The 57,671-nt window shown below is 47.6% G+C and carries 52 protein-coding genes, 3 tRNA genes and 1 other RNA gene; 47 read left to right on the top strand and 9 right to left on the bottom strand.

Going from position 1 to position 57,671, the window contains the following annotated elements; all coding sequences use genetic code 11:
- The first annotated feature begins 32 nt into the window (after positions 1 to 32).
- Together BP97_RS0109895 and BP97_RS0109900 are read left to right on the top strand one after the other, a co-directional pair.
- Positions 33 to 117: transfer RNA gene (locus tag BP97_RS0109895), tRNA-Tyr, on the top strand.
- Between the two features lie 8 nt (positions 118 to 125).
- A tRNA-Lys gene (locus BP97_RS0109900) sits at positions 126 to 198 on the top strand.
- A 109-nt stretch (positions 199 to 307) separates the two neighbouring features.
- Here BP97_RS0109900 and BP97_RS0109905 read toward each other — a convergent pair.
- From BP97_RS0109905 to larA, 5 genes are all read right to left on the bottom strand, one after another.
- Positions 308 to 616, bottom strand: coding sequence for an MTH1187 family thiamine-binding protein (locus tag BP97_RS0109905; RefSeq protein WP_028548954.1), 309 nt, complete (start codon positions 614 to 616; stop codon positions 308 to 310).
- Positions 617 to 730: 114 nt separating this feature from the next.
- On the bottom strand, positions 731 to 2,302 hold the full coding sequence (locus BP97_RS0109910) for a GMC family oxidoreductase (protein WP_028548955.1): 1,572 nt from the start codon (positions 2,300 to 2,302) through the stop codon (positions 731 to 733).
- Positions 2,292 to 2,894, bottom strand: a complete 603-nt coding sequence (locus BP97_RS0109915) for a gluconate 2-dehydrogenase subunit 3 family protein (protein ID WP_028548956.1) — start codon at positions 2,892 to 2,894, stop codon at positions 2,292 to 2,294. The genes BP97_RS0109910 and BP97_RS0109915 overlap by 11 nt, the downstream gene beginning before the upstream one ends.
- Before the next feature lie 4 nt (positions 2,895 to 2,898).
- Entirely contained in the window at positions 2,899 to 3,261 is a 363-nt protein-coding gene (locus BP97_RS0109920) for a hypothetical protein (RefSeq protein WP_231506273.1), read from the bottom strand.
- Positions 3,262 to 3,324: 63 nt separating this feature from the next.
- Positions 3,325 to 4,623 (bottom strand): nickel-dependent lactate racemase family protein, encoded by a 1,299-nt coding sequence (gene larA, locus BP97_RS0109925; protein WP_231506263.1) that lies wholly within the window; start codon positions 4,621 to 4,623, stop codon positions 3,325 to 3,327.
- 216 nt (positions 4,624 to 4,839) lie between these two features.
- Between larA and BP97_RS0109930 the strand changes: the two genes are divergently transcribed.
- Positions 4,840 to 5,955 (top strand): PucR family transcriptional regulator, encoded by a 1,116-nt coding sequence (locus tag BP97_RS0109930; protein WP_028548959.1) that lies wholly within the window; start codon positions 4,840 to 4,842, stop codon positions 5,953 to 5,955.
- Positions 5,956 to 6,047: 92 nt separating this feature from the next.
- Positions 6,048 to 7,172 (top strand): ABC transporter ATP-binding protein, encoded by a 1,125-nt coding sequence (locus BP97_RS0109935; RefSeq protein WP_028548960.1) that lies wholly within the window; start codon positions 6,048 to 6,050, stop codon positions 7,170 to 7,172.
- Between the two features lie 201 nt (positions 7,173 to 7,373).
- On the opposite strand, the gene BP97_RS0109940 is transcribed toward BP97_RS0109935, so the two are convergent.
- Positions 7,374 to 8,420: a YeiH family protein gene (locus BP97_RS0109940; protein WP_028548961.1), complete on the bottom strand. Its 1,047-nt coding sequence runs from the start codon at positions 8,418 to 8,420 to the stop codon at positions 7,374 to 7,376.
- A gap of 210 nt (positions 8,421 to 8,630) precedes the next feature.
- Here BP97_RS0109940 and BP97_RS0109945 point away from each other — a divergent pair, with 210 nt between their 5' ends.
- The 22 genes from BP97_RS0109945 to BP97_RS0110050 all read left to right on the top strand — a co-directional run bounded on the left by BP97_RS0109945 (position 8,631) and on the right by BP97_RS0110050 (position 30,474).
- Positions 8,631 to 9,524: a LysR family transcriptional regulator gene (locus tag BP97_RS0109945; protein WP_028548962.1), complete on the top strand. Its 894-nt coding sequence runs from the start codon at positions 8,631 to 8,633 to the stop codon at positions 9,522 to 9,524.
- Positions 9,525 to 9,627: 103 nt separating this feature from the next.
- Complete coding sequence (gene hprK / locus BP97_RS0109950; RefSeq protein ID WP_028548963.1) at positions 9,628 to 10,569, top strand: HPr(Ser) kinase/phosphatase; 942 nt, start codon at positions 9,628 to 9,630, stop codon at positions 10,567 to 10,569.
- Positions 10,570 to 10,606: 37 nt separating this feature from the next.
- Positions 10,607 to 11,611 (top strand): prolipoprotein diacylglyceryl transferase, encoded by a 1,005-nt coding sequence (lgt, locus tag BP97_RS0109955; RefSeq protein WP_028548964.1) that lies wholly within the window; start codon positions 10,607 to 10,609, stop codon positions 11,609 to 11,611.
- A 61-nt stretch (positions 11,612 to 11,672) separates the two neighbouring features.
- Positions 11,673 to 12,338, top strand: coding sequence for a pyrophosphatase PpaX (ppaX, locus tag BP97_RS0109960; protein WP_028548965.1), 666 nt, complete (start codon positions 11,673 to 11,675; stop codon positions 12,336 to 12,338).
- The gene (locus BP97_RS0109965; protein ID WP_028548966.1) at positions 12,322 to 12,852 is read left to right on the top strand and encodes an acyltransferase; all 531 of its coding nucleotides are present in this window, start codon (positions 12,322 to 12,324) and stop codon (positions 12,850 to 12,852) included. The genes ppaX and BP97_RS0109965 overlap by 17 nt, the downstream gene beginning before the upstream one ends.
- Complete coding sequence (gene hisA / locus BP97_RS0109970; protein ID WP_028548967.1) at positions 12,842 to 13,600, top strand: phosphoribosylformimino-5-aminoimidazole carboxamide ribotide isomerase; 759 nt, start codon at positions 12,842 to 12,844, stop codon at positions 13,598 to 13,600. Before BP97_RS0109965 ends, hisA begins: the two co-directional genes overlap by 11 nt.
- Positions 13,601 to 13,804: 204 nt before the next feature.
- On the top strand, positions 13,805 to 15,004 hold the full coding sequence (locus tag BP97_RS0109975) for an ATP phosphoribosyltransferase regulatory subunit (RefSeq protein WP_028548968.1): 1,200 nt from the start codon (positions 13,805 to 13,807) through the stop codon (positions 15,002 to 15,004).
- A 12-nt stretch (positions 15,005 to 15,016) separates the two neighbouring features.
- Positions 15,017 to 15,652 carry an ATP phosphoribosyltransferase gene (hisG, locus tag BP97_RS0109980; protein ID WP_028548969.1) on the top strand — a complete coding sequence of 212 codons (636 nt, stop codon included), beginning with the start codon at positions 15,017 to 15,019 and terminating at the stop codon, positions 15,650 to 15,652.
- Between the two features lie 72 nt (positions 15,653 to 15,724).
- Complete coding sequence (hisD, locus tag BP97_RS0109985; RefSeq protein WP_028548970.1) at positions 15,725 to 17,014, top strand: histidinol dehydrogenase; 1,290 nt, start codon at positions 15,725 to 15,727, stop codon at positions 17,012 to 17,014.
- Complete coding sequence (gene hisB, locus BP97_RS0109990) at positions 17,007 to 17,609, top strand: imidazoleglycerol-phosphate dehydratase HisB (RefSeq protein WP_028548971.1); 603 nt, start codon at positions 17,007 to 17,009, stop codon at positions 17,607 to 17,609. Before hisD ends, hisB begins: the two co-directional genes overlap by 8 nt.
- A gap of 1 nt (position 17,610) precedes the next feature.
- Positions 17,611 to 18,216: an imidazole glycerol phosphate synthase subunit HisH gene (gene hisH, locus BP97_RS0109995; protein ID WP_028548972.1), complete on the top strand. Its 606-nt coding sequence runs from the start codon at positions 17,611 to 17,613 to the stop codon at positions 18,214 to 18,216.
- Positions 18,217 to 18,296: 80 nt separating this feature from the next.
- On the top strand, positions 18,297 to 19,055 hold the full coding sequence (hisF, locus tag BP97_RS0110000) for an imidazole glycerol phosphate synthase subunit HisF (RefSeq protein ID WP_028548973.1): 759 nt from the start codon (positions 18,297 to 18,299) through the stop codon (positions 19,053 to 19,055).
- Positions 19,052 to 19,741 (top strand): bifunctional phosphoribosyl-AMP cyclohydrolase/phosphoribosyl-ATP diphosphatase HisIE, encoded by a 690-nt coding sequence (gene hisIE, locus BP97_RS0110005; protein WP_028548974.1) that lies wholly within the window; start codon positions 19,052 to 19,054, stop codon positions 19,739 to 19,741. The genes hisF and hisIE overlap by 4 nt, the downstream gene beginning before the upstream one ends.
- Before the next feature lie 419 nt (positions 19,742 to 20,160).
- Entirely contained in the window at positions 20,161 to 21,111 is a 951-nt protein-coding gene (locus tag BP97_RS0110010) for a ribose-phosphate diphosphokinase (protein WP_028548975.1), read from the top strand.
- 106 nt (positions 21,112 to 21,217) lie between these two features.
- Positions 21,218 to 22,969: a tetratricopeptide repeat protein gene (locus BP97_RS0110015; RefSeq protein ID WP_028548976.1), complete on the top strand. Its 1,752-nt coding sequence runs from the start codon at positions 21,218 to 21,220 to the stop codon at positions 22,967 to 22,969.
- Positions 22,970 to 23,020: 51 nt separating this feature from the next.
- Positions 23,021 to 23,968, top strand: a complete 948-nt coding sequence (gene trxB / locus BP97_RS0110020) for a thioredoxin-disulfide reductase (protein ID WP_028548977.1) — start codon at positions 23,021 to 23,023, stop codon at positions 23,966 to 23,968.
- Positions 23,969 to 24,096: 128 nt separating this feature from the next.
- Positions 24,097 to 25,047, top strand: coding sequence for an ROK family glucokinase (locus tag BP97_RS0110025; RefSeq protein WP_028548978.1), 951 nt, complete (start codon positions 24,097 to 24,099; stop codon positions 25,045 to 25,047).
- 116 nt (positions 25,048 to 25,163) lie between these two features.
- Positions 25,164 to 26,063, top strand: a complete 900-nt coding sequence (gene rapZ, locus BP97_RS0110030; protein ID WP_028548979.1) for an RNase adapter RapZ — start codon at positions 25,164 to 25,166, stop codon at positions 26,061 to 26,063.
- Positions 26,060 to 27,046 carry a gluconeogenesis factor YvcK family protein gene (locus tag BP97_RS0110035; protein WP_028548980.1) on the top strand — a complete coding sequence of 329 codons (987 nt, stop codon included), beginning with the start codon at positions 26,060 to 26,062 and terminating at the stop codon, positions 27,044 to 27,046. Before rapZ ends, BP97_RS0110035 begins: the two co-directional genes overlap by 4 nt.
- A 6-nt stretch (positions 27,047 to 27,052) precedes the next feature.
- A complete protein-coding gene (whiA, locus tag BP97_RS0110040) occupies positions 27,053 to 27,982 on the top strand; it encodes a DNA-binding protein WhiA (protein WP_028548981.1) in 930 nt (309 codons plus the stop codon).
- A 150-nt stretch (positions 27,983 to 28,132) separates the two neighbouring features.
- A complete protein-coding gene (locus BP97_RS0110045; RefSeq protein ID WP_028548982.1) occupies positions 28,133 to 28,402 on the top strand; it encodes an HPr family phosphocarrier protein in 270 nt (89 codons plus the stop codon).
- 305 nt (positions 28,403 to 28,707) lie between these two features.
- Positions 28,708 to 30,474, top strand: coding sequence for a stalk domain-containing protein (locus tag BP97_RS0110050; RefSeq protein ID WP_028548983.1), 1,767 nt, complete (start codon positions 28,708 to 28,710; stop codon positions 30,472 to 30,474).
- A gap of 101 nt (positions 30,475 to 30,575) precedes the next feature.
- Here BP97_RS0110050 and clpP read toward each other — a convergent pair whose 3' ends face one another.
- The 3 genes from clpP to BP97_RS35810 all read right to left on the bottom strand — a co-directional run bounded on the left by clpP (position 30,576) and on the right by BP97_RS35810 (position 32,410).
- Positions 30,576 to 31,157: an ATP-dependent Clp endopeptidase proteolytic subunit ClpP gene (gene clpP, locus BP97_RS0110055; protein ID WP_028548984.1), complete on the bottom strand. Its 582-nt coding sequence runs from the start codon at positions 31,155 to 31,157 to the stop codon at positions 30,576 to 30,578.
- Positions 31,158 to 31,312: 155 nt separating this feature from the next.
- A tRNA-Arg gene (locus BP97_RS0110060) sits at positions 31,313 to 31,387 on the bottom strand.
- Positions 31,388 to 31,492: 105 nt separating this feature from the next.
- The gene (locus tag BP97_RS35810) at positions 31,493 to 32,410 is read right to left on the bottom strand and encodes a LysR family transcriptional regulator (RefSeq protein WP_051620484.1); all 918 of its coding nucleotides are present in this window, start codon (positions 32,408 to 32,410) and stop codon (positions 31,493 to 31,495) included.
- Between the two features lie 269 nt (positions 32,411 to 32,679).
- Here BP97_RS35810 and BP97_RS0110070 point away from each other — a divergent pair, with 269 nt between their 5' ends.
- From BP97_RS0110070 to BP97_RS0110165, 21 genes are all read left to right on the top strand, one after another.
- Positions 32,680 to 34,299 carry an ABC transporter substrate-binding protein gene (locus BP97_RS0110070; protein WP_028548985.1) on the top strand — a complete coding sequence of 540 codons (1,620 nt, stop codon included), beginning with the start codon at positions 32,680 to 32,682 and terminating at the stop codon, positions 34,297 to 34,299.
- On the top strand, positions 34,286 to 35,278 hold the full coding sequence (locus BP97_RS0110075; RefSeq protein ID WP_028548986.1) for an ABC transporter permease: 993 nt from the start codon (positions 34,286 to 34,288) through the stop codon (positions 35,276 to 35,278). The genes BP97_RS0110070 and BP97_RS0110075 overlap by 14 nt, the downstream gene beginning before the upstream one ends.
- Positions 35,275 to 36,918: an ATP-binding cassette domain-containing protein gene (locus BP97_RS0110080; protein WP_028548987.1), complete on the top strand. Its 1,644-nt coding sequence runs from the start codon at positions 35,275 to 35,277 to the stop codon at positions 36,916 to 36,918. Before BP97_RS0110075 ends, BP97_RS0110080 begins: the two co-directional genes overlap by 4 nt.
- A gap of 13 nt (positions 36,919 to 36,931) precedes the next feature.
- On the top strand, positions 36,932 to 37,702 hold the full coding sequence (locus tag BP97_RS35815) for an ABC transporter ATP-binding protein (protein ID WP_036745687.1): 771 nt from the start codon (positions 36,932 to 36,934) through the stop codon (positions 37,700 to 37,702).
- Positions 37,703 to 37,788: 86 nt separating this feature from the next.
- Positions 37,789 to 38,316 carry a hypothetical protein gene (locus BP97_RS0110090; protein ID WP_028548988.1) on the top strand — a complete coding sequence of 176 codons (528 nt, stop codon included), beginning with the start codon at positions 37,789 to 37,791 and terminating at the stop codon, positions 38,314 to 38,316.
- Positions 38,317 to 38,508: 192 nt separating this feature from the next.
- Complete coding sequence (locus BP97_RS0110095; RefSeq protein WP_028548989.1) at positions 38,509 to 39,537, top strand: sugar-binding transcriptional regulator; 1,029 nt, start codon at positions 38,509 to 38,511, stop codon at positions 39,535 to 39,537.
- Positions 39,538 to 39,594: 57 nt separating this feature from the next.
- Entirely contained in the window at positions 39,595 to 40,602 is a 1,008-nt protein-coding gene (gene gap, locus BP97_RS0110100) for a type I glyceraldehyde-3-phosphate dehydrogenase (RefSeq protein ID WP_028548990.1), read from the top strand.
- 279 nt (positions 40,603 to 40,881) lie between these two features.
- Positions 40,882 to 42,063, top strand: coding sequence for a phosphoglycerate kinase (locus BP97_RS0110105; RefSeq protein WP_028548991.1), 1,182 nt, complete (start codon positions 40,882 to 40,884; stop codon positions 42,061 to 42,063).
- A gap of 82 nt (positions 42,064 to 42,145) precedes the next feature.
- Positions 42,146 to 42,898 carry a triose-phosphate isomerase gene (gene tpiA, locus BP97_RS0110110; protein ID WP_028548992.1) on the top strand — a complete coding sequence of 251 codons (753 nt, stop codon included), beginning with the start codon at positions 42,146 to 42,148 and terminating at the stop codon, positions 42,896 to 42,898.
- Between the two features lies 1 nt (position 42,899).
- Positions 42,900 to 44,432 carry a 2,3-bisphosphoglycerate-independent phosphoglycerate mutase gene (gene gpmI / locus BP97_RS0110115; protein WP_028548993.1) on the top strand — a complete coding sequence of 511 codons (1,533 nt, stop codon included), beginning with the start codon at positions 42,900 to 42,902 and terminating at the stop codon, positions 44,430 to 44,432.
- Between the two features lie 38 nt (positions 44,433 to 44,470).
- On the top strand, positions 44,471 to 45,763 hold the full coding sequence (gene eno, locus BP97_RS0110120) for a phosphopyruvate hydratase (RefSeq protein WP_028548994.1): 1,293 nt from the start codon (positions 44,471 to 44,473) through the stop codon (positions 45,761 to 45,763).
- 298 nt (positions 45,764 to 46,061) lie between these two features.
- Positions 46,062 to 46,775, top strand: a complete 714-nt coding sequence (locus BP97_RS0110125; RefSeq protein ID WP_028548995.1) for a M50 family metallopeptidase — start codon at positions 46,062 to 46,064, stop codon at positions 46,773 to 46,775.
- 135 nt (positions 46,776 to 46,910) lie between these two features.
- Entirely contained in the window at positions 46,911 to 47,150 is a 240-nt protein-coding gene (gene secG / locus BP97_RS0110130; RefSeq protein WP_028548996.1) for a preprotein translocase subunit SecG, read from the top strand.
- Positions 47,151 to 47,277: 127 nt separating this feature from the next.
- Positions 47,278 to 48,090 (top strand): alpha/beta hydrolase, encoded by an 813-nt coding sequence (locus BP97_RS0110135; protein WP_028548997.1) that lies wholly within the window; start codon positions 47,278 to 47,280, stop codon positions 48,088 to 48,090.
- A 47-nt stretch (positions 48,091 to 48,137) separates the two neighbouring features.
- Positions 48,138 to 50,681, top strand: coding sequence for a ribonuclease R (gene rnr, locus BP97_RS0110140; RefSeq protein ID WP_028548998.1), 2,544 nt, complete (start codon positions 48,138 to 48,140; stop codon positions 50,679 to 50,681).
- A gap of 88 nt (positions 50,682 to 50,769) precedes the next feature.
- Entirely contained in the window at positions 50,770 to 51,252 is a 483-nt protein-coding gene (smpB, locus tag BP97_RS0110145; protein ID WP_028548999.1) for an SsrA-binding protein SmpB, read from the top strand.
- 179 nt (positions 51,253 to 51,431) lie between these two features.
- Positions 51,432 to 51,796: a transfer-messenger RNA gene (gene ssrA, locus BP97_RS39370) on the top strand.
- Positions 51,797 to 52,371: 575 nt separating this feature from the next.
- Entirely contained in the window at positions 52,372 to 54,375 is a 2,004-nt protein-coding gene (locus tag BP97_RS35820) for a stalk domain-containing protein (RefSeq protein ID WP_081824006.1), read from the top strand.
- A 598-nt stretch (positions 54,376 to 54,973) separates the two neighbouring features.
- A complete protein-coding gene (locus BP97_RS0110155) occupies positions 54,974 to 55,348 on the top strand; it encodes an S-layer homology domain-containing protein (RefSeq protein WP_156043185.1) in 375 nt (124 codons plus the stop codon).
- A gap of 217 nt (positions 55,349 to 55,565) precedes the next feature.
- Positions 55,566 to 56,519, top strand: a complete 954-nt coding sequence (gene argC / locus BP97_RS0110160; RefSeq protein ID WP_028549001.1) for an N-acetyl-gamma-glutamyl-phosphate reductase — start codon at positions 55,566 to 55,568, stop codon at positions 56,517 to 56,519.
- 127 nt (positions 56,520 to 56,646) lie between these two features.
- On the top strand, positions 56,647 to 57,357 hold the full coding sequence (locus tag BP97_RS0110165) for a hypothetical protein (RefSeq protein ID WP_028549002.1): 711 nt from the start codon (positions 56,647 to 56,649) through the stop codon (positions 57,355 to 57,357).
- The last annotated feature ends 314 nt before the right edge of the window (positions 57,358 to 57,671 follow it).

Here is a 57,671-nt window from a genome sequence, read left to right on the forward strand (position 1 = left end):
GCGTACTGCTAATGCAGAGGGGCCAAACATATGGAGGCTTAGTGAAGTGGCTAAACACGGCAGACTGTAAATCTGCTCTCATCGAGTTCGGTGGTTCGAATCCATCAGCCTCCACCATTTCTTTTGAGTCATTAGCTCAGTTGGTAGAGCACCTGACTTTTAATCAGGGTGTCGTAGGTTCGAATCCTACATGACTCATCCGAAAAAGACCTGTAAGGGTCTTTTTTTTGTTATCTAAAGATGCAAAGAGTAATCAGTGCAGCTTTTACTTAATTAGAGAAGAAAGGCGAATCCGCATAGGATCCGCCTATTTTTTCATTTTCTCTGCCACTGATTTCAGCTTTTGCTCCATGGAAGCAACCTTGTCTCTGCGGTCATCAATCTTGATGGCTGTAGAGACCCGCTGGGCTCCATGGCTGAAAGGTACCTCATGAAGACGACGAATAACCGTCATCAAGTCATCAAGCTCACCTTCGATGATTGTGCTCATAGAAGTCATTTCATAATGAATCGGCTCTACCGCCTGCTCAAGGACTTCCTGAATATCTGCTACATATTGGCTTAAGCTGGGTGTTGCGGTGCCAATAGGGATAATAGTGAATTCCACAATTGCCATGATCTGCTTCCTCCTATCTTAAAAAGGCTTTGTTTGTCCCTTTTATTGTATCGCTTCGCACGTTATGCAGCAAATGAAAGCCTCTTACCTAGGATGAAGAGGGTAAGAGGCCGATTAAAGCTCAAAACGTGCAGCCTTACTACGTATATACTCCGCAGTTCGAGCTGCTAATGCCATGACCGTATTGGTTGGATTACCTGCTCCCGAGGTGACGAATATGCTAGCGTCACAAACAAATAAATTCGGGATATCATGTGTTTGTCCAAATGAGTTTACAACGGACGATTGAGGGTCTTCTCCCATTCGGCAGCCCCCCATTAAATGGGCGGTGTCGGGTACGGTCATTTCCGGCTGTCCTCCGGCCGCTTCTAGAATGGCCTTCATTTTATTCACAGCATGCTGGATTAACCGGCGATCGTTATCACCATAGCTGAATGTCACTTTGGCCCTAGGCAGTCCGTGTTCATCCAGTTCTTCACTTAACGCAATGTGATTGTCCGGATTAGGGAGCACTTCGCCTACCATGGTGGCCCGCCCGTAATAGTTATAGTCGAGCATGATTTGGCGCAACCGAGAACCCCATACAGGGCTAGTAGACGATTGAGTAACCCCACGAGCAAAGCTTACAGGCCTGGCCCCATGAGAGTGTAAAGTATAGCCTCTGATAAAGTCATGCTCAGCTGAGGTTTCATAGAAATCTTGTGTGCTTGCCAATACCGGAGTTCCTTTGTAGAGCCGTATGTCCTCCTTGAACTTGGCATAAACGTCATGGCTGCTGTGAGTCATGATAGCTTTTCCTACCCAGCCGCTACTATTTGCAATGCCGTCAGGATACTGGGCGTTAGCAGAATTTAAGAGAAGCCTTGGGGATTCTACGACATAGGCTGAGATAATGACTACACGGGCCTTCTGCTCATACGTCGTCCCGTTATGGCTGAAGGTAACGCCTGCCGCTTTCCCATCAGGTTTTATCAACACTTGAGTTACCATGCAATCGGCCAACACTTCCGCGCCGGCGCGGATCGCTTTTGGAATATGTATGATGAGAGTGCTAAATTTGGCATTTGGCATACAGCCTTGGTTGCAAAAACCCCTGTTAATACAAGGCGGCCTATCCTCGAAAGGTGCGGAAAGAATAGCTAAAGGTGTAACAGCTGAACGAATGCCGAGTTTTTCACAGCCTTTTTGGAACATGAATGCATTGGGGCTTAGCCTGTCACGTTCAGGATAAGGGTAAGGACCGCGAAAATTGCCCCATGGAAAATGCTTGGGTCCGGCGACGGCAATTTCTTTTTCCACTTTATCGTAATACGGAGCTAGATCCTCATAACGGATGGGCCAGTCCTCGGCAATGCCATCGCGTGTTTTGGCTTGAAAATCCGTGTCATGGAACCGCAAAAATACCCCTGTAAAATGAACTGTACCTCCACCTACGCCTCTTCCGGAATTATTATGCCCCATCTGCAATGGGTCTTCACCGGCGACGATACGTGTGTCTTGCCACCCTAATCGCTGCATGGATAGTTCGTCGCTCGCGAAATCTTTTTGTGGATCCAGAAAAGGACCGGCATCTAGCACGACAACGCTCATTCCGGCTTCGCTAAGTTCTTTGGCAAGAACCCCGCCTGCAGCACCTGCACCTACAATAACGATATCTACTTCTTGTCCTTCATATTTACGCTTCATATTTAGGCTTTGCCTCCCACGGGTCCAATTGTCCGGGGTGCATGCGTACGTATCCACGCGGATAGGCAGGCCCGCCATACCCTATCTCGGACCATACGCGAGGGTGCGAATAGTACGCCTCAGTAGTTAAGCTGAGCAATTTTTGGAAAAATACTTTTTGTGGGACATGCTTCCACACCTCATGTGGCAAAGCATCCTCATCGCTTATGGAAGTCATGATTTGCAGCTGACGTTCCGATTCCAAATGGAAAAAGCGTTCGGTATACAGGAGTTGGCATGAATCATCTAGCGCCTCCAAACCTGCTCTTAATAAAAGGGCTGCGCGAGGGGAGTTTAACTTTCTCTCGCTCTCGATTCCCGATGATAAAGTTCGATCAATATGTTCAATAACAAATTGCATAATTTCTCCACGCTCGTCATCCATCAAAAGAGAACACCAGGTCCGAAGCATTTCCGCCTCCAGCACAGATAAAAATAAGTAATCTCCGCCCGTATGTAGTCTCTCGTTCACAATAGATCGGGTATTTTGATCCCACTCATGCTGTGCTGACATAATATCGTAGGTTGGGTAACGGCTGATTATCTGTTTCATAAAGTCACCTCCAATACATGGCTAGTAAACCTAAAGCGCACATGGCGATAAATAGAACGGGCAGAATGACAGGAGGACCGACTAAAAAGTTGCGCATCTTAAAGCCCCCAACTCTCACGCCAACGCCATGGAAATGAAAATAAAAGCCTACGGAGCCAATGACCACACCCAGCCACATAAGTGCAGTAAACAACAAGAATAGCCACTCGACTCGTACAAGGGCTAGCACAATGCCGGTAAGACTGAACAAAGGGGCGGATATGACAGGCAGCCACATGGACTTGTGATGGAAATTTTGCCGATAATGGGACAGCGTTACTTGAGCACCAATGGCGATAAAGGCAATCCCTACAAATAATATGACCATGCGGTCCAGTGTCCAGTAGTGCCAGTGCTGCACTTGGTTGTCCTCCATTCGTCATGCGTTGTTTTAAGGCAATTGAGGATACGTTAAGGAGCCGTAAGGCATTAGTGCAACGGTTTTCCCCGTAGTGGAGGTAAAATCGTCAAAGACTTGCTGTATATCGTCCGTATGCAGCAATCCAAGCAGTCCAACGATAGGGCGTGGGATAGTTGAATATAAATAAACGCGCTGTTTGGATAGAACCTCGTCCAAATGCAGTATTTTATGGGCGCCGAGGTGAAATTGCTGCTTCAGCTTTTCGACCATTCTTTGACGATCCTTCATAGTTTCGACCCAGAATTGGAAAACTCCGTTACCCAGCATTTCAGAGCATTCCGCTGCCATAATAATAGTACCGCCTGTCTTCGTAAGCATGGAGGCATTACGCAGTGCCTTGATGGCTTGGTACAACTGCAGATCTTTGGGATGTCCCCCTGGTGAAACGACAGTCATATCATAAACATGCTGGACAGGAACCAAAAAACGGGATGAAGCGCGGCTGATTAGCATTTTGTGCGCTGAAAGGACGTGTCCCGCTGCCGCTTCCAGTACGTGCTTTTCATGATTCACGACTACATTGAGCAAAAAGTCTACCGAAAGAAAACGAAGCGCTTCCTCCATGTCTCGATGAATCGGATTATCAGGTTCGCCAGGTACGGCTTTATAATGCTGCGACAAGCTGTGGTTATGTTCAATGCATCTTTGGGAGGCGATTCCCGGAATAAGTGCTTTAATGCCACCCGAAATGCCTACCAGGGCATGAGGCTCGATATTCCCTGTGGCGATCTTAAGATCGGCCTTCACGGCTAATCGATTGATTTCAATCGGCGTGCCTGACTGGCTCGTTCCGAGTAGAATGCAATCTTCAGAAGCGGCTGAATGATTATGTACACGGATTCTTCCGTATACGGCGGCTCCGACCAATTGCTGCATCTCCTCTGGAGTGTGTTTCCGATGCATACCCAAAGCAATAATAATATCGATAGCCTCGTCCGGAATACCTGCTTGATTTAGCTCCTGCAGAAGTGGCGGAAGCAGAAGATGGCTGGGGCAAAGCCGAGTCCCGTCGCTAACCATGATCACTGCACTGTGGCGCCCATCTGCAAGTTCGGATAGTCTTGGTGTTCCGATAGGCTGTGAAAGGGCTTGGGCAATCCGGGTTTGAGAAGTAAGGAGTGAAGCATCCTCCTTGTCTGTACGGTAAGTGATCGTATCCATGGATAGCGTGTCGGGTACTGAAAGAGGTATGGTCGTCTTGCCGTATGGTAAATGGAAAATGGCGTCGGCCTCCTCCGTCAATAATTCGGACAGTTCAATTATTACCAATAGCCTCGAAAATATCCTATGAGTCTTGATCCAATTTGGATGAGCTCAAAGCCAAGGTGAGTACAGGTAATGTTATTCTCATGGCAATAAACAATGAGATAAAGCAGGCAAACAAAAGTAATCGAAGAATAGGATGAGCTTTTTTGTTTTATGCTGCGACTTTTTTTGCTATGATTGAACTATATAGATAAATACACTTACGTTGGGAGTTCGGGTATGGACTGGGAACCGCTAAGGCAGCAGCTTGAACAAATATTTGATGCACCCGTAAGATTGTTGAGATGGACATGGGAACAATGGCTTAGAGAGGCGGATACCGAGGCTTTAGGTAAAGGCGCGCCGCCCAAAAGCTTGCAAAAGGAGCAGCAGCTCGTTTTTTTACTACATAAGGATGGTCAGGATGCTCTTGTTTTAAGTATTGAAACGGATCACATTAATCAGGCGGAGCGTCAATTAGTGGAGCTCATGCTGGAATCCAATCGAACGCAGGAGAAAAAGCCACCCGTCTCAATCAGTGAAGAAGAGCGAAAAGTAGGGATGGTGCGGGATTGGTTCAAGCAGCAGCAGGATTTGGGATTAAGCAATGCGGAGATGCCGGATTCACTCGTTTCACAGCTGTCGCTATATTCCACAAAAATTCCGTTGTTGCTGTACGGCGACTATTCACAGTCTCGAAGAGTAAGCTATCAGGAGCTTAAGAAGCTGCTGGAATCGTTCTTTGATGCGGAGATGATTCTTATTCCATTAATGGATAAGGAATGGCTTATTCTTGGCTCCGAAAAAATGCTGACGATGGATACCAATGACGATCGGGATTATGGAGAGGAAGACAGTATCGAGGATATATTGGCCGCAATTGGCTATGGCTTGCATGAAATGCTGGAAAACGAATGGGTCGGCGACTGCCATCTGGCTATCCATTATCCGATGATGCCTGCCAAGTCGCTCTATACAACGGTACTGCAATTAAGAGAAACGATGATGCTCGGCCGTACTTACCACATGGGAAGCAACATGCATCTTCCATGGATGCTGCAGTTGGAGAAGCTTATAAATCTGATTCCCGAAGGGGAGAAAGCCAGCTTTCTTGAGCGGGTGCTAAAGCGGTTGGATGCAGTGCTAGATGCGGAGACGATGACGACGCTGGAGCAATTTTTTCAACTGGATTGCAACGTTAGCGAAACAGCTAAGAAGCTGTATATTCATCGGAATACGCTATTATATCGATTGGACAAGTTCAAACAGGAGACAGGACTGGATGTCCGGACCTTTAATGACGCGGTTTTGGTCAAGATTGCATTGCTATTGTACAAAGTAACGAAAAGAAAGTGATTTTTTTGTGAAGATTGTGCATAGTCACAAATCCATTCCTACGGTAAGATAACAATATAACTTGATACTAAATTCGTAGGGGGAATAAAACCATGGCAGGTGTACGTTTAAACCACATCGTTAAAAGATACGCAGGTGCTGAAGAAGCGACAGTGAAAGATTTTCATCTTGAAATCAAAGATAAAGAGTTTTTGGTTCTTGTAGGCGCATCCGGTTGCGGTAAGTCCACAACTCTTCGTATGATTGCAGGTTTGGAAGAAATCACTGAAGGCGAACTTTACATTGGCGACCGTTTGGTAAACGACGTTGCACCTAAAGACCGCGACATCGCGATGGTTTTCCAATCTTACGCTTTGTATCCACACATGAACGTGTATCAAAACATGGCTTTTGGTTTGAAGCTTCGTAAATTCAAAAAGTCTGACATCGACGCTCGCGTACGCGAAGCTGCTAAAATCTTGGACATCGAGCATTTGTTGGACCGTAAGCCGAAGGCTCTTTCCGGTGGTCAACGTCAACGTGTTGCCTTGGGTCGTGCGATCGTTCGTGAACCACAAGTGTTCTTGATGGATGAGCCGTTGTCGAACTTGGATGCTAAATTGCGCGTACAGATGCGTGCTGAAATCAGCAAATTGCACAAACGTCTTGAAACAACTATTATCTACGTAACGCATGACCAAACAGAAGCTATGACAATGGGCGATCGTATCGTTGTTATGGATAAAGGGATTATTCAACAAGCAGCTACACCTGAAGAAATCTACAACTACCCGTTGAACATGTTCGTTGCAGGCTTCATTGGATCTCCTTCCATGAACTTTGTTACAGGTTCTTTGGCAGATCAAGGCGGCAGCGTCTACTTCAAAGCAAACGGCGTTAATGTAGAAGTACCTGAAGGCAAAGCAAAATTGCTTCGCGAAAAAGGTTATATCGGTAAAGAGGTTGTTATGGGTGTTCGTCCAGAAGATTTCCACGAAGAGCCAGTATTCTTGGAAGCTTCCCCTAACACAATCGTGAACGCACACATCGAGGTTTCTGAGAACCTGGGTCACGAAATGTTCTTGTACCTGAATGGCATTGGCAAAAACAGCGTAGTAGCTCGTGTTGACGGCCGTGCAGGATTTAAAGAAGGTACGAACGTGAAATTGGCGATCGACATGAACAAAATTCATTTCTTCGATCAACAAACGACTTTGTCTATCCTTGCAAATAACTAATTCATATAGCAAAAAGGCCAGTCATAGCGACTGGTCTTTTTTCGTACTTGTATGTGAGCAGGCGGTGAGAATGGGTGTAGCCCAACTCGGAAGGCAAGTAATTAACCTAAGGGGGCGAATACGGATAGAGGATTATAAACAACAACAGCCCCCTTTTACCCTATAAATGGGCTATAAAGGGAGCTGCTTATTTAAAAGCTTCTAAGCAAGGCTAAGCAAGTGGACTAAAACAAATCCAAGACCAGATAGCAAGACCGATCCGATTAGTCCAGCAGCGAATGATTTCATGCCGAGTCTTCGAAACGTAGCCAGGTCGACTCCCAGACCGAGTCCTGCCATGGCCATAGCAATAAGCATATAAGCTGCAGTAACCAAAGCATTAGCCACAGCTTCTGGTACAATGCTAAGCGAGTGAATACCGCTCACAACAAGAAATCCGAGAATAAACCAAGGAATGGGAATAGATCTCCAAGAAGTTTTGGCTGTGGAGCCGGCCTCTTTACGTTGGGTGCGATTTGCCCAAATACCGATCAATATGGCCACAGGAACAAGCAGCGCAACCCGGGTGAGCTTAACGATAACGGCCATGTCGACAGCTTGATTGCCGCCAGGAGCCGCGGCAGCAATAACATGGGCGATTTCATGCAATGTTGCGCCTGAAAATACGCCATATCCGAGAGAAGATAGGCCCATGACTGGAAATAAGAACGTATAAAGCAAAGTGAATATCGTTCCTAAAATAGCTACGATCGCAGCACCAATCGCTGTCTCCTCGTCCTTTGCGTTAATTTGGGGAGCTATTGCTACAACAGCTGCAGCTCCGCAAATGGCGGTGCCACAGGCGGTCAGGATGCCAAGGCCTTTTTCAACCTTAAACAACCTGGTTAAGCCGTAAACGACGCTCAGCGTAAAGGCGATGACGATAACGGCAAGAAGAAAAACCTTGGGTCCAGCGTTTACGATGTCTACCAGGTTAAGGCGCATACCGAGCAGGATAATTCCAAGTCTAAGCAGCTTTTTGCTCGAGAATTGGGTCCCTGCAACAGCTCTGGTCGGTACGCCAATGGATGCTCTCCACACGATGCCTATTAAAATAGCAATAACCAGCTGTCCCATTATGTTTAGGAACGGAAAGCCAGCCAAATATTTTGCTGCCAGAGCAATCAGCAGGGTTAAAGCGATACCGATCATGAAACCGATCCACGGTTTGCTTTGTTTTTGAGAGGATAGCGCTTGTGCGTGATTCATGGTTGTATCGACTCCTTCTACTATGACTTGCCTCTAACTATAAGATGAGCAGAATGAAAAGTGAAATACCGATATGCTATGCGTACTATTAGGTATTGTTATTCTTGAAGTAAGATTTATACGGGATTGTTACGGTCGAATGAAAAGGATACAATGAAGTACAACAGGGTCGGATTGTTTTGTGCAGTTCAGACAGCAGAGGAGCAAGTCATGGTAGTAGATACATTAAGAGTGTTTGTAACGGTAGTAGAACAAAGTCATTTCTCGAGGGCCGCTGAATTGCTGAATCTATCTCAGCCAGGGGTCAGTTTGCATATACGCAACCTGGAAAATGAATTCGGCACCAAGCTCATTCACCGTTCCTCCAAGCATGTGAAGGTGACGGAAGCGGGTGCTATGCTGTACAAGCAGGCTAAGCAAATGCTGGCGCTTTACGATAAGGCGAAGGAAGATATACGTCAATTAAGGGATGAGGTAGCCGGTACATTGAAGGTAGGTGCAAGTTTAACCATTGGGGAATATGTACTGCCCCGATTTTTGGCTGAGTTCACCTACCAATATCCGCAGATTGATATCAGTGTCACCATTGCCAATACGGAAGAAATCGCTCAAGCGGTTCGTGCCAACGAGTTGGATATCGGAATGGTTGAGGGCAAGGTGGTCTATGATGAAATCGAACTGCAGCCTCCTTTTATGGCAGATGAAATGGTTCTGGTAGCACCAATGGATCATGCACTTTGCAATGTTAAAAAAGGTGTCGATTCAGAGCTTCTCCAGGATCACGTATGGGTGCTCAGGGAAAGTGGATCCGGGACAAGAGCATTCAGCGATCAGTTTATGGAGAAATCGGGCATCCAGATGAAACGCTCCTATGTGTTCAACAGCAGTCAAGGTGTTAAGGAAGCGGTTGTTGCAGGGCTTGGTATAGCCATGCTGTCCAAGTTGGTCGTGCGTAAGGAGCTGCAAGCTGGGGAATTATGCAGCATTTTGGTGAAAAATACCCGGTTAGTTCGGGATTTTAGGATACTTCAAGATAGAAAGGCAGCGGCGGAAACGATGGCAGCCAAAATGTTCATTCAGAAGCTTAGACAATTTCAATTATAGTCACACGAAAAACTTCATTAGCGAAATCCCAATGGTTGGTTGATTTATGCTTGTATTTTTTATACGATGGGATTATTGGGAAAACGAAGGAGACGGAACAGAGATGCCTAGAAAAGTAAAAGTATCTGACTTGGTTGAAGAGTTTCACCTCGAAGTGATTTGCGGTGAGGGCGGTCTCAAACGTCCCATTACTGTCGCTGACTTATATCGCCCTGGGCTGGTTATGGCAGGATTCTATGAATTTCATCCTACAGAACGGGTGCAAATTCTTGGGAAAACAGAGCTGACCTTTTTTGATGGCTTGTCATCTGAGGAACGCATGATCCGAATGAGAAAGCTAAGTGAGCCGCAGGATACGCCTTGTATTCTAATCAGCCGAGGTCTGGATGTGCCGATAGAGCTGCTGGCCGCAGCTAACGATTTTCAAATTCCAGTTTTGCGTACTAAAGTGTCAACCACCATTCTAGCTAGCCGAATTACTGGATTCCTAGAAAATAAACTGGCGCCTTCCACTACGATTCACGGAGTTCTAGTAGACGTTTATGGAATCGGAATGCTCATCTCGGGCAGCAGCGGTATCGGTAAGAGTGAAACCGCGCTTGAGCTTGTTAAGCGGGGACATCGCTTGATTGCTGACGATGCAGTTGAAATTCGTCAAACGGCGGATCATATTTTAAACGGAAACGCACCAGAGCTCATACGTCATTTGCTCGAAATCCGTGGTGTCGGCATTATCAATGTGATGACGCTGTTTGGGGCGGGGGCAGTCCGCAATGTAAAGAAAATATCGGTTGTTGTTAAGCTGGAGACATGGCAGCAGGAGAAACAATATGATCGCCTTGGACTGGATGAGGAAACAACACGAATTATCGATACCGATATTCCTTTAGTGACCATTCCGGTTCGTCCGGGACGTAACTTGGCGGTTATCATTGAAGTGGCGGCGATGAACTTCCGTTTGAAACGGATGGGTTACAATGCAGCGCTGCAGTTTACGAACAAGCTGACCGAATCACTGTCGGAAGATATCGACGATATGGAATAATTAGAATGCTTGGCCATTCGTATTGAGGAGGAGCAACATGTTTCTGGCAATCAACCCCATTGCTTTCGGCATAGGATCTCTGCAGGTTCATTGGTACGGAATTATATTGGGCACAGCGGCGCTAGTTGGCCTGCTGTTGGCTATTCAAGAAGGAAAACGGTTCGGGATGAACCCTGATTTTTTCATGGATTTGGTGCTCTTAGGTGTTCCTTCAGCCATCATCGGAGCGCGAATTTATTATGTAGCGTTCAAATGGGAAGATTATAGAGACAATTTGTCTGAAATTATTAAAGTATGGCATGGCGGGATCGCTATATACGGCGCGTTGATCGGTGCGATTATTGCTGCTCTCATTTATGTTCGGAGAAAAGGATATTCGTTCTGGCGTATTGCCGATATTTGCGCACCGGGATTAATTGTTGGACAAGCAATCGGACGTTGGGGTAATTTTATGAATCAGGAAGCTCACGGTGGACCGACCAGCGAAGAATTCCTGCGTAACTCCTTGCATTTGCCTGATTTTATCGTAAATCAAATGTTTATAGACGGGCAGTTCTACCATCCGACCTTCTTGTATGAATCGTTGTGGAATATTGTAGGGCTCGTGCTGCTCTTGGTACTGCGCAGAAGACCTTTCTTGCGTGCGGGCGAGCTGTTTATGAGCTATTTCATCTGGTATTCCATTGGCCGCTTCTACGTGGAAGGGCTGAGAACGGATAGCCTGGATTTTACAGGTCCAGATTGGTTGGCTTCCTTGATGAACGGTTTGTGGGCGCCAATGAATTGGATGGGCTTCGAGTCAGGATTTATGACCTACGGCGGTAATGTAAGAATTTCGCAGCTGCTGGCTGTGCTTATCGTCATTGCAGCGTTCATTCTGATTTTGATCCGCAGAAAGACAGGGGCCGCTTCAGTGCGTTACGCGGATCCTATTGAACGTTTGAAAGGGAAAGATACTCAGGACGGTCAACAAGGTGGCCCAACAGATGCGGTGGAATCGTCATCGTCGGCTAAACCGTCGGATCCCACGACTGACCATTAAGAAGAGAGGCGAGCCACTTTGGCTCGCTGTCTAATGACAGCATGATAAAGGAGCATGAGTGATGATTCATACGATGTTATTTGATCTCGACGGTACGATACTCGATACGAACGAGCTCATTATTCAGTCATTTTTGCATACGTTTGATGGAATAACGAAGGAGCCGGTAACCAGGGAGCACATTATTCCCAATATGGGACGGCCGCTCGTAGAGCAAATGCAGTTTTTTTCTGGTAGAGATACTGTAGATGATCTGGTTCAAAAATACCGTAGATTCAATATTGAAAAGCACGATGCATTAGTAAAGGAGTTCCCTGATGTTCGTGAGACGCTTGGCCGCTTGCATGCCGCCGGCATCAAATTGGGTGTTGTGACGAGTAAGGTAAGGGTGACTACGGAGATGGGCTTGAAGCTCTGCGGCATTTACGATCTTTTCGGAGCAATTGTTACGGTCGACGAAGTACAGCGAGCAAAACCGGATCCTGAAGGAATACGCAAAGCGTTAAAAGAGCTTGGATCTGACGCTAACGGCGCGTTAATGGTAGGTGACAGTCATTATGATCTGGAGGCGGCTCATAATGCAGGGATTCCGTCCGTAGGCGTCGCCTGGTCATTGAAAGGCATCCCGTATTTAAAACAGTATAATCCAACCTATATCATTGATGATATTAAGGAACTGCTTCCTATTGCAGGAGTCGAGGAGAGTTCGATTGAGAAAAACCGATAGATTTTCGGTCGAGGGACCGAATTCGTTGTGGCAAATGTACCGAACCGTTAGCTTTTGGAAGGCGGTCCGCAATTTTATTTTTATACAAGTGACTCGGTATGCACCCTTCTTGTCCTTTAAGCGCTGGATTTACCGCCATGTGCTTGGGATGAAGGTGGGGGAGCATACCTCCTTTGCGTTAATGGTGATGGTGGATGTGTTTTTCCCGGAACGGATTGAGGTCGGCAGCAATTCTATAATCGGATACAATACAACGATATTGACGCATGAATATTTAATTAAAGAATACCGAATTGGAACGGTCCAGATTGGTTCTAACGTGATGATTGGAGCGAATACAACGGTGCTGCCAGGAGTAACTATCGGTGACCATGCTGTAATTGGAGCAGGCTCGGTCGTGCACAAGGACGTCGCTCCGTACAGCTTTGTAGCAGGCAATCCGTTGCGTGTCATTAGGGAAGATGTGAGAGAGGGACAATTGAAAGAGGGGACGGGAGACGACAGTGAAGTTTAGACCATGTATCGATCTTCACCAAGGAAAGGTAAAGCAAATTGTAGGAGAAACTTTGAATACAGGCCAGCAGGGGGTTGTCGAAAATTTCGTTTCCGAACACGACTCCGCTTATTATGCTGAAATGTTCAAGCAGGACCAGCTGTTGGGCGGCCACGTCATTATGTTAGGTGGCGGCAATGAGGAAGCGGCTGTGAAAGCGCTGCGCCGGTATGAGGGAGGCCTGCAGATCGGCGGTGGCATAACATCGGAGAACGCGTCTCATTATTTAGAGCAAGGCGCCTCGCATGTTATCGTAACCTCTTACATTTTCCGTGATGGAGAGCTGAATAACGGTAATCTCGACAGCATCGTATCCGAGGTTGGAAAAGATCGGCTGGTTATCGATTTAAGCTGTAAGGAAAAGGACGGCAAATGGTACGTTGTAACGAACCAATGGAAAACCTTCAGTAATTTTGAGCTGACTTTGGACAACATTCGGTATTTGGAGCAGTTTTGCGACGAGTTCCTCGTTCACGCAGTGGATGTGGAGGGCAAGCAGTCCGGTATTCAACAAAGCTTGGTAAGTCATTTATCCCAATGCGTGACGATTCCTACCACCTATGCGGGAGGAGCCAGATCCATGGAGGATATGGAGCTGTTCCGTTCACTTTGTGCAGGCAAGATGGATATTACGATCGGAAGTGCTTTGGATATTTTCGGCGGTAAATTATCCTACAAGGACGTCGTAGCTTACTCCAATAAGCAATAGCAAATTAGCACCGGTTCGTGTTGTTTGACGCTAGGGAAGAGTATGATTTTTTTGGTCATTTTTTGCCGTGTATTCATTGACGCCACAGGTGTTCGGTGGTACACTTACGATTACATTCTTTATTTTGGTAGTATGGTAGCATATTAGCGGACTAAAGCGTATATTATGGAAAAGACGACTGTTACTATTAGGCGGGTGAGATCGGTGTCGAAACCAAAAGTGTTTGAAAAACCGACCGGAGTTAAAGATTATCTTCCAGAGGCGGCAGCAAAGCTCCGCTCTATTGAAACCAATGTACTTCAATGCATGGAGCGTTGGGGTTATTCTGAAATTATAACGCCGACGTTGGAATTTTATGATACGGTTGGTGTAGCCAGCTCTACAGAAGATCGTAAGCTGTTTAAGCTGCTCGACCGAAATGGAACGACGTTGGTTATGCGTTCGGATGTAACGGCTCCCATTGCACGAGTCGTGTCTTCGTTATTAAAGGAGCAGCCTTTGCCGATTCGATTGTCCTACCATGCTAATGTGTTTAGGGCTTTTGAGGCGGAAGCGGGAAGGGATGCGGAGTTTTTCCAAACGGGCGTTGAGCTTGTAGGGGATGCTTCTTCGGAATCCGATGCAGAGGTTATTGCTCTAGCTATTGCCAGCCTGCAATCAGCGGGTGTTGAGCAATTTAAAATTGCGCTGGGCCATGTGGGCTTCTTAACCGGACTGTTCAATGAAATGCTCCAGGAACGCATCGAAGCACAGCAAGCCTTAAAGGAATGCTTACTGAATCGTGACTATGTGGGTTATAGGGATACCATTAAGTCACTTGGATTGACGGCTGAGGTGCAGCAGGAGCTGGAAGGTATCCTTCGTCTGCGAGGCGGTCAAGAAATATGTGCTCAAGCGAAACAGGTCGCTCGCGATCCGATAGCTCAGCAATCCATTGAACACTTGTGCGAAATTTGGGATGTGCTGGAGGCTTACGGAGTCAGCGAGCATGTACTTATAGATTTGACCATGATCGGGGACTTTTCCTATTACACCGGTATGACATTTGAGGGCTATGCCGCAGATCTAGGCTTCCCGGTATGCAGCGGTGGCCGATACGATAATTTATTGACTCAATTCGGTCGCCCGGCACCGGCTACAGGCTTCGCTTTGAAGACGAACCGCATATTGGAAGCTGTGAGCAAACAGCCTATCGAAACTCCTGCTAAAGTATTGATTGCTTACACCGCTTCTAAACGCGGAGAGGCTTTCACAAAAGCACGTGAAATGCGCTTGCAGGACGGTATTATGATAGAGACGCGCTTGATACCAGACAAATTGAATGAATTCCAGGCGGTTCGCAAGGACGATGGAACGTTCTCCGTGAACGGGGCCATTTATCATAACGTCATCGAGTTTGGATAAAGGAGCATGGATATGCAGGATGTATTGAAAGTGGCGATGCCCAAAGGGCGTATATATAAACAAGCTTCCAAACTGTTTCGTGAAGCGGGATTTCCCATTCAAGACGATATGGACGATTCTCGTAAGCTAATTATTCCAGTACCTGAAGCCGGGCTGGAATTCATTATGGCTAAACCGGTCGATGTAGCGACTTATGTGGAATATGGTGTTGCCGATATCGGTGTCGTAGGTAAGGATGTTCTCATGGAGGAAAACCGTGATGTATATGAGCTGTTAGATCTAGGCATTGCGCGCTGCCGGATGTCGGTAATCGGCCTTCCCGACTGGAAGCCGGTGCTGAATCCGCGGGTTGCGACCAAATATCCGAATGTGGCTTCGCAATATTTCCGGGAACGTGGCCAGCAGGTGGAGGTTATCAAGCTGAATGGTTCCATCGAGCTTGCTCCATTGATTGGGCTTGCTGATCGGATTGTAGATATGGTGGAAACCGGACAGACGCTGAAAGAGAACGGACTGGTCGAGCAGGAGGAAATCTTCTCGATTACTAGCCGATTGATTGCCAACCGGGTCAGCTACCGGATGAAGAACGAGTCGATACAGGTGTTATGTGATAAGCTACAGCAATTGATGGCATCCACAGGGAAATAGTGAGATATAAGAGTGCATCAGAGCCGTTTAAAAATAAGTTGGTTCAAAGTATCAGCAGAGGGGGATATCGTGATGAAAATGATGCCGGCAAGCGAATTTGCGCTTCAGCGTGAAGTGGAATACGGCTCGGAAGAGCAAAACGAGCGGGTCAAAAGCATTATTGAGAGCGTGCGCAGAGAAGGCGATGCAGCGTTGAAACGGTTCGCTCAGCAGTTCGACAAAACTACCGTCGATGAACTGCGCGTTAGCGATGCGGAGATTGAGGCTGCTTACGCGAAGGTTGACGAGAGCTTCCTCACCGCGATTAGGGAGGCGGCGGATAACGTACGGCGCTTCCATGAGAAACAGATGCGTTCCTCCTGGATGGATTTGCAGCCGGACGGCAGCATCCTAGGACAAGTGATCCGTCCGCTGCGCCGGGTAGGCTTGTATGTCCCTGGCGGCAAAGCGGCCTATCCGTCTTCCGTGCTGATGAATGCTATTCCGGCACAGGTAGCGGGAGTACCGGAAATTGTGATGGTCACGCCTCCGGCAACCGCCGGTGTTGAAGGAATTGATCCTCACATTCTGGTAGCGGCTGCGGAAGCTGGTGTTAAAGAGATTTATCGTGTCGGAGGAGCACAAGCGGTAGCCGCTCTGGCCTACGGCACGGAGTCGATCCCAGCAGCAGACAAAATCGTTGGTCCGGGGAACATCTATGTAGCCTTAGCGAAACGCTACGTGTTCGGAGCGGTGGACATCGATAGCATCGCTGGCCCGAGTGAAATCGTAGTGCTGGCCGATGAGTCGGCCGAACCGGCTTATGTAGCCGCTGACCTGCTGTCACAGGCTGAGCACGACGAAATGGCTTCGGCCATTCTTATTACACCGTCACAGACGCTTGCAGAAGCGGTACAGGCGGAAGTGGCACGCCAGCTGGAGACGCTGCCGAAGCGGGACATCGCATCGCAATCGATTCGCGATTACGGAGCCATCCTCACGGTAGCCAGTCTTGAGGAAGGTGTTCGTGCTGTCAATCGGCTTGCGCCTGAGCATCTGGAGATTATCGTGAAAGAGCCGTTCCAGTACTTGAGCGCTATTGAAAATGCAGGTGCCATCTTCCTTGGACCTTACAGCTCGGAGCCGGTGGGAGACTATTTCGCAGGCCCGAACCATGTGCTGCCGACCAATGGAACGGCAAGATTCTCTTCCCCATTGAACGTGGATGATTTCATGAAGAAATCCAGCGTTATTTATTACAGTAAAGAAGCGCTGTTCAAGAACGGGGATAAAATTATAGCATTAGCCCGTCACGAAGGGCTTGAAGCCCATGCAAGGGCGATACAAATACGACTCGAGAAAGAAGGGGACTCCCGTGGCTGATCAACAAGCGACTCGTTCGGCAAACATTGCCCGCAAGACGAATGAAACGGACATTCAACTTAACTTTAACGTAGACGGCTCCGGTATTTCAGAGCTTGAGACGGACGTGCCGTTCTTAAATCATATGCTCGACTTGTTTACGAAGCACGGGCAATTTGACCTTCAGGTTAAGGCCATCGGAGATATCGATATCGATGACCATCATACAGTAGAGGATATCGGGATTTGCTTAGGCTCTACGCTGCGCGAAGCTCTTGGGGACAAGAAGGGGATCAAGCGTTACGCTAACGTATTCATCCCGATGGATGAAGCTTTGGCTCAAGTTGTGATCGACATCAGCAACCGTCCGCATTTTGAATATCGTGCGCAGTATCCGTCGGCTCAGGTAGGAAGCTTCTCGACCGAAATGGTTCACGAATTTTTGTGGAAATTTGCGTTGGAAGCCCGCATTACCCTGCATGTTATTGTCCATTATGGTCAAAACACGCATCATATGATCGAAGCGATTTTCAAGGCGCTCGGCCGCGCGCTGGACGAAGCGACGAGCATCGATCCGCGCGTGAAAGGCGTGCCTTCCACGAAGGGAGTGCTGTAGCATGATCGCCATTATCGACTATGGCATGGGCAATCTGCACAGCGTGAGCAAAGCCGTGGAGCGTCTTGGCTATGAAGCGGTTATCACCTCCGATGAGCAGCAGATCATGGCGGCAGATGGCGCCATTCTGCCAGGCGTAGGCGCCTTCGGCGATGCGATGGAGCATCTGCGTGAATCGAAGCTGGACGGAACGGTGAAGCGTTATGCAGAGACCGGTAAGCCACTTCTTGGTATCTGCCTCGGCATGCAGCTGTTGTTCAGCCGCAGTGAGGAACACGGCTCTAATGAAGGTTTGAACCTGCTGCCCGGCAGCGTGGTTCGTTTCCGCGGCAGCTACAAGGTGCCGCATATGGGCTGGAACCGGCTGCAATTCGTGCAGCAGAGTCCGCTGTTCAAAGGGATTGAGGAAGGTCATGTCTACTTCGTCCATTCCTTCCATGTTCAACCGGAACAGCCATCGGATTTGCTTGCGACCACGGATTACTATCAGCAGGTGACAGCTATTGTCGGACGGAACAACGTGTACGGCATGCAATTTCACCCGGAAAAGAGCGGCAGCATCGGTATGCAGCTGCTCGGTAACTTTCTTGAACTATGCAAGCGTTAGTCGGTAGTTCTGACTCATACGGTATCAAGTCATAGCTGTAGTAGTGAACAAATTTCATGGGAATGGGGGCATACGAACAGATGCTTGCCAAACGTATAATTCCTTGCCTGGACGTAAAGGACGGGCGGGTTGTCAAAGGCGTTAACTTCGTCAATTTGCGCGATGCAGGTGATCCTGTCGAGCTGGCTGCGATCTATGATCGGGAAGGTGCCGACGAGCTTGTGTTTCTCGACATCTCCGCATCTGTCGAAGGCCGCGCGACCATGGTCGAAGTGGTTAAGAAAACCGCGGGTGAGATCACAATCCCATTTACAGTGGGAGGCGGTATCTCTAGCGTGGATGATATGAAACGGCTGCTTCGTGCTGGAGCGGACAAGATCGGGATTAATACCGCTGCAGTCAAAAATCCGCAGCTCATCTCCGATGGCGCACGCCGTTACGGCTCCCAGTGTATCGTAGTGGCGATCGATGCCCGTTATAACGAGGCATGGGGAGAATGGGAAGTATTCACCCATGGAGGCCGCAACGGTACGGGGATTAAGGCGCTGGAATGGGCGAAGAGGGCGGAGCAACTGGGTGCAGGTGAAATCCTGTTAACCAGCATGGATGCCGACGGAACGAAGGACGGTTTCGACCTTAAGCTGACGCGCGCAGTGTCGGAGCTTCTAACCATTCCTGTCATCGCCTCCGGCGGTGCGGGTACGAAGGACCATTTTTACGATGTGTTTGCAGAAGGCAAAGCGGATGCGGGATTGGCCGCAACGATTTTTCATTATAAAGAGCTTACTATCGATGAGGTTAAGAGCAACCTCAAACAAAAAGGGGTCGAAGTGCGATGAGTAACGTGGGAAACGAACAAACAGCCGAGCTTTCATGGGAAGAGCTGACTGCTGCTATCAAGTGGGATGCACGGGGCCTTGTACCTGCAATTGTACAAGATGCGGCGAGCAAAGACGTTCTGATGATGGCATACATGAATCAGGAATCGCTCAAGCTGACGCTGGAATCCGGGGAAACTTGGTTCTGGAGCCGCTCTCGCAGCGAGCTGTGGCATAAAGGTGCTACCTCCGGTCATACGCAAAAGGTTCGCGCCCTGAAGTATGACTGCGACGGTGACACGCTTCTCGTACAGGTCAATCAGAACGGTCCTGCCTGTCATACCGGCCGCTACAGCTGCTTCTACAACAATGTTCCTGTGAAGGATCAAGCGACTTCCGATGAGGCGGCAGTTGCGAACGATCGTTTCTCTATGCTATCCAAGCTGGAGTCGGTTATCGCACAGCGTGAAGCGGAGCGTCCTGAAGGGGCTTATACGACCTACCTGTTCGAAAAGGGCATCGATAAAATATTGAAAAAAGTCGGCGAAGAGACAGCCGAGGTCATTATCGCAGCGAAAAACCGTGATAACGACGAGCTCCGTTACGAATCAAGCGATTTAATCTTCCATTTAATGGTACTTCTGCGAGAAGCTAAGCTCCCATTGGACGATGTGATGCGTGAACTGGACAGAAGACACAAAAAATAACCGAAACCACCCGACAGGCCTCAGCGTAAAACTTAGTAAAGCTGGTTTTTTTAAAGAATATCAGCTCGCTGCAGGCTCTTGACCGGTGTAAAGCCGTTATAGCAAAAAGGGCATGGAGCGCAAGGCTGACCGTTCAACGAGAAGCCTTCAGCTTGTGCCCTTGCTCTGTGTAATAGAGGGAGAGTCTGTCAGACGAAAAAATCAATGCTCAAAATGCACCTTATATTGGAAAAAAACGCGCTGTTATGCACTTTATCGCCTTTTTTTCACGGAAATGCCTTTTTATAAATTGAATATTTTCATGTATACTGGGGTTGTGGACATTTTTATTGTATAATGACTTTTGATGTTATAGATGCATCGGAAAACAACCCACGAAAATTTACGTAAACATTCCATAGCGGAGGTAACCTGTAACCATGTATAGCGACAAATTGAAAATCTTTTCCGGATCATCCAACCCTAAGCTAGCTGAACGGATCAGTAACGAGCTGGGTGTTCCATTAGGCCAAGTCAAGCTTTCCCGATTCAAGTGCGGGGAGATTTACTGCTGCTACGAAGAAACGATTCGGAACTGTGATGTGTTTTTGGTACAAACTTTTTCCCATCCGATCAACGAGCACTTTATGGAGCTCCTGGTGATGATGGATGCGGCCAAACGTGCGTCGGCCAAAACAATCAATCTTGTCATTCCTTACTATGGTTATTCCCGTCAAGAGCGTAAAGCGGCTCCACGCGAACCAATTTCTGCGAAACTGGTAGCAGATCTGTTGAACGCTGCAGGTGCGGACCGTGTTATCACAATTGATTTGCATGCTCCTGCGATTCAAGGATTTTTCAATATTCCAGTCGATCATTTGACAGCGCTGGATTTGCTGAGCGCTCATATTAAGAAAAAAGAAATTGACGACCTGATCGTCGTATCTCCGGATGCTGGCGGTGTGACTAGAGCAGAGAATCTGGCTAACGTGCTGGAAGCTCCTATTGCTATGATGTTTAAAAAGCGCTATGCGCATAACGAAGCGGTTGTAACTCACGTAATCGGGGACGTAAAAGGTAAAACACCGGTTATTTTCGAGGATTTGATCGACACGGGAACGACCATTGTCAACGTAGTCGAAGGCTTGAAGGAAAGAGGAGCGAACGACGTCTACATCTGTGCGACGCATCCGGTGTTCTCCGGACCTGCCCTGCAGCGTTTGGACCATCCGAACATTAAAGAGGTCGTTATTACTGACTCTATCGCGATTCCGGAAGACCATTCATCCCGTTTCCAAGTGCTATCCGTAGCCGGTTTATTGTCCAATGCGATTCGAATTATTAAAGACGGGGGTTCCATCAGCTCCTTGTTTAAATATGGCGGAGTATAAAATGTAATCTGCTTATGGTTTTTAAGCTCTTTATGCTATACTTTTTGTATCGAAAAACGCTGGTTTCCTTTGTGAATTCCAGTCGGAACCGGAGGTGCCTTACTTAATGGAGAAGAAAAAGCGTGTTAACCCAACTCAGCATGAGAAAGTCATTCCGATGAAAATGGATGCCACGTTCTTTTTCGAAAGAGCCGTTCAGTCCTTGGACCGATATCATTACGATAAGGCATTAAAGTATTTTCGTCGGGCAGCAGATTACGAGCCGGAGAACCCGGTGAATCATTGCAACTTGGCGGGATTGCTTTCGGAGATGGGGAATTACGAGGAATCCAACCGCATTCTTCAGCACGTGCTGGATCAGATCGATCCGGGCATGACGGAATGTTATTTTTACATGGCTAATAATTATGCCAACATGGAAAATTACGAATCGGCGGAAAAGGCGATTATTCATTACCTGGAAAACGATCCTACAGGACAATTTCTGGAGGAATCCGAAGAAATGATCGAGCTTCTCAGCTACGAGCTGGATCGGCCGACCAAGCTGACATCGATCAAAAGCCGGGAAGGAATGTTCGAGCATGACCGGGCACGCAGTATGCTGGAAGAAGGCAAATTTGCGGAAGCGGTTCGTATTTTGGAGAAAATTATAAAAAAACATCCGGATTTCATGGCTGCTCGTAACAATTTGGCTTTGGCCTATTATTATATGGGGCACTTTGATAAATCCGTTGATATGATACGTCAGGTGCTTGAGCTGGATCACGGCAATTTGCACGGCTTGTGTAACTTGGCGATATTTTACCAGCACTTCGGAGACAAAGAAAACTTATCTGAGCTTCTGGAAGTTCTACGCAAAACGTATCCGTTTCATCAGGATCATGTGTTTAAGCTGGCCACGACGATGGGTATCTTAAGTGAACATGAGACGGCCTATCGTTTGTTCAAAAGGCTGCTTAAGACGGGCGAAGCGGGACTCGATCCTTGCCTGTTTCACTATACCGCGGTAGCGGCTTACAATACTAAACGATACGACGAGGCGGAGCGTCAATGGCGTCAGGCGGATAAATTCGATCCGGGATCGGAAATTCCGAAGTTTTATTTAAGCCAGCTGCAAAAGGCTCGGACCGAACAGGTGAAGCCTACAGTCAGTTACCATTATCATCTTCCTTTCGAAGAGCAGTTTCGTGGTTTGGAAAAGTCAGCGGAAGGCTTGCCAGATCATCTGAAGCGCGATCCGTTGGTTCGTTCGTCCTTTTTCTGGGCCCTGCGCCATGGAGATACTGAGACCAAGCTGCAGGTGATTCAAGCCTTCGGTTTGATCGGTGACAGCGAAGTCAAGGAAGCTCTGCTTGAGTTTATCCAAGAGCCGAAAGAGGACGATTACTTGAAAAAAGTGGCGATCTTCGTTCTGCGTAACATTGGACTGCGTGAACCGGTAACTGCGGTGCTCGATGGGAATCAACTGACGATCCCAGCTTCGCCGTTCTCTCCGAACTTGCCTGTTTGGGAGGCCAAGTGGCAGGAGATTATGGAACGAGCTATAAAGGAAATGAACCGCAGGTATGATATGGTTCAGCAGTACGATTTGCAAACATTATGGGTAGAATATTTATCGAGAGTGTACCCAAGTGTGCCGAAAATAACGAAAAGCGAAGGCTGGGCAGCCGCACTGGAGTATTTGACGGCCAAAATGCACCGTCGCGCGATCTCCTTTCATGAGCTGTCACAACGTTATGAGGTTTCGGCAGCCACGATAAGCAAGAACGTAAAATTGATCGACGAGGCTTGCGGTATCCGAGAGAAGATGGAAGCCATCTTTCCTACGTTCCCGAGCTTTGATAATAAAGTGAAATAATATTTGCCAATAATGCTTACGAAGAGGGAAGCACAAAAGGAGGAACTGTACATGTACAAATCAATAGTAATCGGAACCGGCCCGGCCGGACTGACAGCGGCCATTTACCTGGCTCGTGCGAATTTGAATCCTTTGGTCATTGAAGGTCCTGAACCGGGCGGACAATTGACAACGACTACGGAAGTTGAGAACTTCCCTGGTTTTCCTCAAGGTATCATGGGTCCTGAACTCATGGACAATATGCGTAAGCAGGCGGAGCGCTTCGGAGCTGAATTCAAAACCGGCTGGGTCAACAAAGTGGATTTGTCCAAACGTCCGTTCAAGCTGTCAGTTGAAGGAATGGGAGATATCGAGTCGGAAACCCTTATTATTTCCACTGGGGCCACTGCGAAGCTGCTGGGCATAGAGAATGAAAAAGAAAGTATCGGTCGCGGTGTAAGTACCTGTGCAACCTGTGACGGCTTTTTCTTCCGCGGGAAGAAAATTATCGTTGTCGGCGGAGGCGATTCGGCCATGGAGGAAGCAAACTTCCTGACCCGTTTTGCTACAGAAGTACGCTTGGTGCATCGTCGCAGCGAGCTGCGCGCATCCAAAATCATGCAGGACCGTGCACGCGAAAATCCGAAAGTGGCATGGAGCCTGAACAATACTCCACTTGCCGTCGTATCGGGTGATAAAGGAGTCACCGGTTTGAAAGTGAAAAACAATGAAACCGGAGCTGAAGAAATTATTGAAGCGGACGGAATTTTCGTCGCTATCGGACATAGACCGAACACAGACTTCCTGGGTGGTCAAATTACTATTGACGAACAAGGCTACATTGTCGTCAAGCCAGGAACGACGCAAACGAATGTTGAGGGTGTTTTTGCTTGCGGTGATGTGCAGGATACGAAGTATCGCCAAGCAATTACAGCTGCTGGCAGCGGATGTATGGCAGCTCTCGATTGTGAGAAGTTTTTGGAAGGACATGCTGTTCACGACTGGAGTCAAACGCTGTAATGATAAGAAAAACGTGGGACCAGGGTTCCACGTTTTTTCGTTTCGGCTTCTTGACCTGTGGATAGGGTTGGCTTATAGTTGGAACAGGAAGCAGTACGTGATCAAACGTTTATGAGGTGACCAGGATAATGGGAGAGAAAGTGTACGTTGGAGTCGATCTGGGAGGAACGGCCATTAAGGTAGGGCTTTGCGACGAAAATGGGAGGCTGCTGCAAACTTTCGAAGGACCGACAGGAACGGAACATGGTGTCGACGTCGTATTGGAGAATATCGCACAATACGTGCGCAAGCTGGTAGCGGATTCCCCGTACGAATGGGAGCAGGTTGCCGGGATCGGAGCGGGCATTGCCGGATTTATGGATATCCCGGAGGGCTTTATCAAGCTATCCCCCAACTTGGGCTGGCGTAACGTACCTATTAAACAGATTCTCGAAGAGAAGCTTGGCAAAACCGTGAAAATCGACAATGATGCAAACGTTGCTGCGCTGGGAGAAGCGTGGAGCGGCGCGGGTGCCGGAATTCCGAGCCTTGTATGCTATACTCTCGGAACCGGAGTCGGCGGAGGCGTTATTGTTAACGGAAACATCATTCAAGGATTCAAAGGAATGGCCGGCGAGCTAGGCCATATGATCGTCGTACCGGATCTGGAGGCGATTCAATGCGGTTGTGGTATGAAAGGTTGCTTGGAGACCGTATCCTCGGCTACAGGCATTATTCGCATGGCTAAGGAAGCAGTAGAGCGTGGAGAGCATACCTCTCTAGCATTGGTAGAGAACATTATGGCTAAAGACGTTTTCGATGCGGCTAAATCCGGAGATGACGTTGCTTTACGTATTATTAACCGTGCCGCGTTATATTTGGGCAAGTCTATGGCGGCAGTTTCCGTAGTATTGAATCCGCAGCGGTTTATTGTCGGAGGCGGGGTTTCTAAGGCTGGCGATATTTTATTTGATGCCATTCGCAAATACTTCAATGAATTCGCACAGGAATCGGCAAAAGAGGGCGTAGAGATCGTCCCTGCGAGCTTGGGCAATGATGCTGGAGTAGTCGGAGCAGCTGGTTTGAGTTTGCGGTCGTGATAGATAAAATAGTTTAATATGAATATAGAAACGGTTTAAGTGTTTAAACAGCGACGATTTCATCGCTAAGGCGAGGCCAGATGATGGAATCCGAGCGCCCTGGAGGTGGCAATCCCATGGAAGAAATGCATACCTTAGGCAAACTGGTTATTATTACAGGCATGTCAGGTGCAGGCAAAACCATTGCGGTACAAAGTTTGGAGGATTTGGGCTTTTTCTGCGTAGATAATCTTCCTCCTGTGCTCATTCCGAAGTTTGCTGAATTGATCGAGCAGTCCAAAGGTCGGATCGGTAAAGTAGCCCTTGTTATCGACCTGCGAGGAAGAGAGTTTTTCACTTCTTTGTCCGAGTCGCTTCGGTATGTGCAGGAGAATCATACGCTGACTTATGAAATCTTGTTCCTCGACGCGACGGACTCGGTCCTTGTTCAACGTTACAAGGAAAGCCGCCGTAAACATCCGCTTGCTCCGACAGGCGCTCCTCTGGAAGGCATCGTGCAGGAGCGTAAGCTGTTGGAGGAGCTTAAAGGTATGGCGACACAGGTTATTGATACAGGCAGCCTGAAGCCTGCTCAACTGAAAGAGCGGATCGTGTCTCGGTTCACTAACCTTGAGTCGGATGGGATCTCTATCAATGTTATTTCCTTCGGCTTTAAATATGGGGTTCCTATTGATGCGGACTTAATCTTCGATGTACGGTTTCTTCCCAATCCGCATTATATAGACACGCTCCGACCTAATACAGGCCAAGATCCTGAAGTATACGACTATGTCATGAAGTGGAGCGAGACACAAGAGTTTCTTAGCAAGCTTCTTGATATGTTGAACTTCTTAGTGCCCCAATACAAGAAAGAAGGCAAGAGCCAGGTTGTCGTAGGCATTGGTTGTACGGGGGGCAAGCACCGTTCCGTAGCCATTGCAGAGTATCTGGGCAAAGTGATGGGCAACAGCGAGACGGAGACGGTCCGGGTTAGCCACCGTGATTCCGAGCGCGATCGGGTTGAGGTGAAGAAATGACGGATAGCCGTCTAGATAGTGCACGGCCTAATATCGTTGTGATAGGCGGAGGCACCGGCTTATCGGTTATGCTTCGTGGCTTGAAAGAGAAACCACTGGATATTACGGCTATCGTTACTGTAGCGGATGACGGAGGCAGCTCCGGCATCCTTCGTTCCGAGCTGGAAATGGTCCCGCCAGGCGATATTCGTAACGTATTGACGGCATTGGCCGATGTAGAGCCGCTGCTTGGCAATATGCTCGAATACCGGTTTGAGAAAGGGCAGGGATTAGCAGGACATAGTTTGGGTAATCTAATCTTGGCAGCGATGCGAGATATTACCGGTGATTTTGTCACAGGTGTCCGTGAGCTGAGCCGTGTATTTGCCGTACGAGGGCGTGTTCTTCCCGCCGCTCATGACGCTATTGTCCTAAAGGCAGAGATGACGGATGGGACCATTGTTGTTGGCGAGTCCAAGATCCCGAAAGCAGGCAAAGTGATCAAACGTGTATTTATAGAGCCGGCTGATGTTGCTCCTTTGGATGAAGCTATTGATGCTCTGAAGCAGGCAGATGCAATTCTAGTCGGGCCTGGCAGCTTGTATACGAGCATTATGCCGAATTTGCTTGTTCCTGAAATAACGCGTACTATAGTGGAATCCAAGGCGCTTAAAATGTTCATTTGCAACGTTATGACTCAGCCTGGAGAGACTGACAATTATACGGTTAGCGATCATTTGAAAGCCGTATACCACCATGTAGGGCACCACTTGTTCGATTATGTTATCGTCAATAATGGGGAAATTCCCGCCCAAGTGCAGAACCGATATGCCGAAAAGGGAGCCAAGGTGGTCCCATTGGACCTCGAGGAAGTAACAAAGAACGGGTACAAAGTCATTGGCGATCAGCTTGTTTTATTCCGCACTTATTTGCGTCATGACGCCGTAAAGCTAAGTCATCACATATATCAACTGGTGGAGAGCTGGATGCACAAGAAGAGGTGATTTACCATGTCCTTCGCCGCACAAACGAAAAAAGAACTTACGATGATCCAGTCCGATGCTTGCTGTGAGACCGCTGAGCTGTCCGCGCTTATTCGCATGAACGGTTCCGTTCAGCTGACGAATCAGCGTATCGTTCTGGATGTTTCAACCGAGAATGCGGCTATTGCACGTCGTATGTACACACTGTTGAAGAAGAAATTCAATGTTCATACCGAACTGTTGGTACGTAAGAAAATGCGGTTGAAAAAAAATAACGTCTACATCGTTCGTGTACCTGCTCAGGTGCAGGAAATATTGTCCCAGATGCAGATTGTGTCTGAAGGGTTTTTGTTTACTCCGGGTATCGCGGAAGATATTATTAAAGAGGATTGCTGTAAGCGGGCTTATTTGCGTGGAGCTTTCCTTGCCGGTGGCTCGGTCAATAACCCAGAGGGATCATCCTACCATCTTGAGATATCTTCGATGTACGAGGAGCATTGCCAGTCTTTATGCCGGTTGGCGAACGAATTTGATTTGAATGCTCGCTGCATAGAACGGAAAAAGGGCTTCGTCTTCTACATTAAGGAAGGCGAGAAGATTATCGAGTTTCTCAATTTGATTGGAGCGCATCAAGCGCTGCTTCGGTTCGAGGATGTGCGTATCATGAAGGATATGCGCAATTCCGTCAACCGGCTGGTCAACTGCGAGACAGCCAATCTGAACAAGACGATAGGCGCGGCCGTAAGGCAAATCGATAATATTCGTTTGCTTCAGAAGGAAATCGGCCTTGAGAACTTGCCCGATAAGCTTCGAGAGGTTGCAGAAATTCGTCTGATGCATCCGGACATGAATTTGAAAGAAGTCGGCGACTTATTAAAAGGAAACGTCAGCAAATCGGGTGTGAATCATCGGTTGCGCAAAATCGATGAGATGGCGGAAAAAATTCGTAAATCATAACACATGTGGAAAATATAGATTTTTTGTGTTATTTTACGATACGCCTAGTGTATCGGTGGGATAAATGGTATAATATTTGAAAAATCGCTTTTTCATGGTCATTTATGCAAATGGTCATTTGCTATTAAGAAGTAGGGGGTATGGGTTGGAATGTCGAAACGCCCAGTAGTCGTAAAGTTGAAAACAGGCCTTCATGCCAGACCAGCAGCACTTTTCGTGCAGGAAGCTAATAAGTTTTCTTCGGAGATCTTCGTCGAGAAGGATGAGAAGAAAGTCAATGCCAAGAGTATCATGGGTATTATGAGCTTGGCTATCAGTACTGGTACGGAAGTTTACATTAGTGCTGAAGGTTCGGATGCCGAGCAGGCTGTAAACGCTTTAGTCGCTTTGGTCAGCAAAGAGGAACTGGAGAATCAATAACAACCGCCACAGGCTTCCGTAAGGAAGCTTTTTCACCACATAGGAAAGTTAAATTCCGCCTAAGCGTAAGCATAGCGAAAAGCATTTCCTATTGGCGATAAAACCAACCGTTGAACGCGGTCGTTCTTCATCGAAAGACTTCGATAGAGGGTTTCTCACCACCAATGGAAGACAATGGGTGGTATGGGATGCACAGAAAAGCGCAACCTTTTCTTGAGCGGAGCGTCTATAATGACGTGTCTTCTGCAGAAAAGGTTTTTTGCTGTTCTTATTTATATTTTTGCTTTTTAGAAGGAGTAAGAGAGATGAAACAGATGAAAAGAGAAATGTCTTTAATGATGATCATCACCTTGTTGTGCACCGTTCTCTTCTCTCCGTTGGCATCAGCACAGAGCGTTGCGTCGACTTCGACCTACGTACTGCTCTATGTTGATAAAGCGGAGGCGTTTTTGAACGGTAAACAGGTAACGTTAGACTCCCCAGCTACGATCATTAAAGACAAAATGTTTGTGCCTGCTAAGTTTTTGGGGGATGCAATGGGTCTGAAGGTGGAGTGGAACGACAAAACGCGCCAGATTGAAATGGCCACACCTGGTTTCAACATTGTTCTGGACAGTGACCGCAAAGCTGTGTGGATCAATGGCGTATTGGAACCTTTCGATTCCGTAGCCGCGATTAGTCCGGAAGGGCGTTTATTAATCAAGCTGACTTGGTTAGCAGATTATATGGGTGCCCGCTATACTTACAATGACGAATTGAGACGTGTGGAAATTATCCATACGAAAACCCCGACCGGAATTTACATTCCGAACTCGGGCAATTCAAAGCCGGTAGCGAAGTTTTCTTTTGCAAAAGACACGTACAAGATTGGTGAGCCGGTAAAATACGTAGATCTAAGCTATGATCCGGATGCAGAAGGTATTGCGAAATTCGAATGGACAGGCAATAACGAGGCGTTCTTCAATCCCGGAACTTATCCGGTTACGTTAACGGTATGGGACGCTCATGGCAATAAAAGCGAACCGTACACACGGAATATAGTAATAAGCAATGAAACATACTTAAGCGCAATCGAGTATCCTATCTATACCAAGCCTCCAGGCAGCTTCATCAAAGCGGATTGGAGCATGCTGTGGGGGAACTTCTGGAACTTGCCGCAGCTGGCGAAGCAGGTAACCACAGATTCTTCGAGAAAGCTGCTGGTAAGCGACAGCCCAGAGGAATTCACGGAAAAAGGGATATTGTATCAGGATAAAGTGAACGGTAAAGGAAGACTATACGCCGATCACGTGAATGGAACGAAGGAAAAGGTGACTATGGCCATTTTGGCTAAGAATACGACCAACAAGCCAGTCACTATTAAAACGACCAACAAAGGCGAAGTGTGGCCTTCTGTGTACGCCAATTTGATCGGCAACGAAGCGTCGGTTGACTTCTTGATGAATGATCCGCGTAACGATGAAATGGTCATCCCGGCTAATCAGACGTTAATTTATTCGCAAATGCCGGAATTCTACCCAGGACAAGGCGTGAACTTGTTCTACGATGTGGAAACTGATGGAGAAATCCAATTCTCCTTTGTGGCAACAGACCAAATCTCGCAAAATACATTGACGCAGCTGCCGCTTTTACCGTTTACCGGTCATGTGCGTGGTACGTTCCCGGTTTCTGAGGTGAAGTGGAACATTGATGCTAGCTCGTTTACGACACCTTCCCGAATTATTATAGGTGATGGAGAAACAGATCCGTTCCAACCGGGCTACGACCCGATGCGAAAGCAGAACGTGACCAATGACGGAAACTATGGCGTCGTGTACAAGATTCATTCAGATAAGCCGCGCAAAATGGCCATCATGATTTTGGCATATGGCGGTGTGTTTAAAGGACCGTTTAAAATTAACGGCGAAATGCACCTTGTGCCTCAATCAGGAGTATTGACCGCTTTTGACGGCATGCAAATTTTAGCTAAAACGACAGGCAACGAAAAATCACTGGATATTGAATTTACACCTCCGGCAGGCTCGGCATTCCCAATTGATCTCATCTTCTATCCTTTAGACGATAAAGAGTAATTATTGAAATTTTCTTCAATGACCTACTAAAAAAAGTTCCGGGTACCGCCTAGTGGCAGTACTCGGAACTTTTTTATTACTCAAACGATCGTTATTCACTATTACACGCGTTCAATCACTTTATCGATCAAGCCGTACGCAGCGGCTTCTTCGGCATACATGAAGTTATCGCGGTCCGTGTCCTTCTCGATTCTTTCGAAAGATTGACCTGTGCGTTCAGCCAAAATGTGATTCAGCTTATCGCGCATTTTCAAAATACGCTTCGCGCGAATTTCGATGTCGCTTGCTTGTCCTTCGGCTCCGCCGAGCGGCTGGTGAATCATGACTTCGCTGTTAGGGAGTGCAAAGCGTTTGCCTTTGGCACCTGCAGCGAGCAGGAAAGCACCCATGGAAGCAGCCATACCGACGCAGATGGTCGATACGTCCGGCTTAATAAACTGCATCGTATCGTAGATGGCCATCCCTGATGTAATGGAACCGCCCGGGCTGTTAATGTACAAGTGAATGTCTTTATCCGGATCCTGCGCGGCCAAAAACAACAATTGGGCAATAATCGCATTGGCCACAACGTCATTTACCGGAGTTCCCAGAAAAATAATGCGATCCTTCAGCAGTCGGGAGTAAATATCATAAGCGCGCTCCCCTCTTGCATCCGGTTCAACGACCATTGGAATGAAACTCATAAGCTGCAGCCTCCTTAAAGATCATGTATGGTAACACTATAACCATCATAACGTAAAATCAAACAAAGGTCAAGAAAGGTCAAACGATGCTTACAAAAAAACCTCTAACCCGGCGCTAATGCAAGGTATAGAGGTTTGGTTATTTGAAGTAAAAGTGGCGCGCCCGTAAGGAATCGAACCTTAATCTCAGGCTCCGGAGGCCTACGTCATATCCATTGGACCACGGGCGCATGTTAGATTGTCTCAAGAAAAGAGAAGCAAGAGTTATTATATGATAATGCCCACAAAAAAGCAACCCTGTGAACGAAATTGTCATCCGACTGCTTTCGTGGCAATTAGATCACGGTAGATGTACTGTAACCCGTCATTCCTCCAGTTTGGACACAAGCATAGAAGGCACGTTCTACATCGGTTGGAGGTGTGTTTTTCCGGTAAACCAGGCCATTTTTTCTCTCAATACGAAGACCGCAGATAGGCTTGCTCAGCAATTCGCCCTTTTCGAGCTGATCGCGAACAGCATAGTAGGGAAGAAAAGCAATACCAAGTCCGTTCTTGACGGCTTCCTTTATAACTTCAAAATTACTCATAGAAACCGTAGATAAGCGGATCCCCATCGTTCTAAGCGGAGAGAGAATGCAGCTTTGCAGCAAACGGCTTTGCGGCAGCAGCAAGGTACTTTGTTCCAGATCACGGCTATAAAGCGTCTTTCTCTCGGACCAACGATGTCCTAGCGGGAAGACGAGCATGAATTGATCCTCGAACAGTACATGGTGGTTGAGCTCCGTCTGGATATATTTATCATCATCATATAAAGGCATAAAAGCGAAATCGATTTTGTCCTGCAACAGCATTCTATGTAAATCATCATAACAAAAGGTATGCAGTTCGAACTGCTGCTTCGGATATGTCTGATGGAACTTTCGCAGCAGATCCGGCAGTACATAGACTCCCATATAGTTGCTGGCATAAATCGATAGGATGGAATTAACTTGCTGAGATTGCTTGATTTTGCCGGAGGCCTCATCGAACAGCTGCGTTATTCGCTGCGCATATTCATAGAATATCGTTCCCTGCGGAGTCAGTTTAACCGATCTTCCAGAGCGGACAAGCAGCTTAGCGTCAAGAATTTCTTCTAGCTGCTGAATGTGGGAGCTGATAGTAGGCTGTGAGCAGTACATCTGCTTCGCGGTTTCGGTGAAGGAGCCGCATTCGGCAAGCGTAAGGAAAGTGTCCATTTTCTCGAAAATTTTCATGTGTCCGGCCTCCGAAAGAGTGAAATATGTTTAGAGCGAAGTATACTATAACTGATAATGATTATCAATATCATAAAACCACCGCATTTATCAGAGATCCTAATCAATATATTAAAAAACAATATGAAATCGGTTTCATCAGATGAATGGATTGCCATTTTCACAAATATACCATTTTAATTGATATTGATAATTATTATCAATAGATTTATGATCTTTCTTAGGCATCTAAGAGACTTTCATTGTGATTATAGAAGGAGTGGGTTTACATGCTATCCCGAACGAAACGGGGCCTAGGCATATTATTAAGTTCCATCATGATTTTTTCCGGCTGCAGCACGGCGAACACGCCATCGGCAACCAAATCAGACAAACCGGCGGACAATCAGGCCGCTGTAGCCCAGGAAAAGCCCTCCGTCCGCATTGGATGGCAAAAAAGCGGCTATCCTTCACCCTTTGCATTCAGCGCTTCAGGTCCTGGAGGCTACCTACATAGCAGCTTCTTGTTCGATACATTAACTTGGAAAGATGACAAAGGCGTCATCCCTTGGTTGGCTAAATCCTGGAAGCAATCTGATGACGGGCTAAGCTACACATTTGAGCTTGAGCAGGGGGTAAAGTGGCATGACGGAGTGGCCTTCACAGCTGACGATGTCGTGTTCACGTTTGATTACTATAAGAAAAATCCGTTCCCTTGGACGGGCGATATCACTCAAATCGAATCGGTTAAGAAGACAGGTGATACCACGGTCGTCTTCAAGCTCAAAAATAAATATGCTCCATTTTTAAGTGATCTGGTCGGCATCATGCCTATTATTCCTAAGCACATATGGGAGAAAGTGGACAAGCCTATAGCTTATCGCGATCCAAGTGCACTAGTCGGTACAGGGCCGTTCACCATGAAGGAATATGACGAGAAGTCTGGGCAGTACTTATTCGCAGCTAATGAGAATTACTTCAAGGGAAAAGTCAATGTGAAGGACGTTGCTTATCTGGACGTGCAGAACAAAATTTTGTCCCTGCAGAAAAATGAAATTACGGCTGGAACAACGCTCAATTATCCAGAGGTCGAGCAGCTTCAAAAAGAGGGCTTTGACGTCATGAAAAACAATCAGACTGGGAGTGCGGTACGTGTCGTATTCAATCTTGAGCATCCGCAGCTGAAGGACAAGCGGCTTCGCCAAGCACTGGCTTATGCGCTGGACCGTTCCGAAATGGCTAAGAAGATCGTTGGAGGAGAGCCGCTCGTTGGCAGCGCAGGGGTCATTCCGCCGGATTCCTCCTGGTATAACAAGGATGTGTTGAAGTATGACTACAATACGGCTAAAGCCGATGAACTGATGGATCAATTGGGCTACGCCAAAAATGCAAGCGGAGTGCGTGAAGCGCTCAAGCTGAACATGATGGTATCCTCGACCTCCAAAGAAGCGCAAATGATGCAGGAAATGCTTAAAAAAGTAGGCATTACGCTTAATATCCAACAAGTCGATACAGCGACTTTCACAGCGGCAATGGGCGAAAACAAATACGATATGGCTATTACCGGACATATTGGCTTAAGCGGTGATCCTGACTTCCTGAGACTATGGTTCTTAGGATCAGCAAGTAACGCTTTTGCTGCCAGAGGCAAGTCGTTTACCAATGCGGAATTCCAAAAGCTGGCTGAAGCGCAGCTCCAGGAGTTGGACCCTGACAAACGCAAGGCGGAAGTGAACCAAATGCAAGCGATTTTGTCCGATGAGCTTCCTACCCTGGTTTTGTATCACCGTCCGTTTTACTTGTTGTATAAGAAAAGTGACTTCAATGGTTGGTTTAACACGTTCGGTGGTATAGCAGACGGCATTCCTTTGTGGGATAACAAGGCGGCCTTCATCGATGGGCGCAAGTAAGCAAGCTGTCACGTATATCAATGTTTTTTTGTTCATCCTGTTGTTGAACTTTTTCCTCCCACGGCTACTACCGGGAGGACCCATTGACTACATTGAGGGCGGAGAGAATGGAGCAGTTCTGATGAGCGAGGCGCAAAAGGCGGCCATCCTTAGCTATTACCGGCTCGATGAACCGATGTGGCTTCAGTTCCTACACTATGTGAAAGGCGTGTTCACACTCGATTTCGGACTATCGGTGACCTACAAGTCTCCGGCATTCGAAGTGATTATGAGCAGGCTCCCATGGACACTGCTGATCGTTGGCTCTGCCACCGTACTGTCGATTCTTATTGGGCTGGGGCTTGGACTGCTGTCCGCTTGGAAGCATGCAAGTCGGACGGATCGCGGGCTGCTGCTCACGATGGTCGGGCTCGGAGCAGTGCCGGAATTTCTTGTCGGCATGCTGCTGCTAATCGGATTTAGCGTCCAATGGAGCTGGTTCCCGCTCAGCGGTGCTGCGACACCTTTCTTTAAAGCGGATGCTTGGTGGGATCGGGCCCTGGATATTATTAAGCATGCGTTTTTGCCGATCGTTACCCTGACGGCAGCTAATCTGGCGAGCCTGTATCTGCTGATGCGCAACGAAGCGATCCGCGTACTGCGAGAGCCGTTCGTTGAGTTCGCCCGGGCGAAGGGCGTCCGCAGCGGGGCAATAGTCGTTCGGCACGTGCTGCGCAATGCCCTGCTGCCGATGGTCACGATGATTTTGCTGCGGATAGGCGGTCTATTGGCGGGCTCTGTGCTAGCCGAGACGGTGTTCTCCTATCCCGGAATCGGAAAGCTGCTGCAGGAAGCGATCCTTTCGCGGGATTATCCGCTGTTGCACGCATTGTTTCTGCTGCTGACCGTGTTCGTGCTGCTCCTGAACGTAGTAGCGGACGTGCTGTATCCTTGGCTCGATCCGCGAATCCGAACAGGAAAGCGGGGTGAACGGGGATGACAAAAATCAAATGGATAGGCACTGTGGTATTGGTGCTGTTCGTTCTTCTAGCGGTAGGCGGACCTATGGTGGCTCGTTTCGGTCCCATTGCCTTCGATGGAGAACGGCTGAGCGCCCCTTCGACGGTCCATTGGCTAGGTACGAATTCATTGGGTCAGGACATATTCAGTCAATGGGCTTACGGAGCTCGTAATACGCTGTTGATCGGATTATTGGTCTCGTTATTGAGCACTGGCCTTAGCGGAATGCTGGGGCTTGCGGCCGGATATTCCAAGAGGCTTGACCCTGTTATTAACGGGATCGCTAACGTGCTGCTTGTCATTCCTTCTTTGCTGCTCATGCTGCTCGTAGCGGCTTTTACAGGAGGAGGGGCCATACAGCTCGTGCTGACGCTCGGGCTGCTGAGCTGGCCGGGATATATGAGGCTCATAAGAGCCTCCGTGTTATCGCTCAAGGAACGGGAGTTCGTGAAGGCCGCGCAGCTATTTCAAGCTAAGCCGGTCTACATATTGCGTAAGCATCTGCTTCCCTTTATCGGTCCGCTGCTCAGAACCAAATTCATTATGTCGTTCCGGCAGGCGGTGACAATGGAAGCGGGCTTGTCCTTTCTTGGTCTCGGAGATCCGAATCAAGCGACCTGGGGCAAGATGCTGGAGCAGGCGTTTCAACAAAATGAAACGTGGATGACTTCCGTCTGGCAGTGGACTGTGCTGCCGCCTGCTTTATCGCTGCTGCTAGTCACTGTCGGGCTGGCGCTGCTGGGTGAATCGGCCCGAAGCGGGGCCGAAGCTGGGGGCTTCGTGGGTAGTGAGCAGCCGAGCGGTCGGTTCAATCGTAAGGCAGCCAAGCCTGCACAGGCTGAGACGGAGTACAGCCCGGATGCGCCGGTAGCAGCTATCGGGCTGAGTGTCGCTTACGGTGAACGGAACGTGCTGCAGCCGGCAACCTTCACGGCCGCTGACGGAAGCGTCACCGCCGTGCTCGGTGAGTCAGGCTCGGGCAAGACGACGCTAGCCCGGGCGCTCTACGGCCTGCTGCCGAGATCAACGGTGCAGGGGGAAGCCTTCATCGGCCGCAAGAGAATATATGGCGGCGCGAACCGGATGCGCCGCTGGCATGATGCGGCGTTCATCTTCCAGGACCCGCGCCAGAGCTTCAACCCGCTGCTGACGATAGATCAGCAGTTTCGAGAAGCGATGCAGGGCCGGAACCGGGCTTCCGCTTCCGCGGCGGTCAAGCGAAAGGAAGCGACACAGGCGCTTCGCGAGGTTCAGCTGGAGGAGCGAGTGCTCGATTGCTACCCGCATCAATTAAGCGGGGGCATGCTTAGCCGCGTGGCAATCGCAATGTCGCTTGTGAACAAGCCGTCCGTGCTTATCGCTGACGAACCTACCGGAGCGCTTGATCCTATTGTTAAGCGCGAAATCTTGGAGCTGCTGGCAGCCAAGGTGAGAGAGCACAGGATGACCTTGTTCCTTATCACCCATGACATTAGGTCCGCTCTTCACGTAGCGGATGCCATCATGGTATTGAAGGAAGGGCAGTTGGTGGAACACGCCCCACGCGAAAAGTGGCTGGATAGTCCAAAGGCCCCTTACAGCCGGGAGCTTCAAGGCTCCCTTCGACAGATCAACAGATAGGAAGTGAGGGCCCATGCTGGAGATACATCGGATAAGTAAGTGGTTCGGCCGCGGCACATCCCAAGCTTATGCTGTAAGAGACGCCTCGTTAACCTTGGCGGAGAGTGAAATTTTTGCTTTGGCTGGGGAGAGCGGTTCGGGAAAGTCCACACTAGCGGAAATGATCGTCGGCTTGAAAAATCCGGATGAAGGGCACATATACTGGAAAGGTTCGCCGATGGGACAGCAGCCCGACTACTGGCGCCATGTTCAGATGGTGTTCCAAAACCCGGACCGTTCTTTGAATCCTTATTGGAAGATCAAGGACATTATAGCCGAACCACTGCTCCTCCATAGGACGGGCCGGGTTGAGGCGATGCAACGTGTGGATGAGCTGCTTGAACAGGTGCAGCTTTCTCGCAGCTTGGCAAACCGGAGCACTTCGGAGTGTTCAGGGGGACAGAAGCAGCGTATCGCCATCGCCCGGGCGTTGGCTGTTCGGCCGACCCTGCTTATAGCCGATGAGATCACATCGGCTCTCGATCCAATGACTGAACTAGATATCCTTCAGCTTCTGATCGGGCTGAAGCGGGAATACGGGATGTCCATTCTGTTCATAACGCACCGGCTGGAAACACTGCCCGGTTTTGCGGATCGGCTGGCTGTGATGAAGGACGGCCGTATTGTGGAAACAGGCCGATGTGAGGAAGTTTGGGCTTCCCCGCAATCTCCGTATACGAAGCGGCTCTTGCAGGCTTGTTCGTATGATTTCTTTAACGGTAGAGTGGCTTCTCATCAAGGATAGAGGTAACTTGGTGTCGATTATAGGTGGGACGAGGAAAAAATAGCTAAGCTTTGACGTTTATTCATAATCATAGAGGAGGCATCATCATGTCTGTAGTTCGAGTAATGGATGATAGAGCTTGTTTGGAAATTGGGTTCGAGGATATTCGCAAGTATCACGGAGAGTTGGCCCTTATGGCGGTTGCGGTAGGGTTTCGTTCCTTGCAGGCGGCGTTTGCCGAGCTATTTGGGGATGACTTTGTCCCGCAAAGGAAATCAATTAGCATCGTATCCGGCCACGCCGGCCCAGGTTTCCGGGATGCATTTGAATATGTGACGAGAGCCGTTACACGTGGAGCCTACCAGGTTAATGTCGACTATCCGGCTGCTCAGCATGACCCGCACCGTGCACAGTCCTATGCCTTTGTGATTTCTACCAAGGAGGGCGCTTCTGTTGAGGTAGCTTTGAAGGAAGGCTTCCTGCCGATGAAGTTCTATGACTTCCTGGCGAAGGGACGCGCAGGTACAATGACTGAAGAAGATAAAGAGGAATTTAGTGAGATGAAATGGTCGTTATCGCAGCAGGCACAGGCTTTGACGCAGGAAGAGCTTCTTACGGTCACACGATTGTCATAGAGCAAAAAAAAGGCCGATTTTGTGGCAGAACCATTTTTTTGTCCATTTTGTGTTTTTTTAGTTGAAAATGGTTTTCAGATTTTATATAATAAACTCAGCTAAGTGAAAGCTTAGTTGTTTTTTTGGAAGTTGTGGGACTAAAAATGTAGTACTGGGACAAAAAAAGTCCAATGGTCAGCGGGAGCGTGTTTTATGAGAGATATACTCGATATTCAAAAGCAGCTTCTGCCGGACTTGCTGGACACGCTGAAAGAACGGTATACCATTTTGCACCACATCATGGTATCCGGTATCGTTGGTCGCAGGACGCTGGCGGTATCGCTGAACACGACGGAGCGCATCTTGCGTGCTGAGGTCGATTTTCTGAAAGCCCAAGGCCTCTTAGAGGTTGATGCATCAGGGATGAAAATCAGCGAAGCCGGAAGGCAGCTACTCGAGAAGATCGAGCCGTTAGTCAAAGACTTGTTCGGTTTGACGGAGCTCGAAGAACGGATACGAGCGCATTTTGGTTTGAAGCAGGTTGTTATCGTGCCTGGGGATTCAGATACCTCCCCTCATACGAAGAAGGAATTGGGACGCGCCGGAGCCGCCGTGCTTCGTAAGTACGTATCCCAGGATGAAGTGATTGCGGTAACCGGAGGCTCAACGATGGCTGAGGTCGCCTATCATTTATCTTCCTCCACTTCACTCAAAGGCAGCTGGTTCGTACCGGCTCGAGGCGGGCTTGGCGAAAGCGTAGAGCTGCAGGCGAACACGATAGCTTCTACCATGGCTAAGAAGACAGGCGCCAAGTATCGACTGCTTCATGTTCCAGATCATCTGGGCGAGGAAGCATACCAAACCTTGATGCAGGACAGCACCATACTGGAGATTATCCAGTTTATCCGCAAAGCCCGGATCGTCATTCACGGTATGGGTGAAGCTATGGTGATGGCCAGACGGCGGAAGGTGGATGCGGAAACAACGTCGAGTTTGCAAAACGACGGCGCATTGGCGGAAGCATTCGGCTATTATTTTGACCGCGGAGGCAAAATTCTTCATAAGATGCCAACCGTAGGCCTAAGAATTGAAGATATTCAAGAAATGGACTGTGTGATCGGTGTCGCCGGAGGCAAAAGCAAAGGGGAAGCGATCGCGGCGGTGCTGCGTTTTGGAAGAGAAGATATTCTCGTCATCGACGAAGCGGCAGCGCAGGTCATAGTTCAGACATTGACATCTTGACAGGTTATCCTGTCTTGACATAAATCCAAATGACTAATTATTAGGAGGCTATTTCACATGGCAACTAAAGTAGGTATTAACGGTTTTGGACGTATCGGTCGTAACGTATTCCGCGCAGCATTCAATAACCCTGAGGTAGAAGTAGTAGCAATCAACGATTTGACAGATGTTAACACATTGGCTCACTTGTTGAAATACGATACAACTCACGGCCGCTTCAATGGTACAGTAGAAGCTACTGAAGGTGCTTTGATCGTTAACGGTAAAGCGGTAAAAGTATTTGCTGAGCGTAACCCTGAAAACCTGCCTTGGGGCGCTAACGGTGTTGAAATCGTTATTGAATCCACAGGTATTTTCACAGCGAAAGAAAAAGCTTCCCTTCACTTGAAAGGCGGCGCTAAAAAAGTTATTATCTCCGCTCCTGCTACTGACGAAGATATCACTATCGTTCTTGGCGTTAACGAAGATAAATACGATGCAGCAAGCCACACAATCATCTCCAACGCTTCCTGCACAACTAACTGCTTGGCACCATTTGCAAAAGTATTGAACGACAAGTTCGGTATCGTTAAAGGTATGATGACTACAATTCACTCCTACACTAACGACCAATCCGTTCTTGATCTTCCGCATAAAGATCTTCGTCGTGCTCGTGCAGCGGCTGAGAACATCATTCCTTCAACTACAGGTGCAGCTAAAGCCGTTTCCTTGGTGCTTCCTGAGTTGAAAGGTAAATTGAACGGTATGTCTTTCCGCGTTCCTACTCCAAACGTTTCCGTAACTGACTTGGTTGCTGAGTTGAAAGTAAACGTAACGGTTGACGAAGTAAACGCAGCATTGCAAGAAGCAGCTAACGGTCCTTTGAAAGGCGTGCTGAACTTCTCCGTAGAACCGCTTGTTTCTAGCGATTACAACGGCGACCCAGCTTCCTCCACAATCGACGCATTGTCGACTATGGTAGTTGGCGACAACATGGTTAAAGTAGTTTCCTGGTACGACAACGAGTGGGGCTATTCCAACCGTGTAGTTGACTTGGTATCCTTCATCGCGAAAAAAGGTTTGTAAGTTAGAAAAATTGTGGTTATGAACTGAAAAAGTTTCAAAACGTTTCGCGCTTTTGATGCAAAAGGGATGTACTTTCGGGTTCTGTTGAGCTTGTATTCTTTGAATTAGACTTCATATCGGTATGAATACAATCTCAAAGGACCTTGCTGACGCTCTACAGTACATCCCTTCTTGCTTTATTGCGAAGCCATTTCGAAACGATAATCAGTCATTACCACATTTTTTATGTGTGGGTAGGTCTGAGTAAGCTGGTAAACATAGAGGAGGCGCGGGAGAACAATGAACAAAAAAAGCGTTCGTGACGTAGAAGTAAAAGGCAAAAGAGTATTTGTACGGGTAGATTTCAACGTTCCGTTGGAAAATGGACAAATCACTGATGATACTCGGATTCGCGAAACCGTTCCGACAATTCAATATTTGACGGAAAGAGGCGCAAAAGTTATTCTGGCGAGCCACATGGGACGTCCGAAAGGACAAGTTGTGGAAGAGCTTCGCTTGACTCCAGCTGCCGTTCGTTTGGCTGAGCTGTTGGGCAAACCGGTTGCTAAAGCGGATGAAGCTATTGGTGACGCGGTTAAAGCGCAAGTAGCGGCATTGAACGAAGGCGATGTGCTGTTGCTTGAAAACGTACGTTTCTATGCAGGCGAAGAAAAGAACGATGTAGAATTGGCTAAATCGTTCGCTGAACTGGCAGACTTGTATGTGAACGATGCGTTCGGCGCTGCTCACCGTGCCCACGCTTCTACAGAAGGTATCGCGCATCACTTGCCAGCGGTTTCAGGTCTTTTGATGGAGAAAGAGCTTGATGTATTGGGTAGAGCATTGAACAATCCTGAGCGTCCTTTCACAGCTATCGTAGGCGGCGCGAAGGTTAAAGATAAAATCGATGTTATTGAAAACCTGTTGAACATTGCAGACAATATCATCATCGGCGGAGGCTTGTCCTACACGTTCTTGAAAGCACAAGGTCTTGAGATCGGTAAATCGTTGGTAGACAACGATAAAATCGACCTGGCACTTAGCTTCATCAACAAAGCGAAGGAAAAAGGCGTTAACTTCCTGCTTCCTGAAGATATCGTTGTAACGGACGATTTCAGCCCTACTGCAAACACGAAACAAGTTTCGATCAACGAAATTCCTGCTGACTGGGAAGGTATCGACATCGGACCGAAAACTCGTGAGAAATATGCTAAAACTATCGCTGAATCCAAGCTGATTGTATGGAACGGACCGATGGGCGTATTTGAAATCGAGCCATTCTCCCACGGTACTCGTGCGGTTGCGGAAGCTTGCGCTAACACAGCTGGTTACACAATTATCGGCGGTGGCGACTCTGCGGCAGCAGTTGAAAAGTTCCACTTGGGTGATAAAATGGACCATATCTCCACAGGCGGCGGCGCTTCCCTGGAGTTCATGGAAGGTAAAGCTCTTCCGGGTGTCGTAGCCCTTAACGATAAATAAGAGATATCAAAACTAACCGGTGAATATCCAATAGCTTGTCTGAGGGTATTCATCGGAATTCTACCTACAAGGAGTGACGAATATGCGTAAACCGATCATTGCTGGTAACTGGAAAATGTTCAAAACCGTGAGCGAAGCGGTAGCTTTCGTTAACGAAGTCAAAGGCAAAGCAGAAGTAGATGGCGTGGATAGCGTAATCTGCGCTCCTTTTACTAACTTGCCTGCTCTTGTCGAGGCTGTAAAAGGAACAACATTGAAAGTTGGCGCGCAAAACCTTCATTTCGAAGATAATGGCGCATTCACAGGCGAAATCAGCGGCGTCATGCTGAAGGATCTTGGCGTAGACTACGTTATCATCGGGCACTCCGAGCGTCGCGCTTATTTTGCGGAAACAGACGAAATCGTTAATAAAAAAGTACACGCAGCATTCAAGCACAGCTTGACTCCGATCTTGTGCGTAGGCGAGAAGCTCGAAGAGCGCGAAGCGGGTCAAACCAAGGACGTTTGCAAAGTGCAAACAGAAGCGGCTTTTGCAGGCCTTAGCGCTGAGCAAGCGGCTCAAGTCGTTATCGCATACGAGCCTATCTGGGCGATCGGAACGGGCAAATCCTCCACGGCTGCTGATGCTAACGAGGTTATCAGCTACATCCGTGAGCTGGTTGCAGGCTTGTACGGTCAAGCAACAGCGGATGCGGTTCGCATCCAATACGGCGGTAGTGTGAAGCCAAACAATATTAGTGAATATATGCAAGAGTCCGATATCGACGGAGCTCTCGTAGGCGGAGCGAGCTTGGAGCCGGCTTCCTACATCGCACTCGTCGAGGGGGCGAAGTAAGATGTCCAGACCGAAACCGGTAGCACTGATTATTCTTGACGGATTTGGCCTTCGCGGTGAAGTAGCGGGCAACGCCGTTGCGCAAGCGAAAAAGCCTAACTACGACCGTTACTGGGCGGAATATCCTCACACGACATTAACCGCTTGCGGCGAAGCAGTGGGTCTTCCTGAAGGACAAATGGGCAACTCCGAAGTTGGTCACTTGAACATTGGTGCAGGTCGTACTGTGTATCAGGATTTGACCCGTATCTCCAAATCAATTCGCGATGGCGAATTTTTCGATAACGAGACGATTCTGGGTGCGATTCGCAGCGCAAAGCAAAACGGCAAGAAGCTGCATTTGTATGGCTTGCTGTCCGATGGCGGCGTTCACAGCCATATCGACCATCTGTTCGCTTTGCTGGAAGTATGCAAAAAGGAACAATTCGAAGAAGTATACATTCATGCTTTCCTGGACGGCCGTGACGTGGCTCCAGATAGTGCGAAATCGTATATGGAAAGATTGCTGTCTAAAATCAGCGAAATTGGCGTAGGCAAAATCGCTACGGTTCAAGGTCGCTACTATGCAATGGATCGCGATAAACGCTGGGAGCGTACGGAGAAATCCTATCGCGCAATGGTTTATGGCGAGGGCCCAGCCTACACAGATCCAATGAAGGCGATCATTGAGTCGTACGAGAAATCGGTATTCGATGAATTTGTTATGCCGACAGTGATCGTGAAAGCTGACGGAACCCCTGTAGGGTTAGTGGAATCGGGAGATTCCGTTATTTTCTTCAACTTCCGTCCAGACCGTGCCATTCAATTGTCCCAAGTGTTTACGAACAGCGACTTCCGCGGCTTCGATCGTGGACCCAAATGCCCATCGAATCTGCACTACGCCTGCTTGACGTTGTTCAGTGAGAGCGTAGACGGCTTCGTAGCATATAAACCGAAGAACCTGGATAACACCTTAGGTGAAGTCTTGGCGCAAAACAACCTGAAGCAGCTGCGTACGGCAGAGACGGAGAAATACCCGCACGTTACGTTCTTCTTCAGCGGCGGCCGCGATGTGGAGCTGCCTGGCGAAACTCGCATTCTGATCAACTCGCCGAAAGTAGCGACATACGATTTGCAGCCGGAGATGAGCGCGTACGAGCTCGCGGAATCAACTGTGAAAGAAATCGAATCCGGACGCCAGGATGTTATTATCCTGAACTTCGCTAATCCGGATATGGTAGGCCACTCCGGCTTGCTGGAGCCTACGATTAAAGCCATTGAAGCTACGGACGAATGCCTCGGCAAAGTTGTGGAAGCGATCCTGGCTCAAGGCGGCGTTGCCTTGATCACAGCAGACCACGGAAACGCGGATGTGGTTACGAATCCGGATGGTACGCGCAATACGGCGCATACGACGAACCCGGTACCTTTTATTGTGACCAATAAACATGTTACACTAAGAAACGATGGCATTTTGGCGGATATCGCCCCTACGATGCTGAAGCTTCTCGAGGTTCAGCAGCCTGAGGAAATGACCGGTAAAGCATTAATTTAATTCAAAATCTTACAAAGACTAAGGAGTGTATCAAAGTCATGACAATGATTACTAATGTTTATGCTCGTGAAGTATTGGATTCCCGCGGTAACCCAACGGTAGAAGTAGAAGTTTACCTCGAGTCCGGCGCAAGAGGCCGCGCTATCGTTCCATCCGGCGCATCCACAGGTGCTTATGAAGCAGTTGAGCTTCGTGATGGAGACAAATCCCGTTACTTGGGTAAAGGCGTTCTGAAAGCAGTTGAGAACGTTAATGATACCATCGCTCCTGAATTGATCGGCTTGGACGCTTTGGATCAAGTAGCTATCGATAACAAAATGATCGAACTTGATGGCACGCCTAACAAAGCTAAATTGGGTGCTAACGCGATTCTTGCCGTTTCCATGGCGGTAGCTCGTGCGGCTGCTGAAGCATTGGACATCCCTCTGTACGTTTACTTGGGCGGATTCAACGCAAAACAACTTCCTGTACCTATGATGAACATCATCAACGGTGGCGCTCATGCGGACAACAACGTTGACGTTCAAGAGTTCATGGTTCTTCCTGTAGGCGCTCCTACATTTAAAGAAGCTCTTCGTACTGGCGCGGAAATTTTCCACAGCCTGAGATCCGTATTGAAAGAAAAAGGCTTGAACACAGCAGTTGGCGATGAGGGCGGCTTTGCTCCTAACTTCGCTTCCAACGAAGAAGCTATTACTTCCATCCTGACTGCAATCGAGCGTGCTGGCTACAAACCAGGCGTTGACGTATTCTTGGGTATGGACGTTGCTTCCACTGAGTTCTTCAAAGACGGTAAATACCACCTGGAAGGCGAAGGCAAATCCTACACTTCCGCTGAGTTCGTAGATTTCTTGGCTAACTGGGTTGAAAAGTATCCAATCATCACAATCGAAGATGGCTGCTCCGAAGATGACTGGGAAGGTTGGAAATTGCTTACTGAGAAATTGGGAAGCAAAGTACAATTGGTTGGTGACGACTTGTTCGTAACTAACACTGCTCGTTTGTCCACAGGTATCGAGCAAGACATCGCAAACTCCATCTTGGTTAAAGTGAACCAAATCGGTACTTTGACTGAAACTTTCGATGCTATCGAAATGGCTAAACGCGCTGGTTACACAGCAGTTATCTCCCACCGTTCCGGTGAGAGCGAAGACAGCACAATTGCTGATATTGCGGTTGCTACTAACGCAGGTCAAATCAAAACAGGTGCTCCTTCCCGTACTGACCGTGTAGCTAAATACAACCAATTGCTTCGTATCGAAGACCAATTGGGAAGTACAGCTCAATACGCTGGTAAAAAAGCGTTCTACAATTTGAAGAACTTCAAATAAGATAGTAGTACTTGGTTTAGTCAAAAGACGGGTTGTAAATCCGTCTTTTGTGCTTAATTAATAAAAAATGGGTTGTATGAAAACCGTAGTTTCTTCCGAAACGCTTCAGCCGGAGAATTGGACATCTGTCGGAGAGTTTACGTGCGGCCTTTGAAAATGGGTTGTTACCGAAAGGTAAGTTATTGAGAACCCGTTTTCAAGAGACGCCGGAGGCAGTGTCGCAATTCGCAGGAGGATGTACAGGTTTCGGTAATGATCTCAACGGTATTCATACAACCCCCTCCGGGGGGATCATCAAATGGGCAACGGGTTAAAGACTGTATTATTCTTAATAGGGTCAGCCTTTCTCACACGGTTGATCCCCTTTTCTTCTTTTTTTCGCAACTTGGATACAATGATTCATGAATTTGGGCATGCTGTAGTTACATTGGCGCTTTCAGGCAAGGTTATGTACATTGAGCTGTATGCCAATCACAGCGGGGTTACGTATTCCCAGATCATGAACAATTGGAGCTCCATTCCGGTTTCACTTGCCGGCTATATGACAGCGTCCTTGTTCGCCGTATTCTTATTTAAAATGCGGGCTGGTGGCAAACAGCGGCTGGGCCTTCAGGTCATTACAGTGCTCGCTATCATATCCCTCATATTATTCGTTCGCAACGAGTTCGGCGTCATGTGGCTGGTCGGTTTTATTGCCTTGAATATTATTATGCTGGCCCTATCTCCACGCTGGCTGACGGATTTCTACTACTTATTGCTTGCGTTTCTGACATTGGAGGAATCGGTCGTCGGTCCGATCTCGCTTATCGTGTACGCATTGGAAAATCCGGCATCCGCAGGCGATGCGGCAAACCTAAGCAGAGTTACGCCAATACCGGCAATAGGCTGGGCTGTATTTTTCAGTCTTTTCGGATTATGGTGTGCCAAAAAGGCGATCGTCGCTTTTCTAGAGCGCAGGAAGCCAAGGCCAACCCGACAACCGCAACAGCCTAGGTACAATGAGTATCGTTAGCTAGACGAGGTGTCTATGTTTGCCAGTTGGACGAGTATGTGATATAATACAAATGCTGTCTATTTTAGGGTCTTATTATGGCTATACCGTAGCCTTTGTTTCATCCAGGAATGATTGCTCGCAGGAGGTGGAAACATGGAACTTGTTTTGAAAATCGTACTGGTCATCGCCTCTCTCGGCTTGATCGCGGTTGTACTGCTTCAGCCAGGGAAGAGCTCAGGGTTGTCCGGTGCCATCTCCGGAGGTGCGGAGCATCTGTTCGGAAAGCAAAAGGCGCGCGGCTTGGAGTTGTTTTTGTCGCGATTGACGATCGGGTTGGCAGCAGCTTTCTTCATTCTGTCGCTCGTCGCTGCTTACTTTGTGAAATTAGGGTAACATAAAAAACATGCAGCAGGGGAATGATGCTCCTGCTGTTTTTTTATGGAATAGGATATTATACATATTGGGTTCCTGTGGAAACGGAGGAACTTTTTATTTAAGCAAAGCTTTCGGAGGTCGGGTCATGAGCCGCAATGAGAAAACAACGGAACCTTTTTTTCTACAGGGTCACGGGGAACGTGCTTCGACTCATATAATGATGATACATGGCTTTACTGGTTCACCGGCAGAATTTCGTCGACTCGGTTATTATTTGCACGATATCGGATATACGATAGATGGCATTCTACTCCCAGGTCACGGAACATCGCCGGAGGACATGATTAAAACAGGTTGGAGAGATTGGTCAGGCCATGTGCTGCAGCATTATGATGCGATCAAGAACCGTAACAGCAAAAAAGTCATCGTCATTGGCCACTCAATGGGTGGTTTACTGGCAATGAAGTTATCAATGGAGCGTAGGCTCGAAGGAGTGATCTCCTTATCTACACCTATGTTCCTGAAGAGTCGAAAGACGATCTTGGCCGTTCTGCTCAAGTATGTAAAAAAATATATTGAAACAAAGCCTACTGTTGCAGCGCATATTATAGAAGAGGCCTGTACATATCCCAAGGTGCCGATTCCATGTATCGTTGATTTGCGAAAGCTGCTGAAGCTGGTCAAATCTCGTCTGGAAAAGGTGCACGCTCCGATTTTTGTAGCGCAGGGAGAACTGGACGGCGTCGTTCGGCCTAAAAGCGCTGCTCACATTTATCAGCATGTTTCGTCGCAGATGAAGCAGCTTACTTATTATCCGCATTCATCTCATGCCGTGCTGTTGGATGAAGATCGGGAGCGGGTATACGAGGATATTCATCGTTTTGTCATGATGGTTCAACACCATGCTGCGCTTGAGCGCGCATTAGGTTGGTCAAGTGAAGGTGCGGTGTTATCTTAATAGCAAAATGGGTAAGACTATATGAAAGAGAGAAGGAAGGTGAAGTGTTGATTACAAGAGAATTGATTTTGGATTTCATGAAGGAAACGGCATATAAGCCGATGACATATCAGGAGTTGGAAAAGCATTTTCATATCGACAGTGCGCAGGATTTCAAGGATTTCCTCAAGCTGTTGAACGAGTTGGAAAATGAAGGCCTGATTTTGCGTACGAGGACGGAGCGCTATGGCGTCCCGGAGAGGATGAACTTGCTGCGCGGTAAGCTACAGGCTCACGCCAAAGGCTTTGGTTTCCTCATTCCTGAGGATAAAGATCACCCGGATGTATATATTCATGCCAATGATATGGCTGGAGCGATGAACGGGGATATTATTCTGGTACGAATCACTACCAAGAGTACCCATGGCGGTAAGCTTGAAGGTGAGGTCGTTCGAGTTGTAACCCGTGCCAATACGCAAATGGTTGGCTTGTTCCAAGCACATGACGGCGGATACGCTTTTGTGGTTCCGGATGATAAAAGGGTGATACGGGATATTTTTATTCCTAAGCATGCTTTTAACGGTGCCATGGACGGACACAAGGTCGTCGTACGTATTGTATCGTATCCTGAAGGTCGCGCTGCGGCGGAAGGGGAAGTTATCGAAATTCTAGGTCATAAAAATGATCCAGGAGTCGATATTATTTCCATTATTCGTAAACATATGCTGCCGGAAGCTTTTCCTGACGAAGTGATGGAAGAAGCTACGGAAGTGCCAGAGGTTATCTCGGAAAGTGACCTAGTGGGCAGACGTGATTTGCGGAATAAACGTATCGTGACGATTGACGGAGAAGATGCCAAAGACCTGGATGATGCGGTTAATGTCGAGCGTCTGTCGAACGGAAACTATGTGTTGGGCGTTCATATTGCTGACGTAAGCTATTACGTTCGGGAAGGCTCTCCGCTTGATAGAGAGGCATATAATCGCGGCTGCAGCGTATATTTGGTGGACCGGGTTATCCCGATGCTGCCGCATAGATTATCGAATGGCATTTGTTCCTTGAATCCGCAGGTGGATCGATTAACGATGTCCTGTGAGATGGAATTCGACGCTAGCTTGAATGTGGTTCGGCACGATATTTTTACGAGTGTGATCAAGACGAGCGAACGGATGACGTATACAAATGTACGTAAGCTGCTAACTGGCGAAGCGGAAGAAGAGCTGGTTGAGCGTTACGCCTATTTGATGGATGACTTCAAGCTGATGGAAGAGCTGGCGATGAAGCTGCGCAGCCGTCGGATGAATCGCGGGGCTATCGACTTCGACTTCCAGGAATCGAAGATTCTGGTGGACGAGAATGGGAAGCCTACGGATATTATCAAAAGAGATCGTACCATCGCTGAGATGATTATCGAGGAATTCATGCTCGCGGCAAATGAAACGGTAGCGGAGCACTTCCACTGGTTGAAGGTCCCGTTCCTGTATCGGATTCATGAGGACCCGGATGCTGAGAAGCTGGCGCACTTCATGGAGTTCATTACGAACTTCGGCTATGTCGTTCGCGGTAAAGGAAATACGGTACATCCGCGTGCGCTGCAATCTCTGCTTGAAGAGATTAAGGGGACGAAGGAAGAAACCGTCATCAGCACGGTTATGCTGCGTTCGATGAAACAAGCGCGGTATGACGCTCAAAGTCTAGGTCACTTTGGCCTTGCAGCAGAGTTCTACTCCCACTTTACGTCACCGATTCGACGGTACCCGGATTTGATCATTCACCGCGTTATTCGCGAGGTGCTGGAGAAAGGTACACTGGATGACAAGCGACTGGAGTATCTGGCTGCACGAATGGAAGATATCGCGAAGCAATCTTCCGAGCGCGAACGTGCTTCCGTTGATGCGGAGAGGGAAACCGAAGCGCTCAAGAAGGCTGAATTCATGTTGGATAAAGTCGGCGAAGAATTCGAAGGCATTATTAGCAGCGTGACGAATTTCGGGATTTTCGTCGAGCTGGATAATACGGTCGAGGGTTTGATCCGACTAAGCGATATGCATGACGATTACTATCACTACCATGAGGCGCAGCACGCGCTGATCGGAGAGCGTACGTCCAAAATTTATCGTCTTGGCGATGAAGTGAAAGTACGTATCTCCCGCGTCAGCATGGAGGAGCACACCATCGATTTTGAGATGGTGGATATGAAGCCGCGGAAGCAGAAGATGAGCCTAGTTGACGCGCTAAAAGGCGCACGACGTGGCGATAAGCCGCGCGGACGCCGGGGTGAAGCAGTCGGCGGACGCGGAGGGCGCGGGGCCCGCGGTGGCGACCGCGAGCGTGGAGCTGCCGAGGCTGCGCGTGGCGGCAAGCGCAGCAAGTCGGGCTCGAGCGCGAGCGCAGGCAGCGCAAAAGGCGCGTCCAGCGGCAGCAAGAGCGCTCGGTCGCGCAAGAGCAGCGCTAGCGGAGGGGCGGCCCAGTCGGCCGGTGCCTCGAGGGGTACTGGTGTCGAGGCCGCAAAGGCAAGAGCGCTGGAAGCGCAGGGCTCTGGCAAGGGGCCTGCTGCCGAAGGCGGGCGTTCAGGACCGCGCAGGCGTAAGAAAAAGCAACCGAAAAAGTAGCTTTCGCTTGCTTCGGGGGATTGGAGTTTGGTAAAATGAACTCCAATCCCTTTATTTCGAAGCGCTGTAGGGAAGGAGTGAAGGATAGATGAGCACCAAGAAAGCCGATGGTAAGGTTCTTGCGCAGAACAAGAAAGCTTCCCATGATTATTTTATTGAAGATACATACGAATGCGGCATGGTGCTGACGGGCACGGAGATCAAATCGTTAAGGTTGGGACGAGCCAATATTGGCGATGCCTTTGCTACCATTCGTAATGGTGAAGCCTTCATACATAACGTGCATATTAGCCCGTTTGAGCAAGGGAATCGTTACAATCCGGATGATCCTACAAGGACGCGTAAGCTTCTGTTAAGAAAGGAACAGATCCGGAAGCTGCTCGGATTAGCCAAGCAGGAAGGCTATACGCTTGTGCCACTGAAGATCTACGTACGCAACGGCTATGCCAAGCTGCTGATCGGGCTAGGTCGAGGCAAGAAGCAGTATGATAAGCGGGATACGGCTGCTAAGCGTGATGCACAGCGGGATATCCAACGTGCGCTACGCGAGAAGCAGAAGGTCGCTCGGTAGTCTTGGGACTGACAGTTAGGAGCGCTAACTTCGGGTTGAACGACGATTGGTTAGCAACTGGATTGACTTCCAGTAAGTCATGCTTCATTTTATATTAAAATGTGTTATACTAAGTAAGCATCACAAGCGGATGCATGCTTTACCTTTTGCGGCTTTCCTGGCAGAAAGCCCACCTATGCGGGGACGTTCTTGGATTCGACGGGGATAGTTCGAGCATGGGTAGCGGGTAGTGGGGACGCGACCACTTCATCAACGCTAAAGCCTATTAAATGGCAAACAACAACAAAACTACGCTTTCGCAGCTTAATAACCTGTGAGCGTGCTTCTACTCTCCATCGCCCATGTGGCGGGATAGGGGCTCAACCTTTAGTGGGATACGCTGTCTAGTCTCCGCCTGCGGCTAGCTGAAGAAGATAATCAGGCTGACCCAACGCAGAGCCGGTTACGGGGCGCTGCTCGGGTGACATCAAAACCGTGACTACACCCGTAGAAGCCTATGTGGCGTTATCTTCGGACAGGGGTTCGACTCCCCTCGTCTCCATAAAGTACAAAAAAGCATCGACCTTTCGAGGTCGGTGCTTTTTTGCATTATGGAGACGCAAGGAGGGAGGCGAAGCCCTGCAAAGGGTTCAGTCCGCGCGGACTAGAGCGAAGCAGAGAGAGCACGGCATCGAAATCTACCGCTAAGGTTGTCCTCGTTGAATAGGCTTCGGAGCAAGTTGAATAAGGATTTCGATACTCCCCTCGTCTCCATAAAGTACAAAAAAGCATCGACCTTTCGAGGTCGGTGCTTTTTTGCATTATGGAGACGCGAGGAGGGAGGCGAAGCGCTGCAAGGGGTTCAGTCCGCGCGGACTGGAGCGAAGCAGAGGGAGCACGGCATCGAAATCTACCGCCAAGATTGTCCTCGTTGAGTAGGCTTCGGAGCAAGTTAAATAAGGATTTTCGATACTCTCCTCGTCAACAATGTATAACAACAGCAGACTGATTCTACTAATTAAAATGGTTTTTATTAGAAAAATATCACTCGATATGGTAAAGTGAGGTAGCGACTGTGCTTCCACATAGTGGAATAAGCGCAGATCATTCAACAATGCTATGCATAACGGAGTGAAGAAGATGAAGTGTAGAAACATGATTAGTTTGTTTATGGTTTTCGTATTGTTTTTTGGGGGCTTGGATTTTCGTGTGGGGGCAGCAAGTGTGAGTGACCGACTTGATTTTAGAGAGGGTGATTACCTAGTCAACATCCTTAAGGATGGAGATGGAAAGGAACGCATTTTTCCATTCACGCCTGGGAATCCCATTACGGCTGACAATACCGAGCTTCGCTTATTTATCAATGCTCGTGAAATACAGCCCGCAGAGTATGTGGTAGATTATAGAAACTATACCATAACGATGCGCAAAGCACCCGACATGGGGGCCGAAATATCTATTAAATACTTAATTCGCCCTACCTTTGAATGGGAAGAAGGGGTATCGGGCGTAGCCAATATTGGAAATGCCCTTGCTGAGGGGGATGGTTCAACGCGGGTCTTTAACTTAACTACCCGTTATACAATCAACTCTAGTAAAAATGTCAGTTTATTCATAGATGGATCAAAAGTTCGCTCTTCGGAATTCACCTTTAACCATGAGAATCAATCAGTCACGATATCCGATAAACGCCGGGCTCCGAGTGCTAAATCGAAAATCTATTTTTATTTTCCTAAAGCCTCTATCGGCGGTATCCAGCCATCTCAAGGGGAACCTGCACCGAAAGAACCAGTTGCAGTACCTTCCCACGATACGGCCGTTAAACAGGAGTTTCAAGTACCTAGCGGAGAAAGCTATCCCGGAACGGTTACGCTGAACCCGGATCATACATTTACTGTGAATATGACAGCTGGAGCATTGGGCCCAGCCTATACTTCCTATGTGATGATCAAAAACGCAAACGGAAAACTCGTTAAAAGAATACGGGTCAATCCCAATAATATTTCAACCTATTCATTGAGCAAGCTTGGGCTGCAACCTGGAGGCTATTACTTTTATTTGAAAACAGTCAATCAATCAGGAGGGGGGGCCGCATCGAACCCTCAATTCATTCCTATTAGCAATGGCTATCCCAATATACAGGTCTTTATTGAAGGAAAATTGCAAACATATGAGCAGGCGCCTGTCAATTGGAATGGAAGTGTCCTTGTTCCGCTTAGGGCCATTTTCGAATCGCTTGGAGCAGCGGTAGAGTGGAAGAGCTCCACTCAAACTGTAACGGCAACAAAAGAAGGCAAAACCATTGTATTAACGATTGGTTCCAATATAGCTTATGTGAATGGTTCTCCTGTAACTTTGAATGCAGCCGCACAATTGATCAATGGAAACACCATGGTTCCCGTTCGATTCGTAAGCGAGGCGCTCGGAGGAGTTGTAGAGTGGAACGAAGCGGCTCAATCCGTTATTGTTTTTCAAAATAAGCCGGTTATCCTTACATCCGCAGAAAGCGAGCAAATCCCAGACGGGGAAGAAGTACAAGAACCGTCGGAACCGTCTCCGTCTTCACCTATTTTACAAGAAATATCAAAGGGAATTACAGATCCTTCGGATATCGTATTCGTCATTGACGTTACAGGCAGTATGGGGGAAGTCATAGACTATGTGAAGGAAACGGTCAAAAGCTTCGTAGATTCCGTCCCGTCTGGTTCTAATTTTGCTATTGTTGCTTATCGCGATATTAATTATGTGGATCTTTATAATCCTGATTTGGAGTTTTACGATTTTACTAATAATAAAGATCTGTTAAAGGATCAATTAGGTTATTTAGTAGCATCTGGAGGCGAGGATCTGGAGGAATCCGGACTGGAGGCTATCAATATGGCGGTTCAAAAATTATCCGGCAGCAAGAATTCCAAAAGGATCATCTTCATAACCGATGCCCCTGTTCATGATAAAGGCACCTCACAAGGAATGGCTGGCTTCTTCCTCGAGGAGGTTATCTCCGAGCTGAAGACCAATCAGGTAACTCTTGATGCCATCGCGCCGAAAAGCGGGCCTGCCTATGAACAAATTATTCAGCTTGTACAAAGTAATAAGGGTACCCTTTACGATATTAATGATGTTACTCTAATGCAGATATATTAATTGTTGGTAAGCAGCCTATCACTCTATCTTAACATCAAGCGGCGGTGAATTGAGGATTTACCAAGCCTCGGTTCGATTCCATAAAAGTACAAAAAGCACCGACCCATCGAGGTCGGTGCTTTTTGCATATGGACCTTAAAGATGCAGAGATTCCTCTGTGATGGCTACTTTTTCTGTTGTTGCCTTGGATTGAAGCAAGCTGCGCTTCTCTGTCTTTATATTTACATAAAATACTATTTTGTAATATGACAAAACTACTGACAAAGCTCACTACTTAATCGTCCTTTTTTATAATATAGTAGTCTGTACGGCGGGCAGAAGGCGATGCGTTAAGCTTCTCATAAAACCCGCGTGGCTTTTTGTGCGTTTCATTGTCAAATGCTATCGCGGCTTGCAAACAATTTTGCAACAGCTATTTTGATATTTGGGAAGTTGATTGTGAAATGTTGGCGGTTTCCATCAATGAATCTTTGCGAAAGGACGAAAGAACGGTGACAAGGATAAGTAGAAAATTAGCGGTTATGGTTTTGATTATTCGGCAATTGTCGTACGCGGACTGGGATTAAAACCGGAAAGCGACGCCACAGGCTTTGTGGATGTGAAAGCTTCAGATTGGTATAGCGACGCAGTTTGGACTGCGAAACAGTATCAATTAATCACCGGATTTGAAGACGGCAGCTTCCGACCGATGGAGATGATTACACGCGAGCAAGCAATGACGATAATTTCTAAGGCGATGACCCTTACCAGATTAAAGGAACGGCTGCCGGTTCAAGATGCGATCGTAACACTTCGACCATTCGAGGATGGCGGACAGGTAGCCTCTTGGGCGCAAAACGACGTAGCGGCTTGTATTCTGGCAGGGATCATTACAGGTAGAAGCGATGCTACCATTGCGGCGAGGGCAAGCGTAACAAGAGCGGAAGTAACTATCATGCTGCAACAATTGTTGAAGAAGTCTGATCTGATTTAAAGGGACACCCTATCCGAGAAATCGGACAGAAAAAAAGGCACAATCCTCTAGTAAAAGATGAGGTTGTGTCTTTTTCATTTAAAGTTTTTTTGAACTAACGGACAGGATAGATTCATACTTGTATTGTAATAATTTTCAAGATAGATTTGATTGAATTTATAAGACGTGTATAATTATACATGTTATAGAATATTTATTCATATCGAGGAGGGTGATTATGAAATATAAAGTATTTGTTGACGGACAAGAAGGTACAACAGGCTTGAAGATCTTTGAGTATCTATCAAAACTATCAGACATAGAGGTTCTCAGGATTGACTATGATAAAAGAAAAGATCCACAAGAACGAAGCAAGTTCCTTAATGTGGCAGATATTGTTTTTCTTTGTCTTCCTGATTCGGCTGCAAAAGAGTCCATTGCTCTTGTGAAAAATGAAAAAACCAAAATCATTAATACCAGCACTGTCTTTAGAACTGATAAAAATTGGGTATATGGTTTGCCTGAGCTAAAAAATCAAAGAGATTTAATACGTACCGCATCAAGAGTTTCTGTTCCAGGTTGTCATGCTACCGGTTTTATTCTTACCATTAGACCGTTGATCGAGGCTGGTATTCTCCAACAAGATTATCCCGTTACATGTTATTCAGTGACTGGCTATTCAGGAGCTGGAAGAAGTGGAATTGAGGAATATGAGAATTCATCATTAGTTACTGAAAAAAAACTTAATGTTCCAAGACATTATTCGTTGCAACTCAATCATAAGCACATCCCTGAGATGTTGCTGTATTCAGGACTTTTATATGAGCCATTATTTACACCCATTAAAGCTAATTATGCGCAAGGACTAGCAATGTCAGTTCCCTTAATGAGTAGGTATATGCCTAATAACCCTTCTGCAAAAGATGTACATGAAGTGTTATCAACGTACTTTGAAACAGAGCGTTTTGTACATGTGATGCCGTACGATTCAGAAGCTTACCTCGACGAAGGGCACTTTATGATATCTGAATGTAATAATACGAACCGACTAGAAATATTTGTTTTTGGACAAAAAGACAAGATAAATATTATGTCGAGATACGATAATTTAGGTAAAGGGGCATCAGGTGCTGCAGTACAAAATATGAATCTTATGCTTGGATCCGATGAAGGAAATAGTTTGGTATACTAAATCAGTTTATCCGGAAAAGAATTAATAAACTGCTCAAAGATGTGAGACGACAGATCGAAACAAAGATCAATTATTCTTGAAAGGCACTTCGATAACTGGACTAAATCTCAAGTCGAAAGGTGGATTTATGAAGAGAATAATGACTAATTTTCTTCTATTTTTAACAACCTTAGTTTTGCTTACGGGTAGTGTTGGTTGTGGAAATTCAAATCAAGTTCAAACGGACTCTGGAAAAGGACAAACAGGAATAAACAAGGGAGATCTCATTGAAGCACCAAAAACGAATACTGAGGAAAAAGGCCATTCTACAAATGCAAATCTTACTAACAATGAAGTAAAGGATATTCTCAACCGGCTAATACCGAAAGCAGAAGGAATATATGGAATATTTAACGGAACTGGATCGTTCAAAGTCGATGTGACGAAAACGATTCCCGGAGAAGCCGGGTACGCCCTAGTAATTGATCAAAATTTCAAATCAGTAGCAGATTTAAAAAAAGCGGCGGAGGAAGTATTTACAAAAGATCGTGCGCAAAAAGTATTTTATTCTCGTTACCTGACGCCGGATCCAGGATCCCGTCCTCTTTATAAGGATTATGAAGGGGAGCTTTATGTAGACAACCAAAATGGAGGCCATGGATGGGCAACAAAATTTTTAATTGATACTGCCAAGATAAAAACTCAAAAAGATCATGTTGTAGAAATTGCGTTAGATACTACGGTGCTTGACGACCCGTATGGTGCACTGATTATTAAGATTGAATATGTAAATGGCAAGTGGTTGATGTCATCAGGCCTTGATGATTATGATTCTATAATAAATGGATCTGTAAAATAGATTGTGTAAACACTCAAACCGTTTAGAGATGATTCGTGATTAACCAGCAATTCAAAGACAAGGGTATTAACATGAAGTCTGTTAAGATGATAACGCTATGAGGCTAGCGGCACAAATCTTTGGGCAGATTAATATAAAATTAGCACTATGAACCAGCAACAAATCAAAAAGGAGCTTTGCCACAGAGATGGCAAGGTCCTTTTTACGTTGAGTCAGTTGCAACTCTGGAGACTATAATGTTTTTTGTAAACACGGCCGTATCGTTTAACGCTAAATTTTAGGGAGTGAATTGCTCACTAAACCAGACAGCAGCA

Origin of the sequence: Paenibacillus sp. UNC451MF, assembly GCF_000686845.1 — a bacterium.
GTDB lineage: Bacteria > Bacillota > Bacilli > Paenibacillales > NBRC-103111 > Paenibacillus_S.

What these genes read in the sequence shown, in the direction of transcription:
- BP97_RS0109905 (WP_028548954.1), bottom strand. Translation starts at nt 616, where the DNA reads ATGGCAATTGTGGAATTCACTATTATCCCTATTGGCACCGCAACACCC.
- BP97_RS0109910 (WP_028548955.1), bottom strand. Translation starts at nt 2,302, where the DNA reads ATGAAGCGTAAATATGAAGGACAAGAAGTAGATATCGTTATTGTAGGT.
- BP97_RS0109915 (WP_028548956.1), bottom strand. Translation starts at nt 2,894, where the DNA reads ATGAAACAGATAATCAGCCGTTACCCAACCTACGATATTATGTCAGCA.
- BP97_RS0109920 (WP_231506273.1), bottom strand. Translation starts at nt 3,261, where the DNA reads ATGGTCATATTATTTGTAGGGATTGCCTTTATCGCCATTGGTGCTCAA.
- BP97_RS0109930 (WP_028548959.1), top strand. Translation starts at nt 4,840, where the DNA reads ATGGACTGGGAACCGCTAAGGCAGCAGCTTGAACAAATATTTGATGCA.
- BP97_RS0109935 (WP_028548960.1), top strand. Translation starts at nt 6,048, where the DNA reads ATGGCAGGTGTACGTTTAAACCACATCGTTAAAAGATACGCAGGTGCT.
- BP97_RS0109940 (WP_028548961.1), bottom strand. Translation starts at nt 8,420, where the DNA reads ATGAATCACGCACAAGCGCTATCCTCTCAAAAACAAAGCAAACCGTGG.
- BP97_RS0109945 (WP_028548962.1), top strand. Translation starts at nt 8,631, where the DNA reads ATGGTAGTAGATACATTAAGAGTGTTTGTAACGGTAGTAGAACAAAGT.
- hprK (WP_028548963.1), top strand. Translation starts at nt 9,628, where the DNA reads ATGCCTAGAAAAGTAAAAGTATCTGACTTGGTTGAAGAGTTTCACCTC.
- lgt (WP_028548964.1), top strand. Translation starts at nt 10,607, where the DNA reads ATGTTTCTGGCAATCAACCCCATTGCTTTCGGCATAGGATCTCTGCAG.
- ppaX (WP_028548965.1), top strand. Translation starts at nt 11,673, where the DNA reads ATGATTCATACGATGTTATTTGATCTCGACGGTACGATACTCGATACG.
- hisG (WP_028548969.1), top strand. Translation starts at nt 15,017, where the DNA reads ATGCAGGATGTATTGAAAGTGGCGATGCCCAAAGGGCGTATATATAAA.
- hisD (WP_028548970.1), top strand. Translation starts at nt 15,725, where the DNA reads ATGAAAATGATGCCGGCAAGCGAATTTGCGCTTCAGCGTGAAGTGGAA.
- hisH (WP_028548972.1), top strand. Translation starts at nt 17,611, where the DNA reads ATGATCGCCATTATCGACTATGGCATGGGCAATCTGCACAGCGTGAGC.
- hisF (WP_028548973.1), top strand. Translation starts at nt 18,297, where the DNA reads ATGCTTGCCAAACGTATAATTCCTTGCCTGGACGTAAAGGACGGGCGG.
- hisIE (WP_028548974.1), top strand. Translation starts at nt 19,052, where the DNA reads ATGAGTAACGTGGGAAACGAACAAACAGCCGAGCTTTCATGGGAAGAG.
- BP97_RS0110010 (WP_028548975.1), top strand. Translation starts at nt 20,161, where the DNA reads ATGTATAGCGACAAATTGAAAATCTTTTCCGGATCATCCAACCCTAAG.
- BP97_RS0110015 (WP_028548976.1), top strand. Translation starts at nt 21,218, where the DNA reads ATGGAGAAGAAAAAGCGTGTTAACCCAACTCAGCATGAGAAAGTCATT.
- trxB (WP_028548977.1), top strand. Translation starts at nt 23,021, where the DNA reads ATGTACAAATCAATAGTAATCGGAACCGGCCCGGCCGGACTGACAGCG.
- BP97_RS0110025 (WP_028548978.1), top strand. Translation starts at nt 24,097, where the DNA reads ATGGGAGAGAAAGTGTACGTTGGAGTCGATCTGGGAGGAACGGCCATT.
- rapZ (WP_028548979.1), top strand. Translation starts at nt 25,164, where the DNA reads ATGGAAGAAATGCATACCTTAGGCAAACTGGTTATTATTACAGGCATG.
- BP97_RS0110035 (WP_028548980.1), top strand. Translation starts at nt 26,060, where the DNA reads ATGACGGATAGCCGTCTAGATAGTGCACGGCCTAATATCGTTGTGATA.
- whiA (WP_028548981.1), top strand. Translation starts at nt 27,053, where the DNA reads ATGTCCTTCGCCGCACAAACGAAAAAAGAACTTACGATGATCCAGTCC.
- BP97_RS0110045 (WP_028548982.1), top strand. Translation starts at nt 28,133, where the DNA reads ATGTCGAAACGCCCAGTAGTCGTAAAGTTGAAAACAGGCCTTCATGCC.
- BP97_RS0110050 (WP_028548983.1), top strand. Translation starts at nt 28,708, where the DNA reads ATGAAACAGATGAAAAGAGAAATGTCTTTAATGATGATCATCACCTTG.
- clpP (WP_028548984.1), bottom strand. Translation starts at nt 31,157, where the DNA reads ATGAGTTTCATTCCAATGGTCGTTGAACCGGATGCAAGAGGGGAGCGC.
- BP97_RS35810 (WP_051620484.1), bottom strand. Translation starts at nt 32,410, where the DNA reads ATGAAAATTTTCGAGAAAATGGACACTTTCCTTACGCTTGCCGAATGC.
- BP97_RS0110070 (WP_028548985.1), top strand. Translation starts at nt 32,680, where the DNA reads ATGCTATCCCGAACGAAACGGGGCCTAGGCATATTATTAAGTTCCATC.
- BP97_RS0110075 (WP_028548986.1), top strand. Translation starts at nt 34,286, where the DNA reads ATGGGCGCAAGTAAGCAAGCTGTCACGTATATCAATGTTTTTTTGTTC.
- BP97_RS0110080 (WP_028548987.1), top strand. Translation starts at nt 35,275, where the DNA reads ATGACAAAAATCAAATGGATAGGCACTGTGGTATTGGTGCTGTTCGTT.
- BP97_RS35815 (WP_036745687.1), top strand. Translation starts at nt 36,932, where the DNA reads ATGCTGGAGATACATCGGATAAGTAAGTGGTTCGGCCGCGGCACATCC.
- BP97_RS0110090 (WP_028548988.1), top strand. Translation starts at nt 37,789, where the DNA reads ATGTCTGTAGTTCGAGTAATGGATGATAGAGCTTGTTTGGAAATTGGG.
- BP97_RS0110095 (WP_028548989.1), top strand. Translation starts at nt 38,509, where the DNA reads ATGAGAGATATACTCGATATTCAAAAGCAGCTTCTGCCGGACTTGCTG.
- gap (WP_028548990.1), top strand. Translation starts at nt 39,595, where the DNA reads ATGGCAACTAAAGTAGGTATTAACGGTTTTGGACGTATCGGTCGTAAC.
- BP97_RS0110105 (WP_028548991.1), top strand. Translation starts at nt 40,882, where the DNA reads ATGAACAAAAAAAGCGTTCGTGACGTAGAAGTAAAAGGCAAAAGAGTA.
- tpiA (WP_028548992.1), top strand. Translation starts at nt 42,146, where the DNA reads ATGCGTAAACCGATCATTGCTGGTAACTGGAAAATGTTCAAAACCGTG.
- gpmI (WP_028548993.1), top strand. Translation starts at nt 42,900, where the DNA reads ATGTCCAGACCGAAACCGGTAGCACTGATTATTCTTGACGGATTTGGC.
- eno (WP_028548994.1), top strand. Translation starts at nt 44,471, where the DNA reads ATGACAATGATTACTAATGTTTATGCTCGTGAAGTATTGGATTCCCGC.
- BP97_RS0110125 (WP_028548995.1), top strand. Translation starts at nt 46,062, where the DNA reads ATGGGCAACGGGTTAAAGACTGTATTATTCTTAATAGGGTCAGCCTTT.
- secG (WP_028548996.1), top strand. Translation starts at nt 46,911, where the DNA reads ATGGAACTTGTTTTGAAAATCGTACTGGTCATCGCCTCTCTCGGCTTG.
- BP97_RS0110135 (WP_028548997.1), top strand. Translation starts at nt 47,278, where the DNA reads ATGAGCCGCAATGAGAAAACAACGGAACCTTTTTTTCTACAGGGTCAC.
- smpB (WP_028548999.1), top strand. Translation starts at nt 50,770, where the DNA reads ATGAGCACCAAGAAAGCCGATGGTAAGGTTCTTGCGCAGAACAAGAAA.
- BP97_RS35820 (WP_081824006.1), top strand. Translation starts at nt 52,372, where the DNA reads ATGAAGTGTAGAAACATGATTAGTTTGTTTATGGTTTTCGTATTGTTT.
- argC (WP_028549001.1), top strand. Translation starts at nt 55,566, where the DNA reads ATGAAATATAAAGTATTTGTTGACGGACAAGAAGGTACAACAGGCTTG.
- BP97_RS0110165 (WP_028549002.1), top strand. Translation starts at nt 56,647, where the DNA reads ATGAAGAGAATAATGACTAATTTTCTTCTATTTTTAACAACCTTAGTT.